This window comes from Pseudomonas sp. FP2338, assembly GCF_030687515.1.
GTDB classification, from domain to species: domain Bacteria; phylum Pseudomonadota; class Gammaproteobacteria; order Pseudomonadales; family Pseudomonadaceae; genus Aquipseudomonas; species Aquipseudomonas salomonii.
This window is the reverse complement of sequence record NZ_CP117436.1, coordinates 2,870,139-2,927,809: the sequence shown is the minus strand read 5'-3', so window position 1 is coordinate 2,927,809 and position 57,671 is coordinate 2,870,139. Positions and strand designations below refer to the sequence as shown.

General features: G+C 60.3%; 47 protein-coding genes (2 of these 47 cut by a window edge). 20 read left to right on the top strand and 27 right to left on the bottom strand.

Translation table 11 applies throughout. From position 1 onward, the window contains the following. From PSH96_RS13265 to PSH96_RS13250, 4 genes are all read left to right on the top strand, one after another. Positions 1-578: the 3' end of a mannitol dehydrogenase family protein gene (locus PSH96_RS13265; RefSeq protein ID WP_236373333.1), read on the top strand. Its footprint begins 904 nt before the window's first position; the window shows 578 of its 1,482 coding nt (coding positions 905-1,482); its start codon lies off the left edge, out of view; the stop codon is at positions 576-578. Positions 579-747: 169 nt separating this feature from the next. Beyond that, complete coding sequence (xylB, locus tag PSH96_RS13260; protein WP_305459632.1) at positions 748-2,229, top strand: xylulokinase; 1,482 nt, start codon at positions 748-750, stop codon at positions 2,227-2,229. Between the two features lie 12 nt (positions 2,230-2,241). Further along, entirely contained in the window at positions 2,242-3,180 is a 939-nt protein-coding gene (locus PSH96_RS13255; RefSeq protein ID WP_305459631.1) for a carbohydrate kinase, read from the top strand. A gap of 100 nt (positions 3,181-3,280) precedes the next feature. After that, positions 3,281-3,541 (top strand): DUF2790 domain-containing protein, encoded by a 261-nt coding sequence (locus PSH96_RS13250; RefSeq protein WP_056859278.1) that lies wholly within the window; start codon positions 3,281-3,283, stop codon positions 3,539-3,541. A gap of 73 nt (positions 3,542-3,614) precedes the next feature. On the opposite strand, the gene PSH96_RS13245 is transcribed toward PSH96_RS13250, so the two are convergent. Together PSH96_RS13245 and ilvA are read right to left on the bottom strand one after the other, a co-directional pair. Continuing rightward, the gene (locus PSH96_RS13245) at positions 3,615-3,881 is read right to left on the bottom strand and encodes a DUF1652 domain-containing protein (protein ID WP_017135047.1); all 267 of its coding nucleotides are present in this window, start codon (positions 3,879-3,881) and stop codon (positions 3,615-3,617) included. A 224-nt stretch (positions 3,882-4,105) separates the two neighbouring features. Next, the gene (ilvA, locus tag PSH96_RS13240; RefSeq protein ID WP_305459630.1) at positions 4,106-5,128 is read right to left on the bottom strand and encodes a threonine ammonia-lyase, biosynthetic; all 1,023 of its coding nucleotides are present in this window, start codon (positions 5,126-5,128) and stop codon (positions 4,106-4,108) included. Between the two features lie 275 nt (positions 5,129-5,403). Between ilvA and PSH96_RS13235 the strand changes: the two genes are divergently transcribed. Together PSH96_RS13235 and map are read left to right on the top strand one after the other, a co-directional pair. Next, on the top strand, positions 5,404-5,604 hold the full coding sequence (locus tag PSH96_RS13235) for a ParD-like family protein (protein ID WP_017135045.1): 201 nt from the start codon (positions 5,404-5,406) through the stop codon (positions 5,602-5,604). Next, positions 5,604-6,365 carry a type I methionyl aminopeptidase gene (gene map, locus PSH96_RS13230; RefSeq protein WP_305459629.1) on the top strand — a complete coding sequence of 254 codons (762 nt, stop codon included), beginning with the start codon at positions 5,604-5,606 and terminating at the stop codon, positions 6,363-6,365. Before PSH96_RS13235 ends, map begins: the two co-directional genes overlap by 1 nt. Positions 6,366-6,691: 326 nt before the next feature. Here map and PSH96_RS13225 read toward each other — a convergent pair whose 3' ends face one another. Next, positions 6,692-7,630 (bottom strand): magnesium transporter CorA family protein, encoded by a 939-nt coding sequence (locus PSH96_RS13225; RefSeq protein WP_305459628.1) that lies wholly within the window; start codon positions 7,628-7,630, stop codon positions 6,692-6,694. 6 nt (positions 7,631-7,636) lie between these two features. Beyond that, positions 7,637-9,223, bottom strand: coding sequence for a RimK family protein (locus tag PSH96_RS13220; RefSeq protein ID WP_305459627.1), 1,587 nt, complete (start codon positions 9,221-9,223; stop codon positions 7,637-7,639). A 94-nt stretch (positions 9,224-9,317) separates the two neighbouring features. Between PSH96_RS13220 and PSH96_RS13215 the strand changes: the two genes are divergently transcribed. Continuing rightward, positions 9,318-10,418 (top strand): GNAT family N-acetyltransferase/peptidase C39 family protein, encoded by a 1,101-nt coding sequence (locus PSH96_RS13215; RefSeq protein ID WP_305459626.1) that lies wholly within the window; start codon positions 9,318-9,320, stop codon positions 10,416-10,418. Here PSH96_RS13215 and sfnG read toward each other — a convergent pair. Further along, positions 10,402-11,487, bottom strand: a complete 1,086-nt coding sequence (gene sfnG, locus PSH96_RS13210; protein WP_305459625.1) for a dimethylsulfone monooxygenase SfnG — start codon at positions 11,485-11,487, stop codon at positions 10,402-10,404. The genes PSH96_RS13215 and sfnG overlap by 17 nt on opposite strands. 266 nt (positions 11,488-11,753) lie before the next feature. Here sfnG and PSH96_RS13205 point away from each other — a divergent pair, with 266 nt between their 5' ends. Then, positions 11,754-12,992, top strand: a complete 1,239-nt coding sequence (locus PSH96_RS13205) for an acyl-CoA dehydrogenase family protein (RefSeq protein WP_305459624.1) — start codon at positions 11,754-11,756, stop codon at positions 12,990-12,992. 113 nt (positions 12,993-13,105) lie between these two features. On the opposite strand, the gene PSH96_RS13200 is transcribed toward PSH96_RS13205, so the two are convergent. The 4 genes from PSH96_RS13200 to PSH96_RS13185 all read right to left on the bottom strand — a co-directional run bounded on the left by PSH96_RS13200 (position 13,106) and on the right by PSH96_RS13185 (position 16,822). Next, a complete protein-coding gene (locus PSH96_RS13200; RefSeq protein ID WP_305459623.1) occupies positions 13,106-13,891 on the bottom strand; it encodes a sulfite exporter TauE/SafE family protein in 786 nt (261 codons plus the stop codon). An 82-nt stretch (positions 13,892-13,973) separates the two neighbouring features. Further along, complete coding sequence (locus PSH96_RS13195) at positions 13,974-14,753, bottom strand: class I SAM-dependent methyltransferase (RefSeq protein ID WP_305459622.1); 780 nt, start codon at positions 14,751-14,753, stop codon at positions 13,974-13,976. Positions 14,754-14,812: 59 nt separating this feature from the next. Then, on the bottom strand, positions 14,813-16,117 hold the full coding sequence (locus PSH96_RS13190) for an ATP-binding protein (RefSeq protein ID WP_305459621.1): 1,305 nt from the start codon (positions 16,115-16,117) through the stop codon (positions 14,813-14,815). Positions 16,118-16,120: 3 nt separating this feature from the next. Next, positions 16,121-16,822, bottom strand: a complete 702-nt coding sequence (locus PSH96_RS13185; protein WP_017135033.1) for a response regulator transcription factor — start codon at positions 16,820-16,822, stop codon at positions 16,121-16,123. A 171-nt stretch (positions 16,823-16,993) separates the two neighbouring features. On the opposite strand from PSH96_RS13185, the gene PSH96_RS13180 reads away from it, so the two are divergent. From PSH96_RS13180 to PSH96_RS13170, 3 genes are all read left to right on the top strand, one after another. Then, a complete protein-coding gene (locus tag PSH96_RS13180; protein ID WP_305459620.1) occupies positions 16,994-18,148 on the top strand; it encodes an efflux RND transporter periplasmic adaptor subunit in 1,155 nt (384 codons plus the stop codon). 6 nt (positions 18,149-18,154) lie between these two features. Beyond that, on the top strand, positions 18,155-21,253 hold the full coding sequence (locus PSH96_RS13175) for an efflux RND transporter permease subunit (protein WP_305459619.1): 3,099 nt from the start codon (positions 18,155-18,157) through the stop codon (positions 21,251-21,253). A gap of 205 nt (positions 21,254-21,458) precedes the next feature. Further along, positions 21,459-22,100: a DUF1345 domain-containing protein gene (locus PSH96_RS13170; protein WP_305459618.1), complete on the top strand. Its 642-nt coding sequence runs from the start codon at positions 21,459-21,461 to the stop codon at positions 22,098-22,100. Between the two features lie 121 nt (positions 22,101-22,221). Here the strand turns inward: PSH96_RS13170 and PSH96_RS13165 are convergent, their stop codons facing one another. The 3 genes from PSH96_RS13165 to PSH96_RS13155 form a co-directional block, all read right to left on the bottom strand. After that, a complete protein-coding gene (locus PSH96_RS13165; protein WP_305459617.1) occupies positions 22,222-24,285 on the bottom strand; it encodes an autotransporter outer membrane beta-barrel domain-containing protein in 2,064 nt (687 codons plus the stop codon). A 431-nt stretch (positions 24,286-24,716) separates the two neighbouring features. Then, positions 24,717-26,765 (bottom strand): hypothetical protein, encoded by a 2,049-nt coding sequence (locus PSH96_RS13160; RefSeq protein WP_305459616.1) that lies wholly within the window; start codon positions 26,763-26,765, stop codon positions 24,717-24,719. Positions 26,766-26,906: 141 nt separating this feature from the next. After that, positions 26,907-28,871 carry a hypothetical protein gene (locus tag PSH96_RS13155; RefSeq protein WP_305459615.1) on the bottom strand — a complete coding sequence of 655 codons (1,965 nt, stop codon included), beginning with the start codon at positions 28,869-28,871 and terminating at the stop codon, positions 26,907-26,909. 248 nt (positions 28,872-29,119) lie between these two features. Between PSH96_RS13155 and PSH96_RS13150 the strand changes: the two genes are divergently transcribed. From PSH96_RS13150 to PSH96_RS13130, 5 genes are all read left to right on the top strand, one after another. Further along, positions 29,120-30,178, top strand: coding sequence for a LacI family DNA-binding transcriptional regulator (locus PSH96_RS13150; protein ID WP_305459614.1), 1,059 nt, complete (start codon positions 29,120-29,122; stop codon positions 30,176-30,178). 85 nt (positions 30,179-30,263) lie between these two features. Then, the gene (locus PSH96_RS13145; RefSeq protein WP_305459613.1) at positions 30,264-31,046 is read left to right on the top strand and encodes a sugar phosphate isomerase/epimerase; all 783 of its coding nucleotides are present in this window, start codon (positions 30,264-30,266) and stop codon (positions 31,044-31,046) included. Then, complete coding sequence (locus PSH96_RS13140) at positions 31,039-31,980, top strand: sugar kinase (RefSeq protein ID WP_056859256.1); 942 nt, start codon at positions 31,039-31,041, stop codon at positions 31,978-31,980. Before PSH96_RS13145 ends, PSH96_RS13140 begins: the two co-directional genes overlap by 8 nt. Positions 31,981-32,025: 45 nt before the next feature. Further along, on the top strand, positions 32,026-33,318 hold the full coding sequence (locus PSH96_RS13135; RefSeq protein ID WP_305459612.1) for an MFS transporter: 1,293 nt from the start codon (positions 32,026-32,028) through the stop codon (positions 33,316-33,318). Beyond that, positions 33,315-34,289 carry a D-glycerate dehydrogenase gene (locus tag PSH96_RS13130; RefSeq protein ID WP_305459611.1) on the top strand — a complete coding sequence of 325 codons (975 nt, stop codon included), beginning with the start codon at positions 33,315-33,317 and terminating at the stop codon, positions 34,287-34,289. The genes PSH96_RS13135 and PSH96_RS13130 overlap by 4 nt, the downstream gene beginning before the upstream one ends. A 1,204-nt stretch (positions 34,290-35,493) precedes the next feature. Here the strand turns inward: PSH96_RS13130 and PSH96_RS13125 are convergent. The 11 genes from PSH96_RS13125 to PSH96_RS13075 all read right to left on the bottom strand — a co-directional run bounded on the left by PSH96_RS13125 (position 35,494) and on the right by PSH96_RS13075 (position 49,719). Then, positions 35,494-37,197: an AMP-binding protein gene (locus PSH96_RS13125; protein WP_305459610.1), complete on the bottom strand. Its 1,704-nt coding sequence runs from the start codon at positions 37,195-37,197 to the stop codon at positions 35,494-35,496. 31 nt (positions 37,198-37,228) lie between these two features. Further along, positions 37,229-38,527 carry an acetyl-CoA C-acetyltransferase gene (locus tag PSH96_RS13120; protein WP_305459609.1) on the bottom strand — a complete coding sequence of 433 codons (1,299 nt, stop codon included), beginning with the start codon at positions 38,525-38,527 and terminating at the stop codon, positions 37,229-37,231. Next, positions 38,524-39,414, bottom strand: a complete 891-nt coding sequence (locus PSH96_RS13115; RefSeq protein ID WP_305459608.1) for a MaoC/PaaZ C-terminal domain-containing protein — start codon at positions 39,412-39,414, stop codon at positions 38,524-38,526. Before PSH96_RS13115 ends, PSH96_RS13120 begins: the two co-directional genes overlap by 4 nt. Positions 39,415-39,417: 3 nt before the next feature. Continuing rightward, positions 39,418-40,761, bottom strand: coding sequence for a 3-oxoacyl-ACP reductase (locus PSH96_RS13110; protein ID WP_305459607.1), 1,344 nt, complete (start codon positions 40,759-40,761; stop codon positions 39,418-39,420). Positions 40,762-40,915: 154 nt separating this feature from the next. Further along, complete coding sequence (locus tag PSH96_RS13105) at positions 40,916-43,441, bottom strand: acyl-CoA dehydrogenase (RefSeq protein WP_305459606.1); 2,526 nt, start codon at positions 43,439-43,441, stop codon at positions 40,916-40,918. A 293-nt stretch (positions 43,442-43,734) separates the two neighbouring features. Continuing rightward, complete coding sequence (locus PSH96_RS13100) at positions 43,735-45,189, bottom strand: outer membrane protein transport protein (RefSeq protein WP_305459605.1); 1,455 nt, start codon at positions 45,187-45,189, stop codon at positions 43,735-43,737. A 100-nt stretch (positions 45,190-45,289) separates the two neighbouring features. Continuing rightward, entirely contained in the window at positions 45,290-45,784 is a 495-nt protein-coding gene (locus PSH96_RS13095; RefSeq protein WP_305459604.1) for a hypothetical protein, read from the bottom strand. Positions 45,785-45,908: 124 nt separating this feature from the next. Next, positions 45,909-46,394: an alkane oxidation protein activator PraB gene (praB, locus tag PSH96_RS13090; protein ID WP_058421882.1), complete on the bottom strand. Its 486-nt coding sequence runs from the start codon at positions 46,392-46,394 to the stop codon at positions 45,909-45,911. A gap of 134 nt (positions 46,395-46,528) precedes the next feature. After that, the gene (gene praA, locus PSH96_RS13085; protein WP_056859244.1) at positions 46,529-47,023 is read right to left on the bottom strand and encodes an alkane oxidation protein activator PraA; all 495 of its coding nucleotides are present in this window, start codon (positions 47,021-47,023) and stop codon (positions 46,529-46,531) included. Between the two features lie 134 nt (positions 47,024-47,157). After that, positions 47,158-48,438, bottom strand: coding sequence for an alkane 1-monooxygenase (locus PSH96_RS13080; RefSeq protein ID WP_305459603.1), 1,281 nt, complete (start codon positions 48,436-48,438; stop codon positions 47,158-47,160). A 282-nt stretch (positions 48,439-48,720) separates the two neighbouring features. Beyond that, positions 48,721-49,719 (bottom strand): alpha/beta fold hydrolase, encoded by a 999-nt coding sequence (locus PSH96_RS13075; protein ID WP_305459602.1) that lies wholly within the window; start codon positions 49,717-49,719, stop codon positions 48,721-48,723. A gap of 276 nt (positions 49,720-49,995) precedes the next feature. Between PSH96_RS13075 and PSH96_RS13070 the strand changes: the two genes are divergently transcribed. The 3 genes from PSH96_RS13070 to PSH96_RS13060 are packed head-to-tail and all read left to right on the top strand — an operon-like array spanning position 49,996 to position 53,291. Further along, on the top strand, positions 49,996-51,534 hold the full coding sequence (locus PSH96_RS13070) for an NAD(P)/FAD-dependent oxidoreductase (RefSeq protein WP_305459601.1): 1,539 nt from the start codon (positions 49,996-49,998) through the stop codon (positions 51,532-51,534). Then, positions 51,531-52,421, top strand: coding sequence for an SDR family oxidoreductase (locus PSH96_RS13065; protein WP_305459600.1), 891 nt, complete (start codon positions 51,531-51,533; stop codon positions 52,419-52,421). Before PSH96_RS13070 ends, PSH96_RS13065 begins: the two co-directional genes overlap by 4 nt. A gap of 15 nt (positions 52,422-52,436) precedes the next feature. Beyond that, positions 52,437-53,291: a metal-dependent hydrolase gene (locus PSH96_RS13060; protein ID WP_305459599.1), complete on the top strand. Its 855-nt coding sequence runs from the start codon at positions 52,437-52,439 to the stop codon at positions 53,289-53,291. Here the strand turns inward: PSH96_RS13060 and PSH96_RS13055 are convergent. Then, positions 53,282-55,354 (bottom strand): EAL domain-containing protein, encoded by a 2,073-nt coding sequence (locus tag PSH96_RS13055; RefSeq protein ID WP_305459598.1) that lies wholly within the window; start codon positions 55,352-55,354, stop codon positions 53,282-53,284. The genes PSH96_RS13060 and PSH96_RS13055 overlap by 10 nt on opposite strands. 293 nt (positions 55,355-55,647) lie before the next feature. On the opposite strand from PSH96_RS13055, the gene PSH96_RS13050 reads away from it, so the two are divergent. Then, positions 55,648-55,977, top strand: a complete 330-nt coding sequence (locus PSH96_RS13050) for a DUF6388 family protein (protein ID WP_056859237.1) — start codon at positions 55,648-55,650, stop codon at positions 55,975-55,977. A 74-nt stretch (positions 55,978-56,051) separates the two neighbouring features. On the opposite strand, the gene PSH96_RS13045 is transcribed toward PSH96_RS13050, so the two are convergent. The 3 genes in view from PSH96_RS13045 to tssM are tightly spaced (each overlapping or abutting the next) and all read right to left on the bottom strand, a layout consistent with a single transcriptional unit that may run on beyond the window. Beyond that, positions 56,052-56,894, bottom strand: a complete 843-nt coding sequence (locus PSH96_RS13045) for a serine/threonine-protein kinase (RefSeq protein WP_305459597.1) — start codon at positions 56,892-56,894, stop codon at positions 56,052-56,054. Beyond that, complete coding sequence (locus PSH96_RS13040) at positions 56,891-57,622, bottom strand: PP2C family serine/threonine-protein phosphatase (RefSeq protein WP_305459596.1); 732 nt, start codon at positions 57,620-57,622, stop codon at positions 56,891-56,893. The genes PSH96_RS13045 and PSH96_RS13040 overlap by 4 nt, the downstream gene beginning before the upstream one ends. Then, positions 57,619-57,671 carry the end of a type VI secretion system membrane subunit TssM gene (tssM, locus tag PSH96_RS13035; protein WP_305459595.1) on the bottom strand. The gene runs 3,325 nt beyond the window's last position, so the window shows 53 of its 3,378 coding nt (coding positions 3,326-3,378); the start codon falls outside the window, past its right edge; the stop codon is at positions 57,619-57,621. Before tssM ends, PSH96_RS13040 begins: the two co-directional genes overlap by 4 nt.

The following is a 57,671-nucleotide window of genomic DNA, read 5'->3' as shown; positions in this document are numbered from 1 at the left end:
GCCACCTGGCCCTCACCTACCTGGGTTTTCTCAAGGGTTATCGGTTTGTGCACGACACCATGAATGACCCGGTGTTCGTCGCCTACATGCGCGCCTACATGGACCTGGACGTCACGCCAAACCTGGCGCCGGTGCCGGGCATTGATTTGACCCACTACAAGCAGACGCTGGTGGATCGTTTTTCCAACCAGGCGATTGCCGACCAGTTGGAGCGTGTGTGTTCCGATGGTTCGTCCAAGTTTCCCAAGTTCACGGTGCCGACCATCAATCGCTTGATTGCCGATGGGCGTGAAACCGAACGTGCGGCGTTGGTTGTTGCAGCCTGGGCGCTGTACCTCAAAGGCGTTGACGAAAACGGCGTGACTTACAAGATCCCTGACCCACGCGCCGAGTTCTGCCAGGGGCTGGTGAGTGACGATGCGCTGATCAGCCAGCGCCTGCTGGGTGTGGAAGAGATTTTTGGCAAGGCTATTCCCAACTCGGCTGAATTTGTGGCAGCGTTTGAGCGTTGCTTTGTCAGCTTGCGCGACCACGGTGTCACCGCAACCCTGCAGCAACTGCTGAAGAAACTCGATTAGAAATGTGGGAGCCCGCTTGTGTGGGAGCTGGCTTGCCTGCGATAGCATCACCTGGGTTTGACTGATAGACCGAGGTGCTGGCATCGCAGGCAAGCCAGCTCCCACACAAGCCAGCTCCCACAGTTGATCCGGTTACCACTCTAAAAATAATACTGCTGAGCACTCCTTCATGACCCAGCAAAACCTGTACCTCGGCATCGATTGCGGCACCCAGGGCACCAAAGCCATCGTCCTTGACGCGTCCAGCGGCAAGGTCCTGGGCCTGGGCGCCGCCGCGCATACGTTGATCAGCGGCGCCAATGGCCGCCGCGAACAGCACACCCAGGAATGGCTGGACGCCTTCACCGAAGCCACTCACCGCGCCCTGCAACAGGCCGGCGTCGACGGCCAGGACATCCTCGGCATCGGCGTCTCCGGCCAGCAGCACGGCCTGGTGCTGCTGGACGAGCACGGTGAAGTGCTGCGCCCGGCCAAACTCTGGTGCGACACCGAAACTGCGCCGGAGAACGAGCGCCTGCTGGCCTACCTGGGCGGCGAAAGCGGCTCGTTGGAACGCCTCGGCGTGGCCATTGCTCCGGGCTATACCGTGTCGAAACTGCTGTGGACCCGCGAACAACACCCGGACGTGTTCGCGCGCATCGCCCATATCCTGCTGCCCCACGACTACCTCAACTACTGGCTCACCGGTCGCGCCGTGGCGGAATACGGCGATGCGTCGGGCACCGGCTACTTCAACGTACGCAGCCGTGAGTGGGACGTGGCGCTGCTTACGCACATCGACCCGAGCGGGCGCCTGGAAAAAGCCCTGCCGCAATTGATCGCGGCCGATCAAACTGTCGGCACCCTCCTGCCGGCCATTGCCGAACGCCTGGGGATCAACCCCAATGCCAAGGTGTCCAGCGGCGGCGGCGACAACATGATGGGCGCCATCGGCACCGGCAATATCGCCACCGGCGTGATCACCATGAGCCTGGGTTCGTCCGGCACCGTCTACGCATTTGCCGATCAGCCGAATGTGAGCCCGCAAGCGTCGGTCGCGACCTTCTGCTCATCCAGCGGCGGTTGGTTGCCATTGATCTGCACCATGAACCTGACCAACGCCACCGGGGTGATTCGCGAGCTGTTCGAACTTGACCTTGCGACCTTCAACAGCCTGGTTGAGCAAGCGCCGATTGGTGCCGACGGCGTGAGTATGCTGCCGTTCCTCAACGGCGAACGCGTGCCCGCCCTGCCCCACGCCACCGGCAGCGTGCACGGGCTGACCATGACCAACCTGACCCGCGCCAACCTGTGTCGCGCGGTGGTCGAGGGCACCACCTTCGGCCTGCGCTACGGCCTCGACCTGCTGCGCCAGACCGGCCTGCAAAGCCACAGCATCCGCCTGATCGGCGGCGGCTCGAAAAGCCCGGTGTGGCGGCAGATGGTGGCCGATATCATGAACACCGAAGTGGTGTGTACCGAACAAAGCGAAGCCGCCGCCCTCGGCGCGGCGATCCAGGCGGCCTGGAGCCAGTCCGGCGAACCCCTGGCCAGCCTGTGCGACAAATGCGTAAGTGTCGACCCGAGCAGCCGCACGCTGCCGGTGGCGACCCGTGTCATTGCCTATCAACAGGCTTACGAGCGCTACCAGCAGCTCGTGGCAACCCTTTAAGAGCGAACGACTATGTATCTGGTGTGTGGCGAAGCACTGTTTGATTTTTTCAGCGAGGAAGAGGCCAGCGGGCAGGCTTCCAGGGTTAATTACAAGGCCATTGCCGGTGGTTCGCCGTTCAATGTGGCCGTGGGCTTGCGCCGCCTGGGCATTGAGTCCGCGCTGTTGGGTGGCGTGTCCAACGACTTCCTTGGCCAGCGCTTGCAGCAAGTGCTCAAGGACGAAGGCGTCAGCCAGCAGTTTCTGCTTGAGTTCGCCGCGCCGACTACCCTGGCAATGGTTGCCGTGGGCGCCAACGGCTCACCGCAGTACAGCTTTCGCGGCGAAGGCTGCGCTGATCGGCAATTGACCCTTGAGCATCTGCCGACGTTGGGCGATGAGATTCGTGGCCTGCATATCGGCTCGTTCTCGCTGGTGGTGCAGCCGATTGGCGACACCCTGCTGAGCCTGGTCAAGCGCGAAAGCGGCAAACGCCTGATCAGCCTGGACCCCAATGTGCGGCTCAACCCGCAGCCGGATATCCAGCTGTGGCGTGAACGCGTGGCCGGGCTGGTTAAACATGCCGACCTGATCAAGGTCAGCGACGAAGACCTGCACCTGCTCTACCCCGACCAGTCGCCCGAGAGCGTGCTGCAAGGCTGGTTGCAACACCGTTGCCAGTTGGTATTCCTCACCCGTGGCGGTGATGGCGCGACAGTATTCAGCCGCCAGCACGGCAGCTGGTCGCAACCTGCGGTCAAGGTGGTGATGGCCGATACGGTGGGCGCCGGCGACACCTTCCAGGCCGCGTTGATTGCCTGGCTGACCGAGCAGCAGCTGGATTCGATTGACGGCCTGCAACAGCTGACGCGCGCGCAGATCGACAGCATGCTCGGCTTCGCCATCCGCGCCGCCGCGCTGACCTGCAGCAAGACCGGGCCGGACCTGCCGTATCGCCAGCAGTTGGGCTGAAGCCTGGGTTTCATGAAGGTTTTGTCAGCCAAGGCAAAATTAATCGATGGTTAATCCCGCAAGCCGAGAGTGAAATTGAACTCACTTGCGGAGCACCAACATGAAACTGCGCACATTGTTATTCACCGCCACCCTGGCCCTTGCAGCAGTATCGGGCATGGCCCAAGCCGACACCGCCGCCAAGCCCGTGCCTTATCAATACGGCACGCCGTTGAACATCGACAAAGTGATCGCCATGCACGAGGAAGACACCGACGCGTGCAAGGTGATCAATGCCGATATCAAATTCGTGGACAAAGCCGGAAAGATCGAAGACGTAGGCTATCGAAAAATGTCCGAAGCCTGTGACTTTCAGAACTGAAACAGACCGTATTGGGCCTGGCGATTACCAGGCCCACAGGTCTTCGGTGACTCAACCTCAAACACCTGGCTGACTAGTAGCCGCGCCCCGCCACTCTTTGCTGAGCAGGCGCCTGGGTGTGCTTGAGGTCCTCGCGCAACCCGCTGATCAGGTTGCAAATGGCTCGACTGCTGTCGAGTTTTTCCGCGTTGATACCTTTGACCTCCAAATCTACCCGGTCACGGTCGCGGTCGTCATAGACCTTGATCGTCAACGAGGCGTCTTCGGCTTTGGTGCATTCACACCGCTTGGGCAGGAAACTTCCTTCAATAATGCTGCGTAATTCCAGTTCCGAAAGCATGGCCAACCTCTCCTTTCTTGAGACTGCCAACAGATTTTTTGTGTGTCCGGCAGGCGCAGGCCCGCCACGTCTTACCGACCCTGGCAGACGCTTACAGTCAATAAGCCTACTCGGCAAAATCCGTTCTTGTTGTAACTTTTCCTCATAAGCGCAACGACCCTCTATATAAGCCAGTTTATGTAGCCAGCATCGTCGTCGAACCGCGCCGATTAAACGTTTATGCATTAAATTACACATTGCGCCGCGACTCTCTCTGCAACATGTCGCAAACTATCAAAGTTGATATTGGCCCCGGAATTCACCGCCACCAAGGTCTGCCCACGCACGCCGTTTTGGCTGACGTACTTGCGAATGCCCGCCACCGCCAATGCGCCGGATGGCTCGGTGATGGAGCGCGTATCGTCGTAGATCAGCTTGATGGCGCTGCACAGTTGGTCATTGCTGACGGTGATCACTTCATCGACCCAATCGCGGCAGATCTCAAAGCCATAGGCGCCGATCTGTGCCACGGCAGTGCCATCGGCAAACCCATCGACACAGGGCAACACCACTCTTTCACCGGCGCGCAAGGCGGCCAGCAGGCAACTCGAGCCCTCGGGTTCGACCCCGACGATGCGCACCTCGGGCCGCAGGTATTTGACATAGGCGGCAATCCCGGCGATCAGGCCGCCGCCGCCCACCGGTACGAAGATCGCGTGCAGCGGGCCTTGCTGCTGACGCAGTATTTCCATGGCCACAGTGCCTTGGCCGGCGATCACGTCGGGGTCATCGAACGGCGAAACAAAGGTGCAACCCGTTGCCTCGGCCAATTGCAGCGCGTGGGCCAGGGCAAACGGAAAGCTTTCGCCATGCAACACCGCTTCGGCGCCCCGGGAACGCACGCCCAGCACCTTCAATTCCGGCGTGCTGCACGGCATGACAATGCTGGCCTTGATCCCCAGCTCCCGCGCCGCCAGCGCCACGCCCTGCGCATGATTACCCGCCGAGGCGGTCACCACGCCACAGGCTTTGTGCTTATCGCCGAGTTGCACCAGCTTGTTGTAGGCGCCACGGATCTTGAAGGAAAACGTTGGCTGCAAATCTTCCCGTTTGAGCAGCACCTGATTGCCCAGTAGCGCCGACAGCGCAGGCGCCGGCTGCAAGGGCGTGCGCACTGCCACGTCGTAAACCGGGGCGGCGAGGATCTTTTTTACGTAGTGCTCAAGCAGCCCGGTATTGGCGGTTTGCGCGGCGCGGTGGGTACTCATGGGCGTCTCCTGGTGTTGGTGTGCTGCCCAGGAGTCGGAAAAACAAAACCCGCCTCTAGGGCGGGTTTGGGTGCAGCCGTGTGCTATCCCGCCAAATGAGGAATGGCGGTAATAATAATGCTCGGCTGGCGGCGCAAGGCTTGAAATGTCATGCACCGAAATTAACCGGCGGTGGTTGGGCAAGTCAATGGCCTGTCGCCATTTGGCCGGTTGGGGTTTACGATCGATATACGAAACGTATACGCTTTGTATATCCATCTAACACAGTGAACCCCATGGGCATCGTCAAGATCACCGACCAACTGCACGAACAGCTACGCCTGGCCAGCGCCGCCATGGACCGCTCCATCAATGCCCAGGCCGAGTTCTGGATCAAGATCGGCCTGCTGGCCGAACTCAACCCGCACCTGCCCTACAACGAGCTGATCAACAAGCTGTTGCTGGACAAACCCGACCTGATCCGAGGGCGCGGCTGATGATCAAGACCCCCGCACAACTGGCGGTGATGCGCGAATCCGGGCGCCTGCTGGCCCAGGTATTCAGCATGCTCGACGGTTTTGTCGCTGCCGGGCGCTCGACCCTGGAGCTGGACAGCGCCGTCGAGGCCTTCATCCGCAACGACCTCAACGCCCGCCCGGCGAGCCTTGGGCAATACGACTACCCCTTTTGCATCAACACCTCGATCAACGAAGTGGTGTGCCATGGCATGCCCAGCGCCAAGGAGGTGTTGAAAGACGGCGACATCATCAACATCGATATCACGCTGGAAAAAGGCGGCTTTATCGCTGACTCCAGCAAGATGTACATGATCGGCAATGTGGCGCCCAAGGCCCGGCGCCTGGTGGAACAGACCTTCGAAGCCATGTGGGCCGGCATTCGCCAGGTTCGCCCCGGCGCCCGACTGGGCGATATCGGCCATGCGATCCAGAGCCATGCGCAAGCCAACGGCTACAGCGTCGTGCGTGAGTATTGCGGCCACGGCATCGGCCGGCAGATGCACGAGGAGCCCCAAGTGCTGCACTTCGGCCGCCCCGGCACCGGGCTGGAACTGCGCGAAGGCATGGTGTTTACCATCGAGCCGATGCTCAACCAGGGCAGCGCCAAGGTGCGCGACCTCAAGGATGGCTGGACGGTGGTGACCAAGGACAACAGCCTGTCGGCGCAGTGGGAACACACCGTGGCGGTGACGGCGGGCGGCTTTGAGGTGCTGACACTGCAACCGCACACCGACGCATAACCTGTGGGAGCTGGCTTGCCTGCGATAGCATCGACTGTGTGTCACTGACACACCGCTTGCACAGGAGCGCTTAACTGACGGGCTTGCCCTAATGCCCGTCAGTTAAGCGCAGATCCCCTGTGGGAGCGGGCTTGCTCGCGAAAGCGGTGGGTCAGTCAACATCAATGTTTGCTGGGCCGACGTCTTCGCGGGCAAGCCCGCTCCCACATTTGATCTTCGCTGCTTTGAGCATTTCGTTCGCTTAACTGACTGGCATTAGGGCTTGCCCGCTCGCCACAGAGGAATTTGGCCACCCTACCTGTCAGCTCCCACACGCTGCAGTGGGTTCACGCGCGACTGGCGCCGCCGGCTATGCGCTTGAGCCCGAACACCATCAACCCCGCCGCCACCCCCATTGCCACCATCAACAACGGGTACGACACCCACCACGGCGTGCCTGCCGTCATCATGCTGAACTCCGACATCCCGCCCACGCTGGCAATCAGGTTGAGCGGCAGAAACACCACGTTGATCAACGTCAGCTTGCGCAACAGGTTGTTCATGCTGTTATTCATCAGGTTGCCGCGAGCATCGATCAGCCCGGAAAACACGTTGGAATAGATCTCCGCCTGCTTGTAGCACTGGTGGTTCTCAATGATCAGGTCATCGATCAAGCCCAGCACTTCGGCGCTGAAATGTTCCTTTTCCGCGTGGTTGCGCAACCGCGACAACACCGCGCCATTGCTGTGCAGCGCGTTGATGTAATAGATCAAACTCTCACTGAGGTTGAACATCTGCATCAGGTGCTGGTTGCTCATCGACGCGTTGAACTGTTGCTGCAACTCCCGCGCCACCAGCTTGATTACCTTGAGGTGGCCCAGGTAGTGGTGAATGTTGTTAAGCAGCAGATCAAGCAACACATCCAGTGGCGTATGCAACGGCCGGCGTGCGCCGAGCCCGGACAACGGGGTGTCATCCGTGGCGATCACCAGCAAGCGGCCAGGCGAAAACAACAGCCCGCAGGAGGCCACTTCGAACATCAGGCTGCCGCCGCCGGAGTAGTTCTCCGGGCGTTTCCAGATCAAAAACAGATTATCGGGGTGAAACTCGATGCGTGAGACTTCATCCGGGTCCAGCGCCGAAGCCAGGGCGTGTTCATCGAGTTTGTGATGGTCGCGCAGCCACTCGCGCTCGGCCGCGTCCGGGTTGTTGAACAGCATGATTGCTGCGTCGTCCTTGTCCGCTTTGCACAGTTTTCCGTCGGCCAGTTCAAAGCGCTGGATCATCGCGCGTCACCAGCCCTGGCCCTGGCGTTTCAACTCCAGGCGCCGTACGAACTCCTCCAGCACCAACGCATACAGGTCGTCTTGCAAATAGGCATCTTCGATACCGGCGTCCATGTTCGGGTTGTCGTTGACCTCGATCACCACCACTTTGTCGCCGGACTGTTTGAGGTCGACGCCATAAAGGCCGTCGCCGATCAGGTTGGCGGTTTTCACCGCCAGCTCCACCACCGCCTTGGGCGCTTCGTGAACCGCCAGCGTGCGGCATTCGCCGTTGATGTCCTGGCCGATGGCCTTGTGGTTATAAATCTGCCAATGGCCCTTGGACATGAAGTACTGACAGGCAAAGATCGGCTTGCGGTTGAGCACGCCAATGCGCCAGTCGTACTCGGTGTAGAAAAACTCCTGGGCCAGCAACAGCACCGAATGTTCGAACAACTCGGCGGTAGCCTTGAGCAGGGCTTCCTGGCTTTCCACCTTGATCACGCCGCGCGAGAAGCAACCGTCGGGGATCTTCAACACCAACGGGAAGCCCAGGCGCTCGCCAACCCGTTCGAAGTCCTCCGGTCGCTCCTTGTAGAGAATCTCGGTGGCGGGCATGCCCAATTGATGGCTGTTGAGCAGGTCAGTGAGGTAGACCTTGTTGGTACAACGCAGGATCGACGCCGGGTCGTCCATCACCACCAGGCCTTCGCTTTCGGCTTTTTTGGCAAAGCGGTAAGTGTGGTTGTCGACACTGGTGGTCTCGCGGATCAGCAAGGCGTCGTACTCGGCCAGGCGTGAATAATCCTTGCGCTCGATCAGCTCCACATCGATGCCCAGGCCCTTGCCGACCCGCACAAAGTTGTCCAGGGCGCGGGCATTGGACGGCGGCAGTTGTTCCTGCGGGTCGTGAAGAATCGCCAGGTCATACCGCGCCAAGCGGCGTGAGCGCGGCTGGCGCCAGATCTTGCGGCTGAAGTTGTCGAGGGCGTGGGCGAACTGGTCTTCCTGGTCATCGCGCAACTTGTGCAACACGCCGGACTTGACCCCGTCGATATGCCAGCCATTGTGTTTGCGAAACTCAACTAACAAGATCGGGCACGGAAAGGTTTCAAATAACTGGCGGGCCAACTCTTGCAGCGGCTCTATATTGGTTCGACCAAAATAAAGTGTCAGGGTAAAACCTTCGGTATTGCTGTAAAGGTGATGACTCAGGGCTTTATCGAGGGTTTTATCCAGGTCGTCCAGTGCCAAGCCATACAGCGACTTTTTAGTCAGTTCACTGATGGTGCGCACCGACGGAATCACCTTGTGCCCACGCGCTTCGGCCAGCAACGAGCAGTAGTAGCCGTGCCCCAGATACTTGTAGCTGCGCCACAGGTTGATGACCTGCACACGCTTGCCCGTCTCGCTTTCACGGGTTTGTTCAAGGTATTCCTGGGCCGTCACGATGTCTTCGCTGGGAAAGTAGGAGGCCCAATCTTCCTTGCGTTCGACAATGATCACCACTTGACTGGACCCTTTGGTCGCGACCGATAAATAACCGCTGGAAGTTATTGTCGCCGCGACGTTTTGCTCGGATACTTCACGCCAATGACCTTGTACCGCTGACATAATATTTGATCCGCTTTAGAGAACTCGACCTTTTCTATTAAGCACGATCTTTTAGAGAAGTCCCGTTTCGTTACGCAACTTTTACGGCGGTCATATGGCTCTTTCCTTTCGCGTTGCAATACCCGCTGATGTGCCCGAATTGGTCGCGCTGGAACAGCACTGTTTCACCACCGACCGGCTCTCGCCGCGCAGTTTCCAGTGGATGATCAGCCGTGCCCATGGCCAGTTACTGGTGGCGGAAAACGACGCGCAGTTGCTCGGTTATGCACTGGTGTTGTTCCATCGCGGCACCTCGCTGGCGCGCCTGTACTCCATCGCCATCGCCGAGCACGCGCGCGGCATGGGTTTGGGCAAGCAATTGCTGACGCGCATCGAGGCCTGCGCCCTGGAACATGACTGCGCCTACCTGCGCCTGGAAGTGCGCACCGACAACCCCGGCGCCCTGGCGCTGTACGAGCGCAATGGCTATCGCCGCTTTGCGCTGATCAATGACTATTACGAAGATCACACCGCCGCTATTCGGCTGGAAAAACGCATCCTCCAGCACCAGGTCGCACGCCCCCAGAGCGTGCCGTATTACCAGCAGACCACCGACTTCACCTGTGGCGCCGCATGCCTGCTGATGGCCATGGGCGCGTTGCTGCCAGGTCGCGTGGCCGGGCGGCGCGAAGAACTGCAGATCTGGCGTGAAGCCACCACCGTGTTCATGACCGCAGGCCATGGCGGCTGCAGCCCGCAAGGCTTGGCTTTGGCGGCCTGGCGCCGGGGTTTTCGGGTGCGTATGCAGGTGAATGTGCGCGGGCCGTTGTTTCTCGATGGCGTGCGCGACCCGCACAAAAAGGACGTGATGCGCTTAGTGCACGAAGCGTTTGAAGAGGAATTGGCCGGCAGCGACGTCGAACAGATACTCGGCGGCGCCCTGGATTTACCGCAGGTACTGCAGGCCGGCGGGCAGCCGCTGGTGCTGATCAGCAGCTACCGCCTCACCCGTTCCAAGTCGCCGCACTGGGTGATGGTCACCGACTGCGACGAAGAGTTCGTCTACCTGCACGACCCCGATGTGGACCACAGCCAGCATCGCCAGCCCCTGGACTGCCAGCATCTGCCGGTCAGCCATGGGGAGTTCGAGCGCATGTGTCGTTTTGGCAGCAAACAATTGCGCGCGGCGGTGGTGCTGTTCAAGCCACCTGCTTGACCCCGGCCTTGGCTTCCAGCTCGCGCACCAGCGGCAGGACGCGCTTTCCGAAGTATTCGACTTCCTCCTGAAAATGCAGGAAGCCAGCCAGTATCAGGTCCACGCCCACAGCCTTGAGCGCGACAATGCGCTCGGCGATCTGCTGCGGTGTGCCAATCAGGTTGGTCTTGAAGCCGTCGTTGTATTGCACCAGGTCCTCGAAGCTGGACTTGGCCCAGTTGCCCTCGCCTTCCGGTGAGGCCTTGCCCGCCTGTTTGGCCGCATCGCCAAACGCATTCACCGCTTCCGGGTCGGCCTTGTCGATGATTTCGGCGAGCACGGCGCGGGCTTCTTCTTCGGTGTCGCGGGCGATCACAAAGGCGTTTACCCCCACCTTCACCGAATGGTGATTGGCCGCGGCCTTGGTGCGGATGTCGTCAACCTGGGCCTTAATGCCTTCGGGCGTGTTGCCGTTGGTGAAGTACCAGTCCGACACGCGGGCCGCCATGTCCCGCGCCGCCCGTGAGCTGCCGCCCTGGAACACTTCCGGCTGGCCAAGTGGCTTGGGTTTGAGGCTGTAATTGTTGAAGCGGTAGAAGTCACCCTTGAAAGTGAAATCGTCCTGGCTCCAGATGCCTTTGAGGGCGCGGATAAACTCCTCGGAGCGGCGATAACGCTCGTCATGTTCCAGCCAGGGTTCGCCGATGGCCTGGAATTCGCCCTTGAACCAGCCGCTGACGATATTCACCGCAATGCGCCCGTTGGTGAGCTGGTCGATGGTCGCCAGTTGTTTGGCTGCCAACGCCGGCTGCCAAGGGCCAGGCAGGATCGCCGCGATCACCTTGAGCGTGGTGGTTGCCGCCAGCAACGCATGGCTGAACGCGACGGACTCATGCTGGTTGTCGGCGCCGTACCCTGCGGTGAAGCGAATTTGCGTCAGGCCATATTCGAAGCCGGCCGCCTCGGCCAACTGCGCAAGCTTGCGGTTGTAGTCGATGCCCCAGTGAGTGCGCTGTTCGATCTTGCTGACCACCAGCCCACCGCTGACGTTGGGTACCCAATAGGCAAATTTCACGGCTTGCAGACTCATCTGGCAGTACCTCGCAGGAAAGGATGTAACCAGGCTTGAGCAGCAAGCGTGCCAGACATCATCAAAGCACCACCCCATGGGCGTTGTGGCGCAAATCGCCGTGGTGGTTGCCAAGCGGGCGAATGTCGCAGATGGCCTTGATTTGTCGATTTACTGTTGCTGGAGCAACAGCAGTTGGGCTCCAGCCCCAGCAAATACGGGCTGCGCCGCCCGGCACGGACTGTGCAATCCGCTAAGCATTGATCACTGCCCAGGAGCCGTATCCCATGACCGAGCAACATGTCATCAACCCGCTGTCCATCGGCGTCGATTACCCCACACTTGCCGCGCGCTTTCGGCCGATCTTCCAGCGCATCGCCGAAGGGGCCGTGGCGCGTGAACAGGCGCGCGCCCTGCCCTATGAGCCGATCGAGTGGCTCAAACACGCAGGGTTCGGCGCGGTGCGGGTGCCGGTGGAATACGGCGGCGGCGGCGCGTCCCTGCCGCAATTGTTTGAGCTGCTGATCGAACTGGCGGCGGCCGACTCCAATGTGCCCCAGGCGCTGCGCGGGCACTTCGCCTTTGCCGAGGACCGCCTGAACGCGCCACCTGGCGCGGGTCGCGACCTGTGGTTCAAGCGTTTTGTCGACGGCGATATCGTCGGGTGCGCCTGGACCGAAATCGGTAACGTGGCGATCGGCGATGTGGTCACTCAGGTCAGCCCGGATGGCGACAACTGGAAGCTCAACGGCGAAAAGTTCTACAGCACCGGAAGCATTTTCTCCGACTGGATCGACGTGTACGCCCAGCGCAGCGACACCGGCGCCGATGTGATCGCCGCCACCCGCACGCGCCAGCCTGGCGTGGTGCAACGTGATGACTGGGACGGGTTCGGCCAGCGCACCACGGGCAGCGGCACCACGCGGTTTACCGATGCGGTGGTTGAGGCCGACAACGTGATCGACTTTGCTACCCGCTTCAAATACCAGACCGCGTTTTACCAACTGGTGCTGCTGGCGAGCCTGGCCGGCATCGGCCGTGCAGCGCTCAACGACGTGGCGCAGCAGGTGCGCAATCGTAAACGCATCTACAGCCATGGCAATGCGGCGCATGTCAGCCAGGACGCGCAGGTTCAGCAAGTGGTGGGTGAAGTGGCCGCCCTGGTGTATGCCGCCGAGGCCAGTGCGTTGAAAGCTGCGGTGCCGGCGCAACGGGCTTACTTGGCACGGTTTGCCGGGGATGCGGTGGCTGAGCGTGAGGCGAACGTGGCTGCCGAGATTGAATCGGCGACAGCGCAGGTGGTGGTGTCGGAGCTGGTTCAGCGGGCTACCAGTGAGCTGTTCAATGCGCTGGGGGCGTCGGATGTACGCCAGGGTAAAGCGCTGGATCGCCATTGGCGCAATGCGCGAACCGTGTCGTCGCATAACCCGGTGATCTATAAGGCGCGGATTGTGGGGGATTGGGTGATCAACGGAGCCGAGCCGCCGTTTGTGTGGCAGATCGGGAATGGGCCCGGGAAGGCCTGACGCGGACCACCTGTGGGAGCTGGCTTGTCGAATCGTCGCACCGCTGCGATGCAGACACCTCGGTACATCAGGCACACCGAGTTGATGCCATCGCAGGCAAGCCAGCTCCCACCTTAGAACGCGAGCTTATACCCAATGGCCATCAACATAACCGCCAGACACGGTCGCAACACGCCGTCCGGGACTTTGCCGGTCATGTGGCTGCCCAGGTAAATCCCCGGCAACGACCCCATCAGCAAAAAGCCCAGCAGATGCCAGTCCATATTGCCCATGCTGGCATGCCCCAGGCCCGCCACCAGGGTCAGCGGCACGGCGTGGGCGATCTCGGTGCCGACCAGACGCCGCGTGGCCAGGAACGGATACAAGATAAACAACGCCACAGTCCCGAGGGCACCGGCGCCGATAGACGTCAACGCAACCATGGTGCCCAGGATCGCACCGGTGAGCACCGTAAGCGCGTTAAGGTTACGCGGGCTCATGTGATAATCATCACCCGCATGCCGCTGGGCGAAAGCCAGCAGGCTTTTCTTGAACAGGATCGCCAGCGCCGTCAGCAGCAGCACAAAACCCAGCGCCTGCTTGATCACCGCATTCATCGCACTGGGGTCGGTGTGCAGGCTGGCCAAAAACCACAGCGTCAAAAGCACCGCCGGCACACTGCCCAAGGTCAGCCAGCCAGTGATGGCCCAATCGATATTGCGGTTCTTGCTGTGCACCAGCACACCACCGGACTTGGTGATGGCGGCATATAACAAGTCAGTGCCCACGGCGGTGGCCGGGTTGATCCCGAACCACAACAGGATCGGCGTCATCAAAGAGCCCCCGCCGACCCCGGTCATGCCGACGATAAAACCAACGATCAGGCCAGCAACTACAAAACCAATATTGCCTACATCCATTACAACTACCCGCGGCCTTATAAAATTCTGGCCGCAGGATAGCGATTTTTCTTATAACGACTTATATCAATATGATCTGACTTTATGCTTTTTCTGTCAGACGCTGGCAGACATACGCTTGGGTCTGATACGGGAACGCCACAGTGTCGCGCCCACGCAGTGCCGGGTGCGTGTCGATCAGCTGACGCAATTGCTCGGTCACCGTGGCCTTTTGCGCGGCGGGTAGCGCCGCGATGAAGCTTACCGACAGGAAGCGATCCATGATCACTTCCTGAGGGCTGCCCACATGCTGATAGGCAAAGCAGCTCATTTGCGGCGCGGAAAAATACTCACCCGTGAAGGCTTCGTGCCAACGCCCTGTATGAAAACGCGGCGTGTCGCCTTCATAGGGCGTAATGATTTCGGTGATGGCCGCAACCCAATCCACCGATTCATCGCGCACATTCCACACCAGCCCCAGGCGCCCATCGGGCTTGAGCACGCGGTGGATCTCGGCCAGTGCGGCCTCGGTTGCGAACCAGTGGAAGGCTTGCGCACACACCAGCGCATCGGCGCTGGCATCCGGCAGCGGTATAGCTTCAGCGGTGCCGCTGAGCAGGCGTACATCCGGCAACAGTTTGCTCAGTTGCGCGCCCATGGCCTCGACCGGTTCGACGGCAATCAGGCTGGGCGCCAGGGTGCTGAGCAAACGGGTGAACTTGCCGGTGCCGGCGCCCAGGTCGATCACGGTCGACTGTGCATTGATCAGCAGCGTGTTGGTCAACCAGCCAGTGAGTTGGCGGGGATAATCCGGACGACCTTGGGCGTAGGTGGCGGCCTGGGTCGAAAAACCTTGTTGAGCAGACGTGTGAACACCAGTCATTGCGACTCTCTCCTCGGGTAAAGCGGGGCACACAGTGTGCGCCCTTCCCGGCGTTTTTTCTAACCAAGCTGCGCAGGCAACCACACCCTGAACCGCGCCCCGCCCAGGGGCGAGGCCAGGGCCGTCAAGGTGCCGCCCTGGGCTTCCATGGCGCGCCGGCTGATCGCCAGGCCGAGGCCGAAGCCGCCAGTGGCGCGATCGCGGCTGCGGTCCAGGCGGTAAAAGGGTTCGAAGATGCGCTCGCGCTGTTCCACCGGAATGCCGATGCCGTCGTCGTCCACGCAGATTTCACAGCCGTCGGCGCAGACCTTGACCCCCACCTGGATGCGCCTGTCGCAATAGCGTGTGGCATTGCGCAACAGGTTCTGCAACGCCCGGGCCGTGAGACGTGGGTCGAGGCTGAAACGCTCCACGGTGCAGTCGAGCGCGACGTCGATGACGATCTCGGGGTTTTCCAGTTCGTCATCGACGCTGCCCAGCACGCTGTCGATAAACTCATCGAGCACCACGTCGACCCGCTCCGGCAGCTGCGCCGGGTTTTGCAGGCGGCTGTAGGAGAGCAATTCCAACACCAGCTCGTCCAGCTCGCGAATATGCGCCACCAGGCTTTGCAGGCGCTCGCGGCTGGCCTGGGGCAAGTCTTCGGACAGCGCCAGGGCCAGGCCGAAGTCCAGGCGCGTCAGCGGCGTGCGCAGTTCATGGGACACGGCGTTGAGCAAGTCGCGCTGCTGGTTGAGCAGGCGTTCGATGTCGTCGGCCATGGTGTCGAACACCGACGCCAGGCTGCCGATGTTGGAGCTGGCGGGAATCTGCGTGCGCTCACTGAGGTTGCCCCGGCCCAATTGCGCGGCGGTGCTTTTCAGGCGCTCCAGGTCACGCCAGTGCGGGCGCAGCCAGAACAGCAGGCAGGCGAGCAAGGCCGCGCCGATCAGTACGTTCATCGACCAGTACAACAGGTTCATGTCCAGCGGGTCCGGCGGGATGCTCAGTTTCACCGCAAACTGCTGGTTGATCGGCGAGCTGATGTCTTCCATCCAGCCCCACTCGCCCAGGCGGATCACCGGCTTGCCGTGCTCCAGCAGTTGCTCCTCCTCGGGCGTATAGCTGGCGTCCTGGCGCAGCAGCAACTTGACTTGCAGCGGTGCGAAATCCCGGTTCAGTTGTTCGGTCACATGTGACCAACGCTCCACCGGCGCGCGCAGATACTGCTTGACGATAAGTTTTTGCAGGCCACGGGTCTGTTCGACGTTGTAGTCCATGTAGCGGTGTTCAAACAGCTGGATCACCAACTTGGGTATCAGGAAGATCGCGGCACTGAAGGTAATGATGGTGACCAGGTAGAGGCGCAGCAGTACACGAAACATGGATCAGCATTCCCACTCGGAACGGCTGAACAGGTAGCCCTTGCCCCACACGGTCTTGATCTTGCGCGCCTCCCCGGCGTGGTCGTCGAACTTGCGCCGCAGCTTGGAAATGGCCACGTCCACCGAGCGGTCGGTGCCGTTGAACTCGATACCGCGCAGGCGTTGCAGGATCTGGTCGCGGCTGAGCACTTCACCGGCATGCCGGGCCAGTACCACCAGCAGGTTGTACTCACCGCTGGACAACTCCACCGCCTGCTCGCGCCACGTCACAGTGCGCTCCGACAGGTCGATGCACAGGTTGCCCATGACGATCTGGTCATTGGCCACCTGCGGTTCGGACAAACTGCTGCGGCGCAGCAAGGTGCGTACACGGGCGAGCAGCACACGTGGCTCGCAGGGCTTGGTCACGTAGTCGTCGGCGCCCATCTCCAGGCCCAGCACTTGATCGTGGCTGTCATCGCGGGCGGTGAGCATCAGAATCGGCAGGCCCGCCGAGTCGGCACGCAGCAGGCGGCAAACCTGCAAGCCGTCGAGGCCGGGCAGCATCAGGTCGAGGATCACCAGGTCCGGCGGGTTAAGGCGTGCCCGTTCGCGCACATGGTCGCCACGGCTGAGCACGTTGACGTGGTAGCCATTGCGTTCCAGATAGCTGGCAATCAGCTCGGAGAGTGCGGCGTCGTCTTCCACCAGGAGGATGTTGGGCATGGTGTTTCCAAATAATACTGTTTGTTGGTGTGTTGCAGGATTGTGCAAGGATATACGCCCCCGTCGCGCAGCGCGCCGCACCTTACACTTCTTCACACACGGCCTACACAGCTTCACAGCACCAAGGCGCAGGTGTCTTTAGGATGCGCCAGTCAATATTGGGATATGAGCATGTCGAAGAATCTGTTTGCGCCGTTTTGCCTGCTGGCCCTGACGCTGGCCCTGAGCGGCTGTGGCCAGTCGGCCGATGAAGCGCCAGAGACGCCACTGGCCAAAGTGCGCATCGAAACCCTGCAGAGCAAGCCTCTCTCGATCACCAGCGAATTGAGCGGGCGCATCGCCGCGCCGCGCATTGCCGAAGTGCGCGCACGGGTCGCCGGCGTAGTGATGCAGCGGGTGTTCAAGGAAGGCCACGACGTCAAACAGGGCGACGTGCTGTTTCGCATCGACCCCGCGCCGTTCAAGGCCGACCTGGACAGCGCCCAGGCCAACCTGAGCAAGGCCGAGGCCAACGCGTTCCAGGCCCGCCTGCAAGAGCAGCGTTACAGCCAGTTGGTCGAAGGCAACGCCATCAGCGGCCAGGACTACGACAATGCCCGCGCCAACCTGCGCCAGACCAACGCCGAAGTCGCCGCCAACAAGGCCGCGGTCGAGCGCGCCCGGTTGAACCTGGGCTACGCCACCGTCACCGCGCCGATTTCCGGGCGTATCGGGCGTGCGCTGGTAACCGAAGGTGCGCTGGTCGGCCAGAACGAGGCCACGCCACTGGCAATTATCCAGCAACTGGACCCGATCCACGCCGACCTCACCCAGTCGACCCGCGAACTCAATGACCTGCGCCGCGCCTTTCGCGCCGGCAACTTGAAGCAGGTCGGCCAGGACCAGGCCAAGGCCACGCTGATCCAGGACGACGGCAGCCTGTACCCGTTGCCGGGCAAGTTGCTGTTTGCCGAAATCAGCGTCGACCCGGGCACCGGGCAGATCATCCTGCGCAGCGAGTTCCCCAACCCGGACCTCGACCTGTTGCCGGGCAGCTTTGTGCGCGTGCGCCTCGAACAGGCCGTGGACAAGCAAGGTATCAGCGTGCCGCAACGCGCCATCACCCGTGACAGCGCCGGCATCCCGATGGTGCTGCTGTTGGACGCCGAGCAGACCGTCAGCCAGCAGCCGGTGGAACTGGGCGCGGTGATCGAGGACCGCTGGATCGTCAGCAGCGGCCTCAAGCCCGGTGACCGTATCGTCGTCGAAGGCCTGCAACACGCGCGCCCCGGTGAAAAAGTCGAGGTGGATGACAGCCCCGCCTCCGGCCAGCCAGTCAAGGAATAACCCGCCATGCCGCAGTTCTTTATTGACCGCCCGATTTTCGCCTGGGTGGTGGCCCTGTTTATCCTGCTGGCCGGCGCGCTCGCCATCCCGCAGTTGCCGGTGGCCCAGTACCCCAACGTCGCGCCGCCCAAGGTGGAAATTTACGCGGTGTACCCCGGCGCCTCGGCCCAGACCCTGGATGAAGGCGTGGTCAGTCTGATCGAGCAGGAGCTTAACGGCGCCGATCACTTGCTGTACTTCGAATCCCAAAGCAGCCTGGGCTCGGCCACCATTACCGCAACCTTCCAGCCGGGCACCAACCCGGAAATGGCTCAGGTGGATGTGCAAAACCGCTTAAAAGCGGTGGAGCCGCGCTTGCCGCAAGCCGTGACCCAGCAAGGTTTGCAGGTGGAGAAAGTCTCCGCCGGCTTCCTGCTGCTGGTGACCCTGACCTCCAACGACGGCAAGCTCGACGACGTGGCGCTCAGCGATTACCTGGCGCGCAACGTGATGAACGAGCTCAAGCGCCTGGACGGCGTGGGCAAGGCCCAGCTGTACGGCGCCGAACGCGCCATGCGCATCTGGATCGACCCGCAGAAGCTGATCGGTTTCAACCTGACGCCGGCTGACGTGAATGCCGCGATCAGCGCGCAGAACGCCCAGGTCTCGGCGGGCAGCATTGGGGATTTGCCGGGCACCAAGACCCAGGAAATCACCGCCGCAATCCTGGTCAAGGGCCAGTTGTCGACCCCGGCGGAATTTGCCGACATCGTGCTCAAGGCCAACCCCGACGGCTCCACCGTGCGCATCGGCGATGTGGCGCGGGTGGAAGTCGGCAGCCAGGAATACCAGTTCTCCACGCGCCTGAACGGCAAGCCGTCGACCGCCGTCAGTGTGCAACTGTCGCCCGGCGCCAACGCGCTGAACACCGCCACCCTGGTGCGGGCGAAGATGGACGAGCTGTCGCGCTACTTCCCGGCCAACGTGGAGTACAAGATCCCTTACGACACGTCGCCGTTCGTCAAAGTCTCGATCACCAAGGTGGTCTACACCTTGCTGGAGGCGATGGCGCTGGTGTTTGCAGTGATGTTCCTGTTCCTGCAGAACGTGCGCTACACCTTGATCCCCACCCTGGTGGTGCCGATTGCACTGATGGGCACTTTCGCCACCATGCTGTTGCTGGGTTTCTCGATCAACGTGCTGACCATGTTCGGCATGGTGCTGGCGATCGGTATCCTGGTGGACGATGCGATTGTGGTGGTCGAAAACGTCGAGCGCATTATGGCCACCGAGGGCCTGTCGCCCAAGGACGCAACGAAAAAAGCCATGGGCCAGATCACCGGCGCCATCGTCGGTATCACGTTGGTGCTGGTGGCGGTGTTCCTGCCGATGGCGTTCATGCCAGGTTCTGTGGGTGTGATCTACCAGCAGTTCTCGCTGTCGATGGCCACCTCGATCCTGTTCTCGGCGTTCCTGGCCCTGACCTTGACTCCGGCACTGTGCGCCACCTTGCTCAAGCCGATTGCCAAGGGCGAGCACCATGCCAAGGGCGGTTTCTTCGGCTGGTTCAACAACCGTTTTGAGCGCCTGACCGACCGCTATGAAGGCTGGGTGGCCTATGCCCTCAAGCGCAGCGGCCGCTACTTGCTGATTTATCTGGTGCTGCTGGTGGGCCTGGGGTGGATGTTCAGCCGCCTGCCCTCCTCGTTCCTGCCGGTGGAAGACCAGGGTTACACCATCACCGATATCCAGCTGCCGCCGGGCGCGAGCAAGAACCGCACGGTGCAGGTGGCCGAGCAGATCGAGGCGCACAACGCTGGCGAGCCTGGGGTGGGCGATACCACCATGATCATGGGCTTCAGCTTCTCCGGTTCCGGGCAGAACGCGGCGCTGGCTTTTACCACGCTCAAGGATTGGTCGCAGCGCAGCAGCGAAGATTCGGCCTCGGCAATTGCCGACCGTGCCAACGAAGCGTTCAGCGAGCTTAAAGACGCGATTGCCTACGCGATCCTGCCGCCGCCGGTTGACGGCCTGGGGACTTCCAGCGGCTTCGAGTTCCGCTTGCAGGACCGTGGTGGCGTCGGCCATGCCGCGCTGATGCAGGCGCGCACCGAGTTGCTCGCCGCCGCCGAAAAAAGCCCGATCCTGGCCAACGTGCGCGAAAGTGCCTTGGCCGAAGCACCGCAAGTGCAGTTGCAAGTGGACCGCAAGCAAGCCAACGCCTTGGGCGTGTCGTTTGCCGATGTGGGCAATGTGCTGTCCTCGGCCATCGGCTCGGCCTATGTCAACGACTTCCCCAACCAGGGCCGCATGCAGCGGGTGGTGGTGCAGGCTGAAGGCGACCAACGCAGCCAGGTTGCGGACTTGATGAAGATCAACGTGCGCAATAGCGCCGGCCAGATGGTGCCCTTGTCATCGTTTGTTGAAGCCAGCTGGACCCAAGGCCCGGCGCAGTTGACGCGTTACAACGGCTACCCGGCGATTTCCATCAGCGGCGAAGCGGCGCCGGGGCACAGTACCGGTGAGGCCATGGAAGAAATCCAGCGCCTGGTCAGCCAATTGCCGGCCGGCCTGGGCCAGGAATGGACCGGGTTGTCGTTGCAGGAACGCTTGTCCGGCTCCCAGGCGCCGCTGCTGTTGGGCCTGTCGTTGCTGATCGTGTTCCTGTGCCTGGCGGCACTCTACGAAAGCTGGTCGATACCCACCTCGGTGTTGCTGGTGGTGCCGCTGGGTGTGCTTGGCGCCGTGTTGGCGGTGAGCTTGCGTGGCATGCCCAATGACGTGTTCTTCAAGGTCGGCTTGATCACCATCATCGGGTTATCGGCGAAGAACGCGATTCTGATCATCGAGTTTGCCAAGGACCTGGTTGATCAGGGTGAAGACTTGATCGACGCCACCCTGAAGGCCGCGCGGCTGAGGTTGCGGCCGATCATCATGACCTCGCTGGCGTTTATCCTCGGTGTGGTGCCATTGGCGATTGCCACCGGCGCCAGCTCGGCCAGCCAGCAGGCGATTGGTACAGGCGTGATCGGCGGGATGATCACCGCGACGCTGGCGGTGGTGTTTGTGCCGGTGTTTTTTGTGGTGGTGATGAAGCTGGTGCGCAGGCGCAGCAAGCCTGATTAACCCGACAGAACTCGGTCAAAATGTGGGAGCGGGCTTGCCCACGATAGCGGTATATCAGGATCAGATGTTTTGACTGGCACACTGCAATCGCGGGCAAGTCGAAGCTTCGAACCGCCGCTCCCACAGGGGGGCATCGTGCAGTTCATGATCAAGTCCGCCTGAATGCGCTATGGTGCTCACAACCTCCCCCTTGTTGTGAGCACCTATGGCCTTCCTCGCCCGCACCCACCCTCGCCTCTCATCCGCCGCCGTCCTTGGCCTTGCCGTGGGCATTCTGGTGCCGGCCGATACGCTGATCAGCAAAATCCTGATTGGCTGGAACGCCGGGGTCTGGACCTACCTGGCGCTGATGCTGTGGCTCACCAGCCGTTCGCGTGCCGATGATGTAAAACGCATCGCCGAGATCGAGGATGAAAACGCCGGGCTGGTGCTGTTCATGGTGTGCATTGCCGCGATAGCCAGCCTTGCGACCATCACGGTGAACCTGGTGGGCAGCAAAGACCTGGACAGCACGGCACGCCTGCTGCACTACGGTTTTACCGGCATGACGGTGATTGGCTCATGGTTACTGACCGGGGTGATCTTCAGTGTGCATTACGCCCGTCTGTTCTACACCTGGGACGGCGATGAGCCGGCGCTGCGCTTTGCCGAAGGGCTGCGCAACCCCAATTACTGGGACTTCCTGTATTTCTCGTTCACCATCGGCGTGGCGGTGCAAACCGCGGATGTGGGGGTTGCTACACGTGCAATGCGCAAAGTCGTTTTGGGCCAGTCATTGATTGGATTTCTGTTCAATACGGCGATTCTGGGGTTCTCGATCAATATTGCTGCCGGACTGTTCAGTTGAACCCAAATGCTGCGGCGCCAATCCTGATCTAACCGGGAAAGGCGATTGAAAAGCGCTTTTGCGTTCATCAAAAAAAAAGCCCTGATCTTTCGATCAGGGCTTCTTAGCGTTGCCTGTTTATTTAGAACGCATAACGCAGGCCAACGTTAACAGCGGCTTTCTGCTTGATTTTGTCACTGGTGCTGGTCTCCACGTCGACATGCGCCTGCAGGTCCTGGGTAAACGACACCGCCACACCAGCACCGTACTTGGTGCGCGAGCCCGACAAATCATTGTTGAAGGTCTGGTTGTTGACCGTGACCTTATTGTTGTTGGCAAACTCGTGGACCATTGCCGCACGCAGGTAAGGCTTGATCAGCGTACCATCATCGAGTTGGAACTCATGACCAAGGGTCGCACCGGCCTCGGCAGTCCTTGAGCGGGTGCGCTCACCGTCCACTTGCAAACCGTTTTTCAGGCTGTACGTGCCACCTTGGACCACAATGGTCGACAGTCGGCCGTAAGGTTCAATAAAGGAACTCTCACCGAGCTTGATATGACGGCCGAGTTCAGCCGATACACCACCGCCTACGTTGTTGTAGCCACCCTTGGTAGACGTGTTGTCACTGAGTGTTGCCTTGGCCTGGTTCTGGAACCGGTTGGCTTTGGCCACGGCATCAAAATAGAAACCGCTTTCTTCGTCCATCCAGGTGGCATAGGTACCCAGGAAGTAGCTCTTGACGGTACCGGCAGCGCCGCGAGCCGGGTTTACGTCAGAGTTACTGTGGCCGCCGAATACACCCACCTTCCATTGGCTGTCGCCCAGCGGCATATCAGCACCGATGGAGAAACCCTTCAGGTTCTGCGAGTAACCGGTGCCCGAGCTCTGGGACACATCATATTGACTGCCGAAACCACGGACCCAGAGACCGGTACTGTTCGGGGAGTAGCGCAACTCACCCATACGAGCACGCAACGAACCCTCTTCGGCGGTCATGATGGTCACCGGGGTGTTGAACAATGCCGTCACCACGCGGGCACTGCGGCTGACTACACGGGTTTGCGTGTCCAGAAACCAGTCATTGCCTTCCTGTTTCAGGTTGTAGGCATAGGCGCCCATGTCGACCGGGCCGCCCTCGAGGGAGAACGCCGCATCACCGCCGCCGGTGTGCACAACCTGGGTTTTGACCAGTTCACTGCCGCTGGCTGCGAGTGCCAGACTGTGGTTACCCGTGGCTTCGCCGGTCACATTGATGAAGTCGGTTTTGCCCTCATCAAAGTTGGTGCCCATGACAAAGGTGCCTTCGCCGGAAAGCGTCTGAAGGTTCAGCTGGTAAAACTCATTCGCCGCGCCCATGGTCACCGTACCACCGGCCATGTTCAGCGCACCCACCTGGCTGTCGCCGGTCATGTTCCAGTTGGAAGCATTGCCTACGCTCATGGTGGAGACGTTCTGCAACTGGCCCGTCAGCTCGGCGTTTTTTTGCAGGTTCAAATGCACAGTGCTGGTGGCGTCGGCGACCACATTACCGACCAGGTTCCGGCTGTTATCCACATTCATCGTCGCCGTGGCACCACCCGACACCGACAACAGATTGCCATCGCCGCCCTTCAGGGTGGAACCGTTGAGTACGTCGATCGACACCACTGGCACCAGACCTGGCGTGCCCCTGACCGAGAGGGCCGAACCCGTGCGTCCCTCAACCACAGACTGGTCCAACACCAGTTTGCCATCGGTTGTATCCGAGCGACCGCGAGTGAACAAGACACCCTGACCGTTGCCGATGATCGTACTCTGGTTGGCGGTTGCCGTTGCACCGACCAAAGCGAGGCCAAAGGCTGCGGCTCCCGTACCCTGCACGACTGAATTCTGGGTGAAGTGAAGTTCGCTGCCACTGGTGGCTAGCGCACCGCCAGCAGCCCCGCTGATAGTACTGTTGGCGATTTGTGCCAGTGAGGCTGCACCTGCGTTGCTGACCGCCTGCAAACCCATGCCGGCTGAGTTGGTGACCGTACTGTTAGTAATAAAAGCTTTACTGTTTTCAAGCCGCACGGCGCCCAGAACAGGGTCGCTCGACGTCACGTGCGAATCGTTGATATTGACGGTAGAACGGCCAGAAGCACGCACTGCACCCGACTGGCTGCCGCTGTTCATGTTTAACGTAGAAGCTGACAGGTCGATGCCGGTGGCGCTCGCGCTGTTCATCGTCAGCGTGGACCCGCCCGTCAGTTGCCAATCCGTAGCGGCCGCATCAGGGCCGAGAGTACGTAGGGCACCATTATCCAGCTGAATCGCCTGTGCTTGTCCCTGTACTGCGACGAATAAGCAGAATGTAAGGGTGGGAACTTTCATCTTCACACTCAATGGCTTGAGGTCAAACGTATTCAGTGTCGACATGCTCAATCACTCTCATGATGAAACTTACAAAAGCGGTTTGGCCTACTGCTGAAAAAATGAGGCCTTACCTGTGCAGCGCGTAGAGTAAGAATTAAACGCTCCCGTTTATGTAGGATTAGTCTGTAGAACCCGGGTAAGAAACCTGAGTAATGGGTGATCTATGGGATGGAGTGTGTGAGGGAGTTCCCCCTCTCTCACGTAAAGAGAGGGGGATGCTGTCACCGCCTGACTAACGCCTGTTACGGGATAACCAGTGGCGAGAGATCACACCGCGAGGCCGCCAGCCCAGTACGCATAAGAACCGTAGCAGTACCGACCCCCAGCGTACCGTCGTTTAGCTTGGTAAAGGCACGCGCATAACCGCGCCCTGCCTGTGCGTTCCCGACGAAAGCGAAATCGAATGTGAAAGTGTGCCCACTGGCCTTGATCGCATCCGTAATAGGGACGCTAGGGGACTGCGTTTGATCAAAAGCCAGAGGTGCTACGCTGGGCCTCGTAACCCGCATGGCCAAAGTCAGCCGTTCACCCACCACCATTTTCGGATTCCCGGGTACGAAAACCCGCAGCTCATAGATTCTTGGCGTCGTCACCGGCATCCTGGTCAGCGCATCGCAGTTAACCGAAAGGGTCGCCCCCATGCCTCGAGCGCCACCAAATTGAGGTGCTGACAAGGCAGTAACCACGGCGTCTATCAGATTAATGTCGGTGTAGGGTGCAGGGTTCAGGTTAGTGACCGCTGTTGGCGTTGGCGTAGGCGAAACAACATATCTAATCTTATGCGGGCCGTTCCCCAATGCGGCGAAGTAGGACCAGGGGAGCTTCCAACTGACCGGAGTTCCGGCTACCTGAGTGTCATCCAACTCTTGAGCAGGTGCCAGAAACGTTCCATCGGGCAGCTGAGGAACCAACCACATGCCTCTGGTCGGCGTTTCAAGGCCGGTCCATGTCACAACGGTAATGGTCACGTCCTGGTTAGCGTCTGCCTCCCTGAGTATATTCAACTCCTTCGAGACTTCACCCATAAAACTTGCAGCAAGCAATCGGCCATTTTCACTACCCGGCGTTGTGGTAGTCGGTCCAGAGTAACTCAGATCCACTCTGATCGTGGTGGTCGGGCCGGCTACACTGTCTCCGTCTTGTTCGATTTCATAGCCCACCACGGTGGTTTTGGGGCCCTTTGCATTACCATAGTCAGCCGTACACAGCGGGTTCAGGAAGGCCCGATCCAAGGTTATCGGAAACGTGACAACATCAAACCACGGGCTCGCAGGCTGACCGCCCCATGTCACCCGAAACCGGTACTTGCTCGCACTGCTGAAGTTCCCAAAAACCGGGATTTTACCGGTTGGGCCTACGGCGAGGTCTGCAAGATTGATCAGGTCGTCAGCCAAGCCTGGAGCCTGATCAATCGTAATCGGCTGCAAATCCGCTGGCGCTGGCGTCAGCACTATTGTGAAAGGTAGGGAGGGCAATGAAGGCTCACTGAGATTGCCTGCCCGGTCCTCGATTTGATAGATAAGCCGCCAGCCAGTACCGCTTTTATCCAAGTCACGCTCGGTCAGTACGCCGGTATTGCCGGTTTGCAGCATGGGCCGCGGTGGAACTAGCGCCCCCACCTCTTCCGCAGGAATGACGATGTCGCCTTTAGTGAGATAAATCCGGACTTTATCGTTCGGGCCCCACTGCCCGCTTCTAAAAGCGTAAGTGTTGGCAGGAATGCTGAATGGGAATCCGAACAGGGTCAGATGGGGCAACGTAAAGGGCTGACCCGCCGGGAGCGTACCCGTATAGACCAGTGGCGGTGGCCGAATGGCAGTGCTGCCATTGGAATAGGCAGGAATCAAGTCGATCTCAAACCTGGTAGATGGCGAAGTTTCTGACGTGTCAGCGGGAACGTCTACGTCGCCTGGATTGCTCGCCGGATAATTTTCTGTTAAATCAAAACAGAAAAGCCACGCACCATGTTCCTGCAGGCCCGTATCCGGTTGAACTTTCAGTTCATAAGTAAAGGTATCGCCTGGATTCGCAATGGTGAACTGGAAGTAGTCTTCCACCAGCGTCCATTGAGTGGGGTTTGGACTATTCACAGGTTGTTTATAAATCCTGCACCAGTCCCTATCAAACGAATTCGGTCCCGACGTGATTGTAAAGATTAAATTTTTACTGGCTCCATCTTTTGAAATAAGCCCCAGTGCCGGATCCATGACAACTGATGGATCAAGCGCTGCCGCGCTTAAGTTCAGGCTGGGAGTACCGATAAGAATTCTTGGAACGATTTTAATAGCCATTTCATACTCTCCGTTATCATCAGATTTGCTTTACCTACAAAGCCATTGCTCACGACCAATTGACTACCTGGCATTGAAACACTTTTAATTGCTCGACCACCCTGCCTTAACTGTAACTGTGCGCCTGCTATCTTGGGCGAATCAATCCACGCCTTTACCTGTCGGCGTACAGTAACCCCCGGTCGGATACTTACGATCAACCTGTGCGTAGCCGATTTTAGACACCCCTATTAATGCGCCGTTTCGAAAAACACTGTACTTGGCACTCGCACCGGCATAATCCTTCAACGGCTGAAGATAGTTCTTATAGTCTGTAATCACAAAATCACGCGAGGTTTGTGCAGTACCCCATCGTTCAGTGATTGTATGTTCCGTGGACTTTATTGGCTCTCGATCGGGGTATATTAAATTTCCAACAAATAACACTTTCAGCGTATCGTCCGGCAATAGTTTAATACCTGGGGTCACCCGAATGGTCAGCCCCTTCCAAATCGGCGGATCCGTTCTGCACGTAATAAACCCTCTATCGTCTGCGTGCGGATAGGTAGGTTTGGGCAAGGCAATGGGCGGCGTAATATTTACCGCCACCTGCTGATCAGCCGATTGTTGTTGGTTGACCCCATTGGTGGACAGGTAGTAGAACAGCGCAGTTTTATTACTGACAGACTGTATGACCGACCAGGGGATCGGATCATCAAAGATTATATTGATACCGGCGACGTCCCCCTTCTTGACGGTATAGGTCGTTACTACATTTGTCTGTCCTTGCACATAGAGCGACAGCATGTTACCCACTTGAGGGTCGCCGGAGAGCACCACTTCAGCCCTGCAAGGCTGGTTATTGTCGCGACTGTCCAGCTGATTAGCCGTATTAGACTCAGCGCCAAAGATGTTGACCTTGTCCAGCAGGAGATTCAACAGCGCGGGCGCCAGATTATGATCGCGGCCGAAAACCGTGAAATCCATATTGATCAATTTCAGAGGGGAAGGCGTCCCACCACTCCCCGGGTTGGAAGCGCGTCGAATAAAGTAGCGGAACGGTACATTGTTCTTGCGCTGGAGATTGGCGCCATTGGCAATCAACTGCTGCCAACTTAACGTCCCGGTAAACGGCAATGACATTACGGGTATTGCCGGGTACTCAACCCCGGCCAATACAGGGATACACAGATCCCCCTGCCGATAATGGGTGTAGGTGCTGATACCGAACGATACGATATTACGCGCGTCTTCCCGATTGATAAGGCGATCAAAATCAAACGCGGGCACCGTGGGCACAGGCAAATCGGCTGGTAACGCCTCCAGAGAGAGCTTGGTACTTCCGAACAAGGAAAACTGCGGGGTTATATTGCCTGCCTCGTCCATGACTTTATAACAGGCATACAGTGTTGAGGTACCCGCATACTTACGAATTTCAGCAACCGGTACTTTCAGAACCATAGCATCGGTGGTGGCAGCAAATTCCTTGATTAAAATTGGCAGGCCGACTGGAAATGCATTAGCGCCCATGAGATACAGGTATATCTTGTCAAGCGCAGCACGACCTGAATAATCCCCCGGCACGACAACATCGAAGGTTGCATTATCAGTCGCATCAGACTCAGTGATGTCGTCATCCGCAAACCAGGGCGCTTTAAGCACCTCACTTTCTGCTGGCGGCCTGCGATCAATAATAATGTCCACCGGATGCGAAAACTCGAACACCTGAGCATCTTCGTACAGGTTATGTATACGGTAGTAAATACGCACACGGGCATTGTTAAGCAGGTAAGACGCAGGAATAGAGAGTTCCAACGGAAAGTCTCTAGCGGTTATAGGCCCCACCAACTCTCTGGCAGGAAGAGGGAAAGGCACATTTCCTGCCACCTCCCAAACCACTACAAAAAAATCACTCTCCCCTAACTGAGGCAGCAGTGTCCAAGGTGTATCCAAAAAAACTTTCAACGGTTGATATAAAAAGGCTGTAGGGATGACACCACTCGGCAACCTGCCCTCCACCCTGAGTGCGGGTAACGTCGGCGTACCGAAAGCAGCTGCCATTGCATCGATGGGCAACGTTGTGGCTCTATTGATTTGACCATTGTTTTTCGTCGGGGGGGTGCTCATATCGCTCTCCAGAACATCAACATTGCGCCAGCCACTGGTTTTTTGTCTGATTGCTGTAGCGACGATTGAATACCTACCGACAACTTCTCGTAACTGTCAGATTTAACAGGTCGCACCGCCGTTCGTCGGATTCGCGACCGGCTGAGCCGTTGTTTTGCGCTGAATGACACTTGACGTTGTTTCGTGAATGAGTTCTCCTGAAACCGGTTTCAGAGCATCACTACTTCCAATAAGAAAGGCCTGCCACCGTGACTCCTTTTTCCGCCGCCCAGCGCAGCCGCGTGACCATGCTCGACGTTGCCGAACGCGCCGGCGTGTCCAAAGCCAGCGTGTCGCGCTTTATCGGTGACGACCGCGCCCTGCTCTCCGACGCGATTGCCTTGCGCATCGAGCAGGCGATCAGCGAACTCGGTTACCGCCCCAACCAGATGGCCCGCGGTTTGAAACGCGGCCGCACGCGCCTGATCGGCATGCTGGTGGCCGATATCCGCAACCCCTACTCCATTGCCGTGATGCACGGCGTCGAAACCGCTTGCCGCCAGCATGGCTACAGCCTGGTGGTGTGCAACACCGACCGCGATGACGAGCAAGAGCGCCAGCACCTGGCGGCGTTGCGCTCGTACAACATCGAAGGGCTGATTGTGAACACCCTCGGCCACCACCTTGACCAACTGCTGGAGTTGCAGCGGGAAATGCCCCTGGTGCTGGTAGACCGCAAGGTCGAGCCGCTGCACAGCGATATGGTCGGCCTGGATAACCCTGCAGCGGTGCGTGTTGCCGTGCAGCACCTCGCACAGCAGGGTTATCGCGACCTGTTGCTGGTGAGCGAAAAGGCCGATGGCACCAGTTCACGCGTGGAGCGTCAGGCGAGTTTCAATGCCGAGATTGCGGCCCGGCCGGAGTTGATCGGCGCGGTGCTGGAACTTGATGACAGGCTGGCAAACCATCTGCACAGCTTCCTGGCCAAGCCGGGCCCCAAGGCGTTGTTCTGCGCCAATGGCGTGGCTGCGCTGGCCTGCACCCACGCGCTCAAAGCGCTGGGCTGCAACCTCTTTGATGACATCGGCCTGATTGCCCTGGATGACCTCGACTGGTACCCGCTGGTGGGCAACGGCATCACCGCCCTCGCCCAACCCACCGACGCGATTGGCGCCAGCGCCTTCGACTGCCTGCTTAAACGCTTGCGCGGCGATGACGCGCCACCGCGCACCCTGGATTTTTTGCCCGAACTGATCGTTCGCGGCTCCACCCAATCCCTTGTGGGAGCTGGCTTGCCTGTGATGGCAGTCAATCAGACGAAGCCGTAGCCGACTGACCCTCCGCTATCGCAGGCAAGCCAGCTCCCACATTATTTTCGTATAAAAATGAAACCGGTTTCAGAGGTACATAACAATGCATAAATACCCCGTTTCCATCAGCCTATCCAGCTACGGTGCCGACCTGGTACGTACGCTTGGCCAATTGAGTTTTGTCGATCTGCTCAGTGCCGCCGGCGCCCAGCGCATCGAATGGCGCGAAGAACTGTTGACCAGCGAACAACCCGCCGCCCTCGCGCAAGCCGCTGCCGAACACGGCCTGGAGTCGGTGTTCTCTTCACCGCTGGAGCTGTGGGTGGCCGGGCGCGCCCAGCCGAATGCCGAGCTCAGCGCCACCCTGGACCGCGCCCAAGCCTTCGGCTCGCGCTGGCTGAAAGTGTCCCTCGGTTATTTCACCGACACCAACGACCTGCAAAGCCTGCAGGCCCTGCTCAACCGCCACCCGGTCAAGCTGCTGGTGGAGAACGACCAGACCCTGCACGGTGGACGCATCGAGCCGATGCAGCGCTTCTTCACTGAGGTGGAACGCCTGGGCTTGCCGGTAAAAATGACCTTCGACATCGGCAACTGGCAGTGGCAGGACCAATCTGCGCTCACTGCCGCACGCCTGCTGGGCCGGCATGTGGACTACCTGCACTGCAAGGCCGTGGCGCGGCGCCAGGACGGCAAGCTGGTGGCCTTGCCGCCCGGCGCCACCGACCTGCATCTGTGGGAACAACTGCTCAAGCATATGACTCAAGGTATTACCCGGGCCGTGGAATTTCCGTTGCAAGGCCCTGACCTGGTTGCCGTCACCGCACAGCAGGTGACCGCCCTCGCCCTCCTTGGCCAGCCCCGTGCGGAGAACGCCCATGTCTGAGATCGATATCCTTTCGTTTGGCGAAACCATGGCGATGTTTGTCGCCGAACAGACCGGCGACCTGGCCCAGGTGGCGCAGTTTCACAAGCGCATTGCCGGGGCCGACAGCAATGTCGCGATCGGCCTGTCGCGCCTGGGTTTCAATGTGACGTGGCTGAGCCGTGTCGGCGACGATTCCCTGGGGCGCTTTGTGGTCGACACGCTGAAGAACGAAGGCCTGGATTGCCGCCACGTGGCGGTCGACCCGCTGCACCCGACCGGCTTTCAATTCAAGTCCCGCGAAGAAGCCGGCGCCGACCCGCAGGTGGAGTACTTCCGTAAAGGTTCGGCGGCCAGCCACTTGTCGATTGCCGCGATCAGCCCCGCCGTGCTGCAAGCGCGCCACCTGCACGCCACCGGCATTCCGCCCGCCTTGTCCGAAGCCACCCGCGAGTTGTCCGTGGAACTGATGACGCAGATGCGCAAGGCCGGGCGCAGCGTGTCGTTCGACCCGAACCTGCGCCCGTCGTTGTGGGCCAGCCAAGCGCAGATGATCCGCGAAATCAACGCCCTCGCCGCCCTCGCTGATTGGGTCTTGCCGGGCCTGGGCGAAGGTCGCCTGCTCACCGGTTTTGACGACCCGGCCGACATCGCCGCGTTCTACCTCGACCAGGGCGCCGAAGCCGTGGCGATCAAGCTGGGCGCGGACGGCGCCTACTACCGCACCCACATGGACCAAGGCTTTATTGCCGCCGTGCCTGTGGAAACCGTGGTGGATACCGTGGGCGCCGGTGATGGTTTTGCCGTCGGCATGATCAGCGCCCTGCTCGAAAACCTGAGCTTCCCCGAGGCGGTACAGCGCGGCAATTGGATCGGCAGCCGCGCCGTGCAAAGCCGCGGGGATATGGAGGGTTTGCCCACCCGATCTGAATTACCCAGCCGATCTGTTGCATGACCCACTCCCTGTTGCCACAACTACAACAAGCTCAGGAGCAACCCCATGGAAACTGTGAAACTCGCCACCCGTCGCTGGTGGTACATCATGCCTATCGTGTTCATCACCTACAGCCTGGCATACCTGGATCGCGCCAACTACGGCTTCGCCGCGGCCTCCGGCATGGCCGAAGACCTGATGATCACCCCCGGCATGTCGTCGTTACTGGGCGCGCTGTTTTTTCTCGGCTACTTTTTCTTCCAGGTGCCGGGAGCGATCTACGCGCAAAAACGCAGCGTTAAAAAGCTGATTTTCGTCAGCCTGATTCTGTGGGGCAGCCTGGCCACGCTGACTGGCGTGGTGTCCAACGCCTATATGCTGATCGCCATTCGCTTCATGCTCGGCGTGGTCGAGGCGGCGGTGATGCCGGCGATGCTGGTGTACCTGTGCCATTGGTTTACCCGTGCCGAACGCTCACGGGCCAACACCTTCCTGATCCTCGGCAACCCGGTGACCATGATGTGGATGTCGGTGGTGTCGGGCTACCTGGTGCAGCACTTCAGCTGGCGCTGGATGTTTATCATCGAAGGGCTGCCGGCGGTGATCTGGGCGTTTATCTGGTGGAAGCTGGCGGATGAAAAACCCGCCGACGCCAAGTGGTTGAGCGAGCAGCATAAACAAGACCTGCAAAACGCCCTGGCCGCCGAACAGGTCGGGATCAAGGCGGTGAAGAACTACGCCGAAGCCTTTCGTTCGCCCAAGGTGATCATCCTGGCGCTGCAGTTCTTTTGCTGGAGCATCGGTGTGTATGGCTTCGTATTGTGGCTGCCGTCGATCCTCAAGGCCGGCTTGCAGATGGACATGGTCGAAGCCGGTTGGCTCTCGGCGCTGCCCTACCTCGCGGCGGTGATCGGCATGCTGGCGGTGTCGTGGGGCTCGGACAAACTGCAAAAGCGTAAACGTTTTGTGTGGCCGCCGCTGCTGATTGCGTCTATCGCCTTCTACGCCTCCTACGCACTGGGCGCTGAGCACTTCTGGTGGTCCTACACCCTGCTGGTCATCGCCGGGGCGTGCATGTATGCGCCTTACGGTCCGTTTTTCGCCATCGTCCCGGAAATCCTCCCGGCCAACGTCGCCGGCGGCGCCATGGCGCTGATCAACAGCATGGGCGCACTGGGCTCGTTCGGCGGGTCGTACCTGGTCGGTTACCTCAATAGCAGCACCGGCTCACCCGGCGCCTCCTACCTGCTGATGAGCGGCGCGCTGATGTTTGCCGTGGTACTGACGATTTTCCTCAAGCCCGGCGCCAGTGATCGCGTGCCGGTGCCAACCCTGGAGTTGAAGGTAAAAACCTCATGAAAAAGTCTGTGGTCCTGTACAAAAAACTCTCCGCGCCATTGATGGCTCGCCTGCACGAACAGGTCAATGTGACCCTGATCGACGCCCTCGACGAACCCGGCCTGGCCCGGCTGCGTGACGCCCTGCCCAATGCCCACGGCCTGCTGGGTGCGAGCCTGCGCCTGGATGCCAAGCTGCTCGACCTGGCCCCTAAGCTCGAAGCGGTGGCCAGTGTGTCGGTGGGTGTCGACAACTACGATATCGACTACCTGACCCAACGCGGCATCCTGCTCAGCAATACCCCGGACGTGCTGACCGAAACCACGGCGGACACCGGCTTTGCGTTGATCCTGGCCACTGCCCGCCGGGTGGTCGAGCTGGCCGATATGGTGCGCGCCGGCCAGTGGAGCAAAAACATCGGCCCGGCGCATTTCGGCACCGATGTGCATGGCAAGACCCTGGGTATTATCGGCATGGGCCGCATCGGCGAAGCCTTGGCTCAGCGTGGGCATTTTGGTTTTGGCATGCCGGTGATCTACCACAGTCACTCGCCCAAGCCACGGGTAGAGGAGCGCTTTGGGGCACAGTTTCGTAGCTTGCCGGACTTGTTGCAGCAGGCTGACTTTGTGTGCCTGACCTTGCCGCTCACGGCTGAAACCGAAAAGCTGATCGGCGCACGAGAGTTTGCGTTGATGGGGCCGGACACTATTTTTATCAACATCTCACGCGGCAAGGTGGTGGATGAGGCGGCACTGGTTGAGGCGCTGCAACAACGCACGATTCGGGCGGCGGGGCTGGATGTGTTTGAGCGCGAGCCGTTGAATCATGACTCGCCGTTGTTGCGCTTGAACAATGTGGTGGCCACGCCGCATATCGGTTCGGCGACCCACGAAACGCGGGAGGCGATGGCTGCCTGTGCGGTGGAAAATTTGTTGATGGCGCTGGCTGGGGAGCGGCCGAACAATCTGGTTAATCCGAGTGTGTATTCTTGAGCTTGCGGTGTGTGGGAGCTGGCTTGCCTGCGATGCAGACACCTCGGTTTTCAGTGACACCCGGTTGATGCCATCGCAGCATGGGTATTAACGTTGAAGCGGTCTTAGGGCTGGCCGGGAGGCTGGGCGGTCGGGGGGCATATCCGTTGCTGCGGTAACGGCTGATATTGGTTCCGCTCTTACAGCGGGTCACTTTTGCAAGGACGCAAAAGTAACCAAAAGGTCCTCGCCCCAACACTCGGTGCCTCGCTGTGGCTCGGCATGCCCGCAATCCGACACTGATTTGGTGGGCCGCCGCCCCGCGCCATCCATGGCGCGGGGCGGCTAAACCGGCATCCCTGCCGGTTTACCCCCCAAATCACTGTCAGATTCCGGCCATCGTGTTTGACGGGGCGATTTCAGATCAAGATCAAAAGCGCAGATCAAAAGACCGCTGACTTCGTCATCGAAAAGGATGTAAGGGCCAGAGCAACAGCAACAGCAGAGCCATACTCGGTCAAAGGTGGGAGCTGGCTTGTCGAGTCGTCGCACCGCTGCGATGGCATCAACTTGGTGTACCTGACACACCAAGGTGTCTGCATCGCAGGCAAGCCAGCTCCCACAGAAAAGCAGCTCTTCAGTGCATGCAAATCCACAGCCGACCTCATATTCAAAACTGCATGCGATCAACTGTGGGAGCGGACTTGCTCGCGAAAGCGGTGGGTCAGTGACAGATGAATTGACTGACCCACCGCTTTCGCGAGCAAGCCCGCTCCCACAGTTAGACTATGTTGCATCAGGTAGACAGGCTTTTGCTTTGCACTTGATCTGGCTCTTGCTTCAACCACTCAGGTCGGCTTTCAGGCCGCCGTGCTGTAGATCTTGATCTTGATTTTGATCTGAGGCGCCCCGTCAACCACGATGGCCGAACGCAGGCTTGAATCCGTGGGTAACCCGGCAGGACGCCGGGTTAGCCGCGCTGGGCCAAGGATGGCCCATCGCGGCGGCCCACGGATTCAAGCCGGAGTGAGGGCACACCGAGCATTAGCGAGGTGCCGAGTGGTGGGGCGAAGACCTTTTGGTTACTTTTGGGGCGTTTGCCAAAAGTGACCCGCTGTAAGAGCGGAACCCTACTCAGCCGTTACCGCAGCAACGGATATGTACACCGAAAAACCACCACAGCAGGCAACCCAGCTCCCACACTTAAAGCACCCAACCCCTCACATCAACGCAACGCCCGCCGCAGCACTTTACCCACCGTGGTCTTGGGCAATTCGATACTGCGAAACTCGACATACTTGGGCACCTTGTACCCCGTGAGATATTCCCGGCAATGGGCCAGGATCTGCTCCTGGGTCAAGCTCGGGTCCTTGCGCACCACAATGATCTTGACCTTCTCCCCCGTCACCGGATCTTCCACCCCGATCGCCGCCACCTCCCCTACACCGGGATGCAAGGCCACCACGTCTTCAATCTCATTGGGATACACGTTAAATCCCGACACCAGGATCATGTCTTTCTTGCGGTCCACCAGACGAATATACCCACGCTCATCCATCACCCCAATGTCCCCCGTGGAAAGCCAGCCCTCGGCATCCAGTACTTCGGCCGTTTCCTTGGGCCGCTTCCAGTACCCCTGCATCACCTGCGGGCCACGCACTTGCAGTTCACCCTGCTCACCGATGTCCGCCAGCTCGCCATCCTCACGCATAAACCGCACCCAGGTCGACGGCAACGGCACGCCGATGCTGCCGGTGAATTCCATCTCGCGCATGCGCGCAATGTTGATCGGGCTGATGCTCACCACCGGCGAGCACTCGGTGAGCCCATAACCTTCAATGATCGGCAGCCCAGTCACTTCTTTCCAACGCTTGGCCACCGCCGTATGCGTGGCCATGCCGCCGGCGATGACCATGCGCAAGTCAGAGAAATCCCGCGCACAGAACTCTTTGTTTTCGAGCAAGCCGTTAAACAAGGTGTTGACCCCGGCGATGCCATTGAAGCGCTCCTTGCGCAAAATCATCTGCACCCGTTTCACGTCCCGCGGGTTGGCAATCAGGATGTTGCGCCCGCCCAGGCACATGAACATCAGGCAGTTCACCGTCAGCGAAAAGATGTGATACAGCGGCAGCAAGGTCACGTTGGTTTCCTGCTTGTCCTGGTCCAACTGGTCCCCAACCCAGGCCTTGGCTTGCAGCAGGTTGGCGATGATATTGCGATGGCTGAGCATCACGCCCTTGGCATCCCCCGTGGTGCCGCCGGTGTATTGCAAAAACGCCAGCTCGTCGAGGTGCATCGCCACCGGAAAATGGTTCAGCGCCCGCCCCTGTTTCAACACGTTGTTGAACCGCACTGCGCCAGGCAGGTGAAATGCAGGCACCTGCTTTTGCACTCGACGCAGGATGAAGTTCATCGCCGCGCCCTTGAAAGTGCCGAGCAGATCGCCAATGGCCGCCACCACCACGCGTTTGACACGGCTGCCCTGCGCGACTTTTTCAAAGGTGTGGGCGAAGTTTTCAAAGATCACCAGGGTTTCGGCTTCGCTGTCCTTGAGCAAATGCTTGAGTTCATGGGAGGTGTACAACGGGTTGACGTTGACCACCACCGCACCGGCCAGGATCGTGCCCAGCAGGCAGATCGGGTACTGCAAGCAGTTGGGCATCATCAGCGCCACTCGGTCGCCCTTTTTCACGCCCTGGCCCTGTAACCACGCGGCAAACGCCTGGCCTTGTACCTGCCAGTCGGCGTAGGTCATTTCGGTGCCGATGCTGACGTAGGCGACCCGCTCGCGGAATTTTTCCAGGTGCTCCAGGAACACCTCGCGCAGCGACGGGTAGGCCTCGATACCGGCCTCGATGTCCGCCGGCACGCCCGGCAAGTAGGCGTTCAACCAGACCCGTTCGGTGTGTTCCTGGCTTACAGCGTTCATGGCAGTCTCCTTATTGTTGTTTTTGATCAGGCTATTTTTCGACGATGGCGGTAATGCCCAGCCCGCCGGCTGCACAAATCGAAATCAGGCCGCGCCCACCCCCGTTCTCATGGATGGTCTTGGCCAGCGCCGCCAATTGTCGGCCACCGGTAGCGGCGAACGGATGACCACAGCCCAGGGACCCGCCATTGACGTTCATCTTGCTGCGGTCGATGGCGCCCAGCGGTGCCTCCAAGCCTAGACGCTCGCGGCAATACTCGGGGTCTTCCCAGGCCTTGAGCGTGCACAGCACCTGGGCGGCAAAGGCTTCGTGAATTTCAAAAAAGTCAAAGTCGGCAAACCCCAACCCCTCACGCTTGAGCATGCGCGGCACGGCATACGCCGGGGCCATCAACAAGCCTTCGGTGCCGTCGACAAAGTTCACCGCAGCGGTTTCGCCGGTGCGTAAGTAGGCCAACACCGGCAAACCGTGTTCGGCCGCCCAGGCTTCGCTGGCCAGCAAGACCACCGAGGCGCCATCGGTCAGCGGCGTGGAGTTACCCGCCGTCAGCGTGCCGTTCTGGCGATCATAGGCGGGCGAAAGGCCGGCGAGCTTCGCAAGGCTAGTGTCGGCACGCAGGTTGTTGTCACGCGCCAGCCCGCGATAGGGGCTGATCAGGTCATCGAAAAAACCGCGTTTATAGGCCGCATCCAGGCGCTGATGACTGGTGAGGGTCAGCTCATCCTGGGCCAGCCGTTTGATCTGCCAGCGCTTGGCCATTGCTTCGCAGTGCTCGCCCATGGACAAACCGGTGCGCGGCTCGCCATTGCGCGGCAGCAACGGTTTGAAAAACATTGACGGGCGCACCTTCAGCAAGGCCTTCACCTTGGCGCCCATGCCCTTGGCGCGATTGGCCGCCAGCAAGGTGTGGCGCAGCGATTCGTTGATGCCGATGGGCGCATCGGAAGTGGTGTCGGCGCCACCGGCGATGCCCACTTCGATCTGGCCGAGGGCAATCTTGTTGGCGACCAGCAAGGCCGCTTCCAGCCCGGTACCGCAGGCTTGTTGCACGTCGTAGGCAGGCGTATCAGGCGACAATGTGGTGGACAGCAAGGCCTCACGCGCCAGGTTGAAGTCCCGCGAGTGCTTGATCACCGCGCCCGCAGCAAACTCGCCCAGGCGCTGGCCGTGCAGGTTATAGCGCTCGACCAGACCTTGCAGGGCCGCCACCAGCAGGTCCTGATTGCTGTCGTGGGCATACACGGTGTTGGAGCGGGCAAACGGGATACGGTTGCCGCCGATAATCGCCACGCGGCGGGTCGGGGCCGGGTTGAAGCTGTAGTCACTCATTGATGGCTCTCGTTCCAGATAAATAGCCCGCGCATATGCGGTTTGTCACCGGCAGCATTGCGCACTTCGAACTCACGGCGCGGGCCGGTCACCGGGCGGTTCCACAACGCAACCTGGCCGGGCAGGAAGATCGGCAGCTTGAAGTCACAATGCGCCTGGGCCTGATCCAGGCCGCCCGGCGGTTGCTGCGCCGCCAGTGCGCGGCCCAGGGTCCACATGCCATGGGCGATGGCGCGGCGAAAGCCGAAGATTTTGGCGCCGATCACCGAGGTGTGAATCGGGTTGAAATCCCCCGAGACCTTGGCAAACCGGCGCCCCAGGTCGGCGGGCAGCACCCAGCGCTGGGTGCGCAACAGGCCATCTTCCTGCAGGGGCAACACGTCTTCCCAAGGCTCACCAACCGGGTCTTTGACGTCGCGGCGCAGGTACAGGCTGTCGCTTTCCCACACCAGCGTATCCGCCGCAAAAGCGCGGGTGGCGATGCTCAGCGCCTGGCCCTTGGGGTGCGCCACCCAGCGCTCGCAATACACCTCCAGGCGCAGCGCCTGGCCTTCTTGCAAACGCTGGTGCTGACGAATGCGATTGGCCAGGTGCACCATGCCACTGGCCGGGTACGGAAAGCTCGGCCGGGTCAGCAGCATCAGGTGCAAGGGGAACGCCAGCACGTGCGGATAAGACAGCGGCACGCCCTGCTCACGGCGAAACCCGCAGGCGCGGCCATAGGCGGCAATGCCTGGTGCGCTCAGCTCCACTGCCGAGCGCACCAGGCGCGCGGTGGGCAGCGGCGGCGGCCCGTCGAGCTTGGGTTTGCGCAGTGCGCGCACGCCGTCCAGCAACAGCTGAGTGCGGGACGGTGGCGGGTCGATGATCTGCGTCACATAGTCCATGGTTCAGGCTCCCAGCAGGCTTTGGCCGCACACGCGCACCACCTGGCCATTGACCCCGCCGGACGCCGGGTGCGCCAGCCAGGCGATGGTCTCGGCCACATCGATCGGCTGCCCGCCCTGGGACAACGAGTTCATGCGCCGCCCGGCCTCACGGATCATCAGCGGGATCTTCGCGGTCATCTGGGTTTCGATAAACCCCGGCGCCACCGCATTCACCGTGACTTGCAGCGCGGCCGCCTGGGGTGCCAGGCCCTGCACCAGGCCAATCACGCCCGCCTTGGAGGTGGCGTAGTTGCTTTGCCCGAGGTTGCCGGCGATACCGGAAATCGACGACACGCACACAATCCGCCCGCCGGGGTTCAAACCCTGGCCTTCCAACAGTGCGGTGCTGAGCTGCAACGGCGCTTCGAGGTTGACCGCCAGCACACTGCGCCAGGCGGCTTCGGTCATCTTCGCGATGGTCTTGTCGCGGGTGATCCCGGCGTTGTGCACCACCACGTCGAATGCGCCGTATTGGCTGACATGCGCCTGCAACAGCGCGGCCGCATCGGCTGCGGTGATGTCCAGTGGCAAGGCCGAGCCGTTCACACTGTCGGCGGCTTGAAGCAACGCTGCCTGGGCTTGGGGCACGTCCACGCACACCACATGGGCGCCGTCGCGGGCCAGCACCTGGGCAATCGCCAGGCCGATGCCGCGCGAGGCGCCGGTGACCAGGGCACGGCGACCGGCGAAGGGTTTGTCCCAGTTCACCGCCACCTGGGCGTCCACGGGTTTTTCCAGGCGCACCACCTGGCCCGACACATAGGCCGAGCGGCGTGACAAAAAGAACCGCAGGCTGCTGTCCAGCGCGTCTTCGGCGCCCGGCGCCACGTAGATCAATTGCACCGTGATCGCCCGGCGCAATTCCTTGGCCAGCGAGCGCACCAGCCCTTCAAGGGCACGTTGGGCGATGGCCTGGGGCAAGTCCTGGCAATGTTCCGGCGCCGTGCCGAGCACTACCACGCGGCCGTGCTGGCCGAGGCGCTTGGCATTGGCGTGGAAGAACAGGTAGAGCTCGTCGAGTTGTTGCAGGTCGAGCACGGCCGTGGCGTCGAACACCGCGCCCTGCACCTTGACCGTGGACGGTGCCTTGAGGGTTGCAGACGTGGCGACGACGGTGTCGGTGTCTTTGAAGAGCTGTTGCACCTGCGCACCCAGGCGCCCTGCCCCGGCGACGATCACCGGGTTGGCCAGGCCCTGCTGGCCGCTGCGGTGGCGTTGCAATGGTAAGGGTTGCGGCAGGCCGATGGCCTGGGCCAGGCGTCGGCCCCAGGGGGAATTGACGAAGGATAGGTAGCTGTCACTCATTGATAGTTCCACTCACAAACACTGTCTTGCCGTGTAAACCCAATCAAATGTGGGAGCGGGCTTGCTCGCGAAAGCGGTGGGTCAGCCCACACATATGCCGCTGATAGACCGCATTCGCGAGCAAGCCCGCTCCCACATTTTGATCGCGTTCCTCCTAGTTCACCGAGGCGTTTTCGCTTTGGCTGCTGCGGCGCTTGGTCGTCGGCTCCAAAGCTTGCTTGCGTTGCTGCAAAGCCTCCAACAAGCCAAAATCCTGCGGGAAGTCGTCAACCTGAATACCGTGGTCGGCATATTCCACGTAGCGCCCGAGCAAGCTGTCTTCCTCATCGCTGATCAGGTCCAGCGCCCGCGCCTTGACGCGCCAGGCGGTGAAGGCGGTGGCGGAAATCGGCATCGGTTCGATCAGGCCCTGCTTGATCGCGGGCTTGAGCCGCGCCTCGATCAACTCCACTTGCGGCAACAGCCGGAAGCCCAGCTCGCCGTAGGCCAGCTTGTCGACTTCCGGGCGCGGGATGTAGGAATTGGCCAGCAAGCGGTCGCGGGTTTCACCGGGGGTTTGCACCACCTCGGCCACTTGGGCCAGCAGGCGGTCCGAAGGCTTGTGCAGGGGAATACCAAACGGGAAACTCAAGGTGCGCACCACGGCTGCCGCCGGTTTCGACGGGTAGTTGTCGAGCACTTCGGCGAGGGCCTCATGGGCGCGCAGCAATGCGTCCTGGGCCGACCAGTGCACCAGCGGCAAGTCGGACTGAGGCCGACCGTCGTCCTCAAAACGCTTGAGCACGCAGGACAAGATGTACAGCTGCGACAGAATATCGCCCAGGCGCCCGGTGATACTTTCCTTGCGCTTGAGCGCACCGCCGAGCACGCCCATGGACACATCCGAGATCAACGCCAGCACCACCGACAGCCGATTGGCCTGGCGGTAGTAGGACGCCAGCGCCGGGTCGGTCTTGGCCGGTGCGGCAATCAAGCGCCCGCCGGTCAGCGAATGCACTGCAGCGCGCACGGTATTGGCCAGCACAAAGCTCAGATGGCCAAACATTGCGCTGTCGAAGGCTTCCAGGGCCTTGCGCCGATCCGGGTTGTGCGCCGCTTCCATCTCGCGGAACACATACGGATGGCAACGGATCAGCCCCTGGCCAAAGATGATCAGGCAGCGGGTCATGATGTTCGCGCCCTCTACCGTGATCGCAATCGGGCTTTGCTGGTAGGCCCGGGCCAGGAAGTTATTCGGGCCCATGCAGATGCCTTTGCCGGCCACGATGTCCATGCCGTCGTTGACGATCATCCGCGCGCGCTCGGTGACGTGGTACTTGGCAATCGCCGAGATCACCGAAGGCTTTTCACCGGCATCCAAAGACGCCACCGAGACCTTGCGTACCGCATCGCAGGCATACAAATGCCCGGCCATGCGCGCCAAGGGCGCCTGCACGCCTTCGAACTTGCCGATAGGCAGGCCGAACTGTTTGCGCATCGCCGCATAAGCCGTGGTACCGCGTACCGCCACCTTGCCCAGGCCGACGTTGGCCGACGGCAGCGAAATCGCGCGCCCGGCCGCCAGGCACTCCATCAGCATGCGCCAGCCATTGCCGACCTGTTCGCGGCCGCCGATCACCCATTCCAGCGGAATAAATACATCCTTGCCGGTGGTCGGCCCGTTCTGGAACACCGCGTTCAGCGGCCAATGCCGACGACCGCTGTTCACGCCCGGATGGGAGGTGGGGATCAACGCACAGGTAATCCCCAGAGAGCCGGCCTTGCCCAGCAATCCGTCCGGGTCTTCGGCGCGAAAGGCCAGGCCCAGCACCGTGGCAATCGGGCCGAGGGTGATGTAGCGCTTGTCCCAGGTCACTTTGAAACCCAGCACTTCCTCGCCTTCGTGCACACCTTTGCAGACGATGCCCAGGTCTGGAATCGCCCCGGCATCGGAGCCGGCATACGGGCTGGTCAGGGCAAAGCACGGGATGTCGTCGCCGCGTGCCAGGCGCGGTAAATAGTAATTGCGCTGGGCATCGGTGCCGTAATGCAGCAGCAGTTCCGCCGGGCCGAGGGAGTTGGGCACCATCACCGAAATCGCCGCCGCCGAGCAACGCGTCGACAGCTTCATCACCACCTGCGAATGCGCATAGTGAGAGAAGCCTTTGCCGCCGTACTGCTTGGGAATGATCATGCCCAGGAACCCGGCGTCCTTGGTGTACTGCCAGCCTTCGGGGGACATATCCTGCCAAACCTGGGTGGTTTCCCAGTCGTTGGCGATGTCGCAGAGGGTTTCCACTTCGTTGTCGAGGAACGCCTGTTCTTCAGCGCTGAGGCTGGCAGGCGCGGCTTGCAGCAGACGCTGCCAGTTGGGCTTGCCGCTGAACAGCTCGGCGTCCCACCACACCGTGCCGGACTCGATGGCGGCGCGCTCGGTGTCGGACATCGCCGGCATGATCGTGCGAAACAAGCCCAGCGCCTTGCTGGTCAGCAGCGTGCGGCGCAGCGGTTTGATCGTCATCAGCACGGCGGGCAGTACCACCAGGATGGCTGCGACGCTGGCGCCAAAACCTGCGACCACATTGAACAGATAACCAAGCGCCAGCCAGACCAGGCCGACGCCCAGCCACAGGGCCGCGGTGGCTTGTCGATAGGCCAGGGCAATCGCGGCGGCGACACCCATCAATAACCAGATAACCATGGGGATACCTCTACTTGATCAGGGCACGGCCAAACGCAGGCAGATCGAAATGATCTGCGGCGTAAAAGCCACACTACAAACTTGATACGGAATATTCAAATTTTGTTTTGAAATTTTTATTTAATCTCTTAACCAAACAATCAAGGCTGAACACGTCAGCCTGCTGGATCAACATCAGAGGAACTTCACCCGCTCGCGTAAAAGTCCCGCGACACGAGCGCTGAACAAGAGCGCCAAGATGCGCTTGTCGCCCTTATCCAAGGTTCTGCGTGACTTACCTGGAAGACACAAGCTTAGAATGCATAGGTTGCCGAGACAGCCACTACGTCACCCGAAGATTCGGCCTTGCCGTCCAGCCTTGCACCACCCAGCCGGTCCACGTTCTTGGTCTTGAGATTGACCTCCTGCACGAACTGATGGGAATACGCCACGTCCAGACTCAACCCCGGAATAGCCCTAACGTCGTAACCCGCCCCCAGAGACAGGAACGTACGGTCACCGTCAGGTATGCGTGGGTCGCGTGTGGAGTTACGGGTCGGTGTCTGGTCGAAAGCAAGGCCAGCACGCAGTGTCAGCTCATCGGTGGCTTTAAAATCGCCACCCACGGAATACATCCAGGAGTCCCGGTAGTTGTAGGGAATTGCCACGATGGTGTTCCCGTCGGACTTGAGGGTCAGGTTCTTGAAAGATGACCATTGCGTCCACACCGCACTCATGCCCATTGTGAAGCGATCATTGAACTGGTGTACCCAATCCAGGCCCGCAGTGGCCGGGATGTCCAGTTGAGTACTGGCATTGGCGCCGTCCGGGATCAGCTTAAGGCCCGGATACGCCACTTCGGTAATGGTGCCGTTTCCGCCAAACGGGCTCGGGGCAGTTAACAACTGATTTGAAAATGCATCGGCGCGAATATTGTACTTGCCGGTCATCTTGTTCTTGATTTTTGCGTGATAGTTGAGGCCGAGGCTGTCTTGCTCAGTGGGCTTCCAGACCACCCCCGTGAACCAGCCTACCGAGGTGTTATCAACCTTGACCCTGATCAGCGACGTACCCAAGCCTGCCGGGAATGGAATACCACCCAGTTCAGACTGAGAGTTGGCGGCGGCCGCAAGCAAATCAATGTTCTGGCTGACGAAGCCTTTACTGTGCTGAACGATCATCCCGGCACCGATGGAAAGATCATCTCGCACCTTGAAGGACAGGGAGCCGGTCAACCCTACAGTTTCAATCTTGGTGTCGACTGCAAAGTCACGCAGCTTGGAGTTTTCGTTCCAGGTGGTGCGCATACCTTGCGGTACTACCTGCGCCAAACCGAACGCAAACCGGTCACCCAGCGGCATGACCATGAACCCTGTTGGCAGCCAGGCGGTGAACCCACCTTGGCCCCCGTCATTGTTGTTAAGCACCGCAGCATCGGGATCGAACGTACCGTCCGGATTGAACGGTGTATTGGATACCGGGTTACCCTGGTAGTCATTCGCCTGGCCTTTGTACTTAATCTTGATGCGCGCGTAATCGACGGTCATCTGCGCCACGTTGTGGTCAACAAACGCCATTGCAGCGGGGTTGTTGAATGCGGAACTCGGGTCATTCTTGAACAAGGAGCCGCCGCCGAATGCCCGGCCCCAGCCCGGTGCGCCATAGGTTGGCGTAGAAAAACCACCGGCCTGCACGGGCGCGGCCACCATCAGCCCGCTCATCAAAGCCAAACCCATTAAAGCTTGCACCTGTTGTTTTTTATTATTCATGAGGCACTCCTTATTGTTATCACACTGAGCCGGCCCTGGCCGTCCCGTCTTTCTGTTCGTCAGATCAGCCATTACGTTTCACATCGCTCCCTGCCCAAGTTCAAGGGTTAATCGTGAGAGCAGGTGAGGGTTTGAAGGTGAAAGTGGTGACCCTGCAGGTCGCATTCACGGTGTGAGGGCTGACGATGCTGAACGTGCCGTCGGCGGCACTCCACTGGGTGGTCAGCACACTTGGCGTCAGGCAGCTTTCATAAGGAAACTTCTCGGTAAAGCCCGAAAGCGTGGCGGTATTGGCATTTGTCGGCGCAAGTGTCCACGGCAAGTTCAGCGGGCCGGAAATACCACACAGCGCATTCCCGGTGAACGTGGCGCTGTTGATGGTTGCGCTTGAGCCATCCGCCGCGACTTGGCCGCTGAGGGTCATGGTGCAAGGCACCGGCGTCCATGCGAGTAGCTTTACTGCGGTAGCGATGGTGCCCGAGGCGGTAAATGCAGCGCCTGCCTGGGCAAAGGTTGCCGCGCTCGCCATAGACGATGCAGCGCTCAAGGTGAGTAACATCGAGCCCAAGAGGGTCGCTTTTTTAAGGCTTTGCATTGTCATGTTCCCCAGACAATAAGTACCGTATCCACCCGGCTCCGCCGGTGGTTTCCCACAGCCGGCACCTCTTGCGAGGCGCCGGCCTTTGAACGGGTGATCAGCCCTATGCGGAGTTACCCGCTTACGGGTTGACCGTCAGTGTCGGGGCCACAACATTCAGGGACACCACGGTGCAGTTGCCGCTCAGCGATTGGTTGGCAGCCGACAGGGTCTTGGTGCCTGGAGTCCATGCCACTGCGATAGGGGTTGGGCCGCAGTTGGTGGATGGGAGCGAAGTGATTTTGTAGCCGACATTGGTCACGGTACCGGTGGTGCCCGTTGCAGCAGTGAGCACCCAAGGCAGGTTGGTCAGGGTTGGCAAACCGCACAGGCCGCCACCGGTCAAGGTCGCACCATTGATAGAAGCCACGCCACCGCTAACGTTGCCGGTAAAGGTGATGCCGCAGGTCACCGCAGCACCGAAGGACGAAGGCGACTTCACCACGATAGTGCCGGGGTTAGTCGAGAACGGGCCATCCGGGGTGATGGACGCCGCACTGGCCATCGAAGCCGCGCCAAAGCACAGAGCAAAAGAAGTTGCACAAACGAGGGTTTTCAAGCTTTTCATTGTTTTTCCTCACATGTTATGGCGAATCATTTCGCCAGGGGTAATGGCCATGATCGAGAGGTCACGGTGAAACTGCAGAACTTCCCTTTCCAGCCAAATTTCAATGCATATACCGCTACAGTTTTAGAATTCGTTTATTCGACCACTTTGAACGTCGGCGGCATCTTGATCGACACCGTCTTGATCTTGCAGTCTTCGCCAATCGGCACATTCGCCGCTTCCAACTTACCGGTGGCGTTATCCCAGGTACCGTTGGCGGTGGACGGGCCGCACTTGCCGCCTAAACCGAAGGCATGCACATCCACGCTGATGTTCGACATCGAGCCGCTTTTAGTGTCTTTGGCAATTAATACCCAGGGTAAGTTGATGGCCTCGACACGGCTGCATTTAAGGCCTCCGTCGAATTCAACTTTGTCGACGTTCACCGACGTGCCATCGGCCGCGACCTTGCCGGCCACTTTGATGGTGCAGTCGGCACTGATCAGCGCGCCCTTGGAAAAGCTGATCGGGCCTTGGGCCGTAAAGGCGCTGCCGGCTGGCTCGATACGCGCAGCCTGGGCCTGTTGGTAAACCATCAGGCCCAGTGCGGCCAGGATGACATGGGCAGTAAAGGTGGCAGGGCTTTGCATGGTGTACGTCCTTCCCTTGAAATTATTGTTGTAGGGTCAAACCACTAACTTGCAATAAAACCGATGAATCCTGGGCGAAGAAGGCCTGCGTGGTACACAGACCCCGAGTTCACCCACACACGCGTTAGTTCAGATTAAAACGGCGTCGCGCTGTTGCTGTACTTCTCCAGGTACTTCAACCGCTGCGAGGGTTGAAGGTTGGTCAGGGTGATATCCCCGGCATAGTGATTCAATACACGATGGTCCATGCGACGTCGCCACAAGTACGGCACATAGGCCCACACAATCATGCTGGCGTAACCGTAAGGCAGTTGCGGAGACTCATCAAAGTGGCGCAACGACTGGTAACTACGGGTTGGGTTGGCATGGTGATCGGAGTGGCGCTGAAGTTGGAACAGAAAGATATTGGTGACAATCCGATTACTGTTCCACGAATGCCGAGGTGAACAACGCTCATAACGACCGTTGGGCAACTTCTGACGTTTAAGCCCGTAGTGCTCGACGTAGTTGACCACTTCCAGCAACGAAAACCCGTAGATGCCCTGGATAATCAGGAACGGAATCACCGCCGCGCCCAGCCAGGCAATCATCGCACCCCACAACACCAGGCTGTACATCCAGGCGCTGAGCACCGCGTTCTTCCAGTGCAGAGCCGGCAAGCCGAGTTTGCGCAGGCGTTCGCGCTCCAGGTTCCAGGCCGAGACGGCGCTGAACCACACCGAGCGCGGCAGGAACGCCCAGAAACTCTCACCCAGGCGCGAGCTGGCCGGGTCTTCCGGGGTGGCGACGCGTACATGGTGGCCACGGTTGTGTTCGGTGTAGAAGTGCCCGTAGAAGGTCGGCGCCAGGGTGACTTTGGCCAGGAACACTTCCAGCGGCTTGGGCTTGTGCCCCAACTCGTGGGCGGTGTTGATGGCAATGCCGGTGGCGGCGCCGGTGGACATCGCCATGCCCAGGTAGGTGAACCAGCTGACGGCGCCGTGCAACTCAGTGCGCGCGGTAATGAAGGCGGCGGTTTTGGCCAGCCAGCTCGACGGGTCCAGGTGGGCGGTGGCGTTCAGCAGACCGCCGCTGATGATCCAGTCGATGCCGCCGGCGGCGAGCCAGCCGGTGATCACCACCGACGAGATGACGAACAACACACCGGTGTAGACGATCCAGCGGTAGTAGCTTTGGGATTCGAGGTGGTTGACGGCCGACTCGGGTGGGTTGCTGACGTCTTCACCGAGCAGGCCGTCGATCAGCGGGATAAGGCCGAAGATCACCAGCACACCGACCCACCACAGTTGCTGTACGCCGGTGGTAATTGCCAGGGCGCCGGACAGCAGCGGGGTTGCCAGCGGCATGATGCCGAGCCACCACAGGTGACGCTTGCCGTCGGTCCAGACAGCTGGGGTTGCCATAGTCTGATTCATGGCAGCCTCCGAACGAGGCAGATTGGACATGCGATAAAAGGCGTTTTTTTCATTATTTTATTCGCTCTTAGGCATTTCAAAAATTGTTTCAAATTACACATTGAAATAATTTTTTAAAATTAATAGCGCGGAATCGTTAGGTCGTCAACTAGTTTCTCGAAGGCTTTTTTACGTGACCGGGCAGTCTCTTTTTCAGCCGTTTGGTCAGGTGTCTAAAGCAGGCATCGACGCCGTTGAACCGCGAGTCGGTTAGCACAATTATTTGCTTAGCTCTTTACTCAGCTACTTGCCCACCAAGGCCAATGGCCGCTGCGGCAGCGGGTCGTTTTGGGGCGGCTTGACGCGCTTGGCAATCTGCTCCACCACCGCCACTACTCGCTCTGTGGCGGTGATCGGCAGCATATGGCCCCTGCCCTCCACCACTTGCAGCTTCAGGCCCGGCACCTTGCTCGCCAGGGCCTGGCCGTGCTTCTGGAAGTCCAGCACCTTGTCGCGCGCGCCATAGATCAGGCCGATGGGCAGGGTCAGTTGCGGGTAGCGTTTAACCATGTCCGGCAAGTGATCGTTGACCGTGTTGATCTCGGTGGAGGCGGCGTAGAAGTTGTCCGGGCGCATCCCCAACAAGCCGCCGCCACGGGTGGCGAAGTCCGGTGGCGCGGCGTCCGGAGCAAACACGCCCTTGACCACTGAACCTTTGGTCAGCAGCCCCACGGGCATAGTCAGGGTGTGCGACAGCCAGCGACGCAACCACGCAGGGCGCACCGCCAATGAAAAAAACACCAGCGGCAACAGGCGCTGCGGGTGGGTCAGCGGCGCGACCAGGACCAGGCCGGACACCGCATGCGGATGATCAAGCGCCAACGCCAGGGCAACCGCACCGCCAAGGGAATGCCCCAGCACCAGCGGTTTACCCAGGTCGAGGGTCTTGATAAACGCGGCTATTTGCCGGGCCTGGGCCGGCAGGTCTGCCGCCGTGTGTGCACCCCGGCTGGAATAGCCGGAGCCCGGACGGTCCAGAGTAATCACCCGAAAGCGTTCACGTAATTGCCCGGACAATGCATAAGTGAGGTTGCGACTGCTGCCCATCAGCCCGTGAATCATCACCAGCGGTGGGCCTTTACCTTCGTCTACATAATGAAAGCGCTCGCCATCGACCTCGACGAAACGCCCGTTGATCGGAACGGTGGCTTCTATGCGCCGCGTCATCCAGGCACTCAAGCCCCATAACAGCACACTGGCACCCACTAACACACCCGCAGCGACAACCCATTCAACCGCCATAGCTCGGTCCTCTGCTTCCCTGCTGCTGGCGACCTGACCGGTATTGGTCAAGGCCTCAGCCACCGTCCACACCCTGGACCCGGACTTGCTGCCCAGCATGCTCGTCCGTCGGACAAGGCGCACATTGGGAACAAGGTCCTAGCGTAGGCGATATTTTCAGGTAGATTATTTAAAATCTTTTTTAAAATAATTAATTCATTTTTCCTTTGCAATGGTGTTCTATCTAAAAGACAAAACAAAAACAGGAGCACATCTGATGCCCATGCAGGACAGCCTATGAATGCCCACAGTGATTACATCGACATCGCCATCATCGGTTCAGGTTTTGCCGGCCTGTGCATGGCGATCAAACTCAAGGAAGCCGGGCTTACCGACTTCTTTATCGCCGAGCAGGCCGATACCCTCGGCGGCACCTGGCGTGACAACCATTACCCGGGCTGCGCCTGCGACGTGCAGTCCCATGTGTACTCGTTTTCGTTTGCACCCAACCCCAACTGGACGCGGCAATTCGCGCCACAGGCAGAGATCCGCGCTTACCTTGAGCAGTGCGCGCAGCGCTTCGGGCTGGCGCCTTATTTGCGCTTCGGCATGGGCCTGCAACGTGCGGTGTTTGATGAGCAGCAGCAACGCTGGCACCTGAGCTTCAGCGACGGCCGCAAGATGAGTGCGCGGGTGCTGGTGTCAGGCATGGGCGGGCTGTCGCGTCCGGCGCTGCCGGATATTCCAGGGCTGGACAGCTTCAAGGGCAAACGCTTCCACTCCCAGCACTGGGATCACGACTATTCGTTGAAAGGCAAGCGCGTGGCGGTGATCGGCACCGGCGCCAGTGCGATCCAGTTCGTGCCGCAGATTGCCCCGCAGGTGGCGCACCTGGACCTGTTCCAGCGCACGCCACCGTGGATCATGCCCAAGCCGGATCGCGAGATTTCAAGGGTGGAACGCTGGGCCTTCAAACACCTGCCGTTTACCCAACGCCTGGTGCGCGGCGCCTTTTACTGGGCGCTGGAAGGCCGCGTGGTGGGCTTTGCCCTGCATCCACGGCTGATGAAGATGGTGCAGAAGATCGCCCTGCGTCACTTGCGCAAACAGGTGGCGCGCCCTTCCCTGCGCAAAACCCTGACGCCGGACTACACCATCGGCTGCAAGCGCGTGTTGATCTCCAATGACTATTACCCGGCGCTGTCACGCAGCAATGTCGAGGTGGTCACCGACACGGTGCTGCGCATCGAAGCTGACGGCGTGATTACCAGCGACGGCATCAAGCACCCGGCCGACTGCCTGATTTTCGGCACCGGTTTCCAGGCCACCGACCCGCTGCCCCGCGACTGCATCATCGGCCGCGACGGCGTCGACCTGATGGACGCCTGGCGCGATGGCGCCCACGCCTATAAAGGCACCACGGTGCCGGGTTATCCCAACCTGTTCCTGATTGTCGGGCCCAACACGGGCCTGGGGCATAACTCGATGATTCTGATGATCGAGGCCCAGGTCACCTACATCCTCGATGCCCTCAAGCACATGCAGCACCAGCGCATTGCCACGGTCGAGGTCAAACCCGCCGTCGAGCAGGCCTACAACCAACAGTTGCAGGACAAGCTCAAGCGCACCATCTGGAACACCGGCGGTTGCCAGAGCTGGTACCTGGACCCGCGCACCGGCAAGAACACCACCTTGTGGCCCGGCTCGACCTGGCGTTTCAAACAGGTCACCCGCCACTTTGCGCTCAAGGACTACCTCGCCAACCCGTTGCCGGCCGCTGCGTCGCGCGCGGTTGTTGTGCCCCCGCAACCCACTGCAGAAGGCAGCCTGTCATGAAGTCATTCAAGGGCCGCGTGGCGGCAATCACCGGCGCAGCTTCCGGCATGGGCCGCGCCCTGGCACTCGCATTGGCGCGCGAAGGCTGCCACCTGGCGCTTTCGGACAAGAACAGCCAAGGCCTGGAACACACCTTGGCGCTGATCAAGTCATCAACCTTGTCGCCGGTCATGATCACTACCCACGTCGTCGATGTGGCCGACCGCCAGGCCATGCAAGACTGGGCCGCACGCTGCGCGACGGAGCATGGCCAGGTCAACCTGGTCTTCAACAATGCCGGCGTGGCGCTGTCGAGCACGGTCGAGGGCGTGGACTATGCTGACCTTGAGTGGATCGTCGGCATCAACTTCTGGGGCGTGGTGCATGGCACCAAGGCGTTTCTGCCACACCTCAAAGCCAGCGGCGAAGGGCATGTGGTCAATACTTCCAGCGTATTCGGCCTGTTTGCCCAGCCGGGCATGAGCGGTTACAACGCGACCAAGTTTGCCGTGCGCGGCTTTACCGAATCCCTGCGCCAGGAGCTCGACCTGCAGGGCTGCGGTGTGTCCGCCACCTGCGTGCACCCCGGCGGCATTCGCACCGATATCTGCCGCAGCAGCCGCATCGACGCGAACATGACCGGCTTTCTGATCCACAGCGAGCAACAGGCCCGCGCCGACTTCGAGAAACTCTTCATCACCGACGCCGACCAGGCCGCCAAGGTCATTCTGCACGGCGTGCGCAAGAACAAGCGCCGCGTGCTGATCGGTCGCGACGCGTATTTTCTCGACCTGCTCGCCCGTTGCCTGCCGGCGGCCTATCAAGCCCTTGTGGTGTTCGCCAGCAAGCGTATGGCGCCCAAACCGCGCACGCCGGTGTTCGAAACCAACGACGAAACCCGACTCTGAACAGGAGCACGCACCATGCTGCCGATCCGTCGCGATATCCGTTTTGCCTTGCCTGCCGAGCGCATCAAGGACTGGCACGAACAAGGCCCGTTCATCACGCACTTTTTCAACGCGTTGTCGCTGCTGTTTCCCCAGGGCGAGCTGTTTTTCATGGACAGCGTGCGCCACTACCGCCAGCGCATCGACGACCCGGCGTTGAAGAAAGAAATCCAGGGGTTTATCGGCCAGGAAGCCATGCACAGCCGCGAACACGTGGCCTACAACGATCACTTGCAAGCGGCCGGTCTGCCGGCGCACACCCTCGACAAGCGCCTGAAGTTCTTCCTCGACCTGCAAAAGAAACACCTGCCACCGTCGTTCAACCTGGCGGTAACCATCGCCCTGGAACACTACACGGCGATGCTCGCGGAAATCCTGCTCAGCGACCCATCGCGTTTTGGCAAGTCACTCAAGGGCTACCAGCAGATGTGGTACTGGCACGCCCTCGAAGAAACCGAGCACAAGGCCGTGGCGTTCGATGTGTGGAACACCGTGATCAAGCCTGGGCCGATGCGCTATCTGTTGCGCACCGGCACCCTGTTGACCACCACGCTGCTGTTCTGGCTGGTGGTGTTTGATTTCCACGTGCGCCTGCTGTTGGCCGACCGCAAAGCCGGTGGGCACCTCAAGGGATTCTGGCGCATGCTCAAGTTTCTATACGGACCCAAGGGCGTGTTCCCACGCATGCTGCGGCCGTGGCTGCACTACTTCAAACCGGGCTTTCACCCCTGGGACCATGACAACCGTGCACGGCTGGCGGGTATCGACGCGCTGGTCGAAGAGATCGAACAGACCCAGCGCGAATTCGCATCCGCGCAGGCTTACAGCTGAGCCGCCGCCCGCCTGCGGACAAAGCCCGGCAGCAGGTCGCCGGGCAGCGCCTTACTGAAATACCAGCCCTGGATAAATAGCTCGGTGCCAGTATTCAAAAAGGCCAACTGCTCGGCGGTCTCCACGCCCTCGACCACCACGCCCAGGTTCAGTGCCTCACAAAAGCGCAGCATGCCGGTCAATACCTGGGCGCCTTTGGGGTCGCGCTGGGCTACCACGAAACTGCGGTCGATCTTGATAAAATCCACCGGAAACTGGTGCAGATAGCTCAAGGCCGAAAACCCGGTACCGAAGTCATCGATATACACCTTGGCGCCGATCGCCTGGAGCCTCTGGATGGTCTGGCGGGTGGCCTGGATATCACCGACCAATGCGTCTTCGGTGATTTCCACCGAGACCTGGCCATGGGCCTGGGCGAGGATCTCCACCAGGCGCTCGCCATAGCCGGCCTGGGTCAGCGTGGCGCTGGAAATATTGATGGTCATGGGCAAGTCAAAGCCGATCTTTTGCCACTTTTGATACTGGCGCACGGCCTGGGATGCCACCCACACATCAACGTCCGGCATCAACCGCGCCTGGGCCAGCCATTGCAGGAATTCCCAGGGCGAATGCACCGTGCCCTGGCTGTCCCGCGCGCGCATCAGCGCCTCACAGCCGGTGCACAGGCCGGTGCGGGTCGAGACTTGGGGCTGGAATTCCAGGTAGAACTCGTAATCGCTGATCTGCTGGATACGGCTAAGTTCGACGGCCTGACGGGCGGCAGCCTTGTGGGACGCCAACACCGGGTCCAGTTCCAGCAAGCGGCCTTTCTCTTCGAGGCCGCGGAAGGTCATGTCCAGCGACTTGAGGTACACCGTACTGCCATCACTGGACTGGCGATGAATCGCGCGCACATAGGGCGCATACACCAGGGTGCCCAGGCCCAATAGCAGTACTTGCAGCACCACTGCCGCGATATCGCCGTGGGTGCTGAGGTAAGCATTGAGCAGCACGGGCGCGGTAAATGGCACGCTGGCCACTGCCGGCGACACCCAGCCCAACTGCACCACCGTCAAGGCCAGCAGGGTGTTGAACGCCGGCACCAGCAAAAACGGGATAAACAAACGCGGGTTGAGGATGATCGGCAAGCCGAACAACAGCACTTCGCTGACATTGAACAACGACAGCGGCAGGCTGGCCATCGCCAGCAAACGCATGGACTGGCTTTTGGAAAACAGCAGGATCGCCAACAGCAAACACAACGCCCCGCCCGAACCGCCGATAAACGCGAAAGAGCCGAGCAGGCCACTGTTGAGCAGGTACTTGATCGGCTCACCCGCCGCCAGCGCGGCGCCATTGAGCACCACGGCCTGGTCCAGTACGTCGAACAGCGGCTGCATGGCGTATACACCGTGAATGCCGAAAAACCACAGCAATGAGTTCATCAGGGTGACAAACAACCCGCTGCCATACGGCGATTGCAGCGCATCCAATACCTGCGGCCCCTGCAACTGCGCCACAGAGGGAATCTGCAACAGCAATGACAACACCAGCACCAGCACCAGCGCCGTAATGGCGCCCGGCACCACCATATTGATGGTGCCGCGCAGGTTGTGGCCCACCAGGTCTTCGTTGACCAGGCGCGTCCAGCGAAAGCGGTGCAGCCAGGCGATTGCCGGCACATTCAACAGTGGCGACGCGATGGCAATAAACAACACAAACGTCGCCGATGCGCGCGGGTAGTCGCGCAATACAAAGGTGGCGACCACCACGTGGGCCAGGCACAAAAATGCCACCGGCAATTGTGGCAGGCGGTGCTGGATGGCGAGCATGTAGCCAATGGAGGCCGCCACCAGCAGCGGAATCACCGAGCTGATCTGGTTATGCAACCCCGACAGAAAAGCCACTACCTGCGGATCGAAGCCCAGCGCGTTGGCGCATTCGGACAAGATCAGGAAACCGGCGGACACCAGCAGGCACGGCAGGATCCACAACAAGCCCTCGCGAATAGCGCGTAATGACTCGGTGCTGGCCAAGGCAGCCAGGCGCTGGGTGAGGAAAAGTTTGAACAGCGTTTGCGACATGCCCCGTCCCTCTGCCCGTATCGCTTTCTGCCCATGCTTGGCAGTGCCCAAATCCCATGTAACGCTACACGGCCACCTACTGGTAGCGAAAGGCTTTTGCCGCACTACGATTAATTATTCAGAATTAATGTCAGTTTGCGCGATTTGTCGGGCCCGTCGGGCTAGCCTTCAAACCGGTGTTCCCGATGCCTGGCCAGCGACCCTGCTCGCCTGCATGGCGATTGCCCGCTGGCTGATTGCAAAGCGTTGTGCGTGCCCCCATCTATTGACTTCATCCAATCAGGAGTAAGCCCTTGTCAGAACCCGGTGATAACCACCAGCGCGCCCTGGACCGTTTCTTGAGTGAACACCCCCAGGTGGCGACGCAACTGGACACCCTCAACCCTCTGGCCGCCCAAGCCAAAGGCGAAACCCTCGCGCAGTATCGCGCCGAGCGCTTGCATGAGGCTTTCGAGGCCGAGGCTGAGCGCCAGAATCTGTTTGCCTGGGAGCTGACGCTCAAGTTGACGGCCGAATCGGCCGAAGCCTTTGAGGCTCAGCGCCTGGAAGTGCACAAGGAAGTCGCGCAGATGGCCGGGTTGGGGTGGGAAGAGTACTGCCGGCTGCATGACTTGGCTGGGTAGCTAATGTGGGAGCTCCCCACAAAACAGCAGATACACAGCGTCGGCCAAATCGAAACATCGGCAGGCCCCCATAGCTATCTGAACCAGCGCCATCGACACCGCGCCATCACCTCGCCCAACGCCTCCACGCTGATCGTTCGACGCTCAGGATCCATCGCCAACGCCAAGCGCAGCGCCGGCCAGCACGCTGCCGGCAACTGCCGGGGGCGCTGCAGTCGGTCAGTGGTGCCACGCTCACCCAAGCGCCTGCCATGGGCCAACTCATACACCACACACGCCACCGCATACAGATCAGCACTCGCCGTCAGCGCACCGCCCGCCAACAACTCCGGCGCCGCATAAGCTGGAGTCCAGGCACTGAACCGGTCACGACTCACACTCGCCAGCCCCGCCATCGCCTCTGCCGTCGCCTGCCCCAGGCCGAAATCGAACAAACGAATACCGTCGTCACCCAGCATGATGTTCACCGGTTTTACATCACCATGCAGCACACCCTGGCGATGCACATACGCCAGGGCATCCAGCAGCTGCACGGCCAGTGGCTGCAACTCACGCCAGGGCAAGCCATCGGGACACTCCAGCAGCAGCCGGTCCAGGGTCATGCCGTGCATCAACTCCATGGTGAAAAAAGCCATCTGGCTGCTGATATCCACCTCAAACGCAAACATGCGCACCACACGCTCATGCTGCAGGCTGCGGGTCAGGGCAAACTCGCTGTAGAGCAGCACATGTGCATCGGGCGCCAGGCGCAGACTCTCGCCGAGCACCTTGATTGCCACACTGGAACAGGGCTCGCCAAACTGCTCATGCAGCAGGTCGCGCGCGCGGTAGACCACGCCCATGCCGCCCGAACCCAGCACGCGCTCCAAGTGATAACGCCCCGCCAGCAAGGTGGGCATGCCAGGTGCCGTGGTCATGCGCACACCGCCACGGCCGTCAGGTCATCCCGCGCCGGGCCGCGTAGCGCCGCCGTGAACAGCCGTGCCACCACCTGTTGGGGCGTACCGCTGTCCATGGCGCAGCCCAGCTCGGCGTGCGTCATCGCCTGGTACACACCGTCACTGCACAGCAAAAAAACATCGCCTGGCTGCGCGCCCAACTCCAGCACCTCGAGTTTCAGCGGGTGCCGCGCGCCTACGGCACGGGTCAATGCCCTGGCGTCGGGATGCGCCTGGGCCTGTGCCAGGCTCAACCGCTGCTCATCCATCAATTGGCGCAGCAGTGAGTGATCGCGCGACAGCTGATATAACCGCCCGCCTCGCCACAGATAACAGCGACTATCCCCCGCCCAGATACACGCTGCGCGCCGGCTCTCCAGCAGCAGGACCACGACGGTACTGCCCATTCTGTCGTCGCGACCTTCGGCCGGCGCAGAGGCGTTATCCCCCCAACTCTGATTGAGCCGTTGCAGGCATCGCCGCACTGCATCAATGCGCTGATCGAACGTACCCTGGGCCGGCAACGCGGCAAGGCTGTCGATCACCCATTGGCTCGCCCTGTGTCCGGCGCGGTGGCCGCCCATACCGTCGGCAACCGCCCAGCAACCCTGCTGGGGGCAGTCGAGGAACGCATCTTCGTTGCGCTGCCTGGCCTTGCCACGTTGGCTGCGTGCCGCGCTGTTTGCAGCGGCTTGCGACGCGATCATAGTCGCTCCGGCAAACGGAACGTGCGCCACGCGTCCATCTGAAACGGGC

Excerpts from the sequence above, each read along its gene's own strand:
- xylB (WP_305459632.1), top strand. The coding sequence starts at position 748 with ATGACCCAGCAAAACCTGTACCTCGGCATCGATTGCGGCACCCAGGGC.
- PSH96_RS13255 (WP_305459631.1), top strand. The coding sequence starts at position 2,242 with ATGTATCTGGTGTGTGGCGAAGCACTGTTTGATTTTTTCAGCGAGGAA.
- PSH96_RS13250 (WP_056859278.1), top strand. The coding sequence starts at position 3,281 with ATGAAACTGCGCACATTGTTATTCACCGCCACCCTGGCCCTTGCAGCA.
- PSH96_RS13245 (WP_017135047.1), bottom strand. The coding sequence starts at position 3,881 with ATGCTTTCGGAACTGGAATTACGCAGCATTATTGAAGGAAGTTTCCTG.
- ilvA (WP_305459630.1), bottom strand. The coding sequence starts at position 5,128 with ATGAGTACCCACCGCGCCGCGCAAACCGCCAATACCGGGCTGCTTGAG.
- PSH96_RS13235 (WP_017135045.1), top strand. The coding sequence starts at position 5,404 with ATGGGCATCGTCAAGATCACCGACCAACTGCACGAACAGCTACGCCTG.
- map (WP_305459629.1), top strand. The coding sequence starts at position 5,604 with ATGATCAAGACCCCCGCACAACTGGCGGTGATGCGCGAATCCGGGCGC.
- PSH96_RS13225 (WP_305459628.1), bottom strand. The coding sequence starts at position 7,630 with ATGATCCAGCGCTTTGAACTGGCCGACGGAAAACTGTGCAAAGCGGAC.
- PSH96_RS13220 (WP_305459627.1), bottom strand. The coding sequence starts at position 9,223 with ATGTCAGCGGTACAAGGTCATTGGCGTGAAGTATCCGAGCAAAACGTC.
- PSH96_RS13215 (WP_305459626.1), top strand. The coding sequence starts at position 9,318 with ATGGCTCTTTCCTTTCGCGTTGCAATACCCGCTGATGTGCCCGAATTG.
- sfnG (WP_305459625.1), bottom strand. The coding sequence starts at position 11,487 with ATGAGTCTGCAAGCCGTGAAATTTGCCTATTGGGTACCCAACGTCAGC.
- PSH96_RS13205 (WP_305459624.1), top strand. The coding sequence starts at position 11,754 with ATGACCGAGCAACATGTCATCAACCCGCTGTCCATCGGCGTCGATTAC.
- PSH96_RS13200 (WP_305459623.1), bottom strand. The coding sequence starts at position 13,891 with ATGGATGTAGGCAATATTGGTTTTGTAGTTGCTGGCCTGATCGTTGGT.
- PSH96_RS13195 (WP_305459622.1), bottom strand. The coding sequence starts at position 14,753 with ATGACTGGTGTTCACACGTCTGCTCAACAAGGTTTTTCGACCCAGGCC.
- PSH96_RS13190 (WP_305459621.1), bottom strand. The coding sequence starts at position 16,117 with ATGTTTCGTGTACTGCTGCGCCTCTACCTGGTCACCATCATTACCTTC.
- PSH96_RS13185 (WP_017135033.1), bottom strand. The coding sequence starts at position 16,822 with ATGCCCAACATCCTCCTGGTGGAAGACGACGCCGCACTCTCCGAGCTG.
- PSH96_RS13180 (WP_305459620.1), top strand. The coding sequence starts at position 16,994 with ATGTCGAAGAATCTGTTTGCGCCGTTTTGCCTGCTGGCCCTGACGCTG.
- PSH96_RS13175 (WP_305459619.1), top strand. The coding sequence starts at position 18,155 with ATGCCGCAGTTCTTTATTGACCGCCCGATTTTCGCCTGGGTGGTGGCC.
- PSH96_RS13170 (WP_305459618.1), top strand. The coding sequence starts at position 21,459 with ATGGCCTTCCTCGCCCGCACCCACCCTCGCCTCTCATCCGCCGCCGTC.
- PSH96_RS13165 (WP_305459617.1), bottom strand. The coding sequence starts at position 24,285 with ATGAACAGCGCGAGCGCCACCGGCATCGACCTGTCAGCTTCTACGTTA.
- PSH96_RS13160 (WP_305459616.1), bottom strand. The coding sequence starts at position 26,765 with ATGGCTATTAAAATCGTTCCAAGAATTCTTATCGGTACTCCCAGCCTG.
- PSH96_RS13155 (WP_305459615.1), bottom strand. The coding sequence starts at position 28,871 with ATGAGCACCCCCCCGACGAAAAACAATGGTCAAATCAATAGAGCCACA.
- PSH96_RS13145 (WP_305459613.1), top strand. The coding sequence starts at position 30,264 with ATGCATAAATACCCCGTTTCCATCAGCCTATCCAGCTACGGTGCCGAC.
- PSH96_RS13140 (WP_056859256.1), top strand. The coding sequence starts at position 31,039 with ATGTCTGAGATCGATATCCTTTCGTTTGGCGAAACCATGGCGATGTTT.
- PSH96_RS13135 (WP_305459612.1), top strand. The coding sequence starts at position 32,026 with ATGGAAACTGTGAAACTCGCCACCCGTCGCTGGTGGTACATCATGCCT.
- PSH96_RS13130 (WP_305459611.1), top strand. The coding sequence starts at position 33,315 with ATGAAAAAGTCTGTGGTCCTGTACAAAAAACTCTCCGCGCCATTGATG.
- PSH96_RS13125 (WP_305459610.1), bottom strand. The coding sequence starts at position 37,197 with ATGAACGCTGTAAGCCAGGAACACACCGAACGGGTCTGGTTGAACGCC.
- PSH96_RS13120 (WP_305459609.1), bottom strand. The coding sequence starts at position 38,527 with ATGAGTGACTACAGCTTCAACCCGGCCCCGACCCGCCGCGTGGCGATT.
- PSH96_RS13115 (WP_305459608.1), bottom strand. The coding sequence starts at position 39,414 with ATGGACTATGTGACGCAGATCATCGACCCGCCACCGTCCCGCACTCAG.
- PSH96_RS13110 (WP_305459607.1), bottom strand. The coding sequence starts at position 40,761 with ATGAGTGACAGCTACCTATCCTTCGTCAATTCCCCCTGGGGCCGACGC.
- PSH96_RS13105 (WP_305459606.1), bottom strand. The coding sequence starts at position 43,441 with ATGGTTATCTGGTTATTGATGGGTGTCGCCGCCGCGATTGCCCTGGCC.
- PSH96_RS13100 (WP_305459605.1), bottom strand. The coding sequence starts at position 45,189 with ATGAATAATAAAAAACAACAGGTGCAAGCTTTAATGGGTTTGGCTTTG.
- PSH96_RS13095 (WP_305459604.1), bottom strand. The coding sequence starts at position 45,784 with ATGCAAAGCCTTAAAAAAGCGACCCTCTTGGGCTCGATGTTACTCACC.
- praB (WP_058421882.1), bottom strand. The coding sequence starts at position 46,394 with ATGAAAAGCTTGAAAACCCTCGTTTGTGCAACTTCTTTTGCTCTGTGC.
- praA (WP_056859244.1), bottom strand. The coding sequence starts at position 47,023 with ATGCAAAGCCCTGCCACCTTTACTGCCCATGTCATCCTGGCCGCACTG.
- PSH96_RS13080 (WP_305459603.1), bottom strand. The coding sequence starts at position 48,438 with ATGAATCAGACTATGGCAACCCCAGCTGTCTGGACCGACGGCAAGCGT.
- PSH96_RS13075 (WP_305459602.1), bottom strand. The coding sequence starts at position 49,719 with ATGGCGGTTGAATGGGTTGTCGCTGCGGGTGTGTTAGTGGGTGCCAGT.
- PSH96_RS13070 (WP_305459601.1), top strand. The coding sequence starts at position 49,996 with ATGAATGCCCACAGTGATTACATCGACATCGCCATCATCGGTTCAGGT.
- PSH96_RS13065 (WP_305459600.1), top strand. The coding sequence starts at position 51,531 with ATGAAGTCATTCAAGGGCCGCGTGGCGGCAATCACCGGCGCAGCTTCC.
- PSH96_RS13060 (WP_305459599.1), top strand. The coding sequence starts at position 52,437 with ATGCTGCCGATCCGTCGCGATATCCGTTTTGCCTTGCCTGCCGAGCGC.
- PSH96_RS13055 (WP_305459598.1), bottom strand. The coding sequence starts at position 55,354 with ATGTCGCAAACGCTGTTCAAACTTTTCCTCACCCAGCGCCTGGCTGCC.
- PSH96_RS13045 (WP_305459597.1), bottom strand. The coding sequence starts at position 56,894 with ATGACCACGGCACCTGGCATGCCCACCTTGCTGGCGGGGCGTTATCAC.
- PSH96_RS13040 (WP_305459596.1), bottom strand. The coding sequence starts at position 57,622 with ATGATCGCGTCGCAAGCCGCTGCAAACAGCGCGGCACGCAGCCAACGT.